Consider the following 57,671-nt stretch of genomic DNA (forward strand, 5'->3'; position numbering starts at 1 on the left):
ACTTGTACTAATTACCCGTGAGGCTTAACCATACAACGCCAAACGCGTTTTATGTGATAGTTTAAGCGAAGAAGTTAATATAACTAAAGTAGATACTTGAAGACTTTATTATCAGAATTCCAAATTTTAGTTAGTGCGTAGTGATACGGACTGACAACCAAATTTGCTTGGTGACAATAGCGTTTTGGACCCACCTGACCCCATGCCGAACTCAGTAGTGAAACGAAACAGCGCCGATGATAGTGTAGCATTTGCTATGTGAAAGTAGGACATTACCAGGATCCAAATAAGAGAAACCCGTTACAGCGATGTAACGGGTTTTTTTACGTCTGTAGGAAAGTGAAAATGCAGGTTCGAGGTGAAAGGCACCAGTTATACCAATTCGCTATTTAGTTGTTCTAAATGAGAATTTTTTAACACAGATAGCGACACGTTTAGCCCCGCAAAATGATTGAGTATTATTGCGGATTGGTATAATAGCCAAAAGCCACCTTCATTATGACTCTCCACGCTGTTCTGCCACTACATGCTACTGCGCTGTCGCTAAGAAGTAGGACAGTTACTCTAAATACAAGTCAGTGTTAAGCCCTCAGTTATAAGTTTTGAAGTATTACCATCAGCACTCTCTCTTTACTGATCTTAGTTATTTTCCTTGCATCTTTAAACTAGTCCCTAAATTATCATCTTGTTGCAATTTCATTGTTGGTTTAATAACTGTCCTGTGTAAAACTATCTAGGATAATTTAGTAAATCAGGTGACATGAATGTCGAATATAAAAGCTTGGAAACTTCTCAGCCTGTTTTGTTTGTTTACAGCACTGATTGGTTGTCAATCTAAAGAAGAACAGCTACAACAAACAATTCAAGAGTCCATTAAAAAGGCCGATGTCGAGCTTACTCAGCTTGGTAAAGCACTTGATAATGGTAGTATACGTAATGCGATTATTCTTAAAGAATACAGTCGTATCCTTAAACAACAGCAACCTGAACTCAGTAAGGTTGTTGATGTAGTTAGCCTTGATGCCACACGCCAGGGAGCCCTTTATAGTGGCTTAACCCAACGCCTTGATGATATTAAGGGTAATTACTTAATTCCTCCTTACGAAGACACTTTATACAATATTGATTTATTGCGTGAAGCCGCCAAGCCAACGTTATTTTCTGATGCCTTAACCGATCCTATTAATATGCTTGCGGATATGTCGAATGGTTCTTTGGCACGAGTTGGTGCTATAAGCCAAAAAGCTGAAGGCGAAGGGGTCGGTAACCAAATGGTAGGTAATCCTAACTATGGTAATTGGCAAACGAATAGTAGCGGTATTAGCTTTTGGCAATGGTACGGCATGTACCGTATTTTGGGTGATGTATTTGACCGAGTTGAATACGGAAGTTGGAGTAAACGCCGTAAGTATAGTTACTACAATGACTATGGTCGTACTCGTTACTCAAGCCCTAAACAAATAAAAACCCAAAGTGCATTAGAAACACGTACACGACAATCTTACCAACGCCAAGGCAAGCAGTTCACTAGTCCTTATGCGAGTAAAAAAACAGGTGCATCAGGTTTGAGTCGCAGCAGTTATACGCCGCCTAAAAGTCGCAGCAGTTACTCAAGAGCGAGTAGTTATAGCAATAATTCAGGATCGGTTCGTAATAGCAGTAGCAGAACCTCGCGCGGCGTAAGTCGTGGTAAGTAAAGAATAACGTTGGAGTTAGAATAATATGTATGAATTTAATGGAATAACTATGTGGTCTTTGCAAGCACTGTCTGTGGACTTTGCAATTATCATCTTACTGTTTGTGAGCTTAAAGTATATTAAAGGTTGGGTATCTAATTTACACGCCAATGATGAAATTACCGAGCGCGATAACTTTGCATTTGGAATAAGCTTTGCCGCTGGTTTGGTAGCACTTGCGATTGTGTTAACGGGCGTGAGTAGTGGTGCTTTTGCTGCTACGTTACAAAAAGAAGCTCTGTTAATGCTTGGCTATGGCGCATTAGCAATTTTGCTTATAAAGCTGGGTCACTTTTTTCAAGATAAAGTGGCGCTGCGTAAAGTGAGCTTACATAACGAAATAGTCAAAGGTAACGTTACTGCGTCAATTATTGATTTTGGCCATGTAGTAAGTGTTGCAGTGGTTATCCGCTCAGCCCTATTGTGGGTTGCTACTGAAGGTTGGCATGGCATTCCTATTGTTATTGCTGCGTTTGTAATTGGTAGTGTGGTATTGCTGTTAGTAAGCCAATATCGCGTGCAGTTATTTAAGCGCACCAATAAAAGTGGCGACTGCCTACAACAGGCTATTATTGATGGTAATTTAGCAGTAGGTGTTCGTTATGCAGGCTTTTTAATTGGTAGTGCATTAGCCATTACTGCTGCAACAGGCATTGCTCCTTATGCTGCTGACAATATTAATGCGAGTTTACTTTACTGGGCGCTAAGCGCCGTTGTTTGTTTGGTTGCTTTCATTTTACTGCACTTACTGACGATTAAAATCATTCTTGCTGGCTGTAATATTTCAGATGAAGTGAATCGTCAAAAGAATGTGGGTGTTGCCGCTATTTCTGCAGCTGTGTCATTTGCTGTCGGGATCACTATGGCCACACTACTGGGTGCATAATCACGTGTCATCAACTCAAGCTTCCCCAAGTAAATTTAATTTACTTGGGCATGATATTTTACTGATCACTGTTATGGCCGTACTCGCAGGATGCGGCCTTATTTATGAATACTTACTTTCTCATTATGCTGGCCGAGTACTCGGCTCAGTTGAGAGTGCAATTTACGCCATGATAGGCACTATGATTGTAGCTATGGGGATGGGTGCATTTTTAGCGCGTTGGTTTAAAGATGCCTTCACCGCATTTGCTTGGCTAGAGAGTATTATTGCGCTCATAGGTATGGGCTGTATATTAGCCATTGCCAGCATTATTGCCGTGAGTTATTCACTCCCTCATTTATTCTCAAGTATTTTTAATATTCCACCTGACGTTATTCTTAATGGTTACGTGTTTCAAAAGCTGCAAGAGTGGTCTCGCTTTTTACCTTATGTATTTGGCTTAATATTAGGGCTATTTATTGGTATGGAAATACCGCTTATTGCGCGCATTCGCCAGCATGTTTATGGACGTTTTTTAGAAAATAACGCCGGCACTATATATGGGGCTGACTATATTGGCGCTGGTATTGGCGCGGCAATTTGGGTGAGTATTATGCTCGCGATGCCAATAATGCAAGCCGCCGCTTGGACAGCGCTATTTAACATTATTGCCGGACTTGCCTTTTTATGGCGTTACCATAGCTATGTACGCTTTGCTAAGTTGCTATTGGTTTGCCATATATTACTGCTGGTGTTATTCGCTTTTATTTTGCAGTTTGGTAGTAGCTGGATGGATAACCTAAGTAACGTACTATACAAAGATAAAGTTATTTACTCTCAGGCGACTAAGTATCAACATGTGGTGCTAACAGAGCGTTTAAGTAAAAATCAGCCTCAGCCAATTACTGATCTATATTTAAATGGTCGTTTGCAGTTCTCTAGTGTAGATGAGCAAATATATCACTCAATGCTTGTTTATCCTGCAATGCTCGCATCTAATCGTCATGACCGTGTTTTGATTATTGGTGGCGGTGACGGATTAGCCATGCGTGATGTATTAAAGTGGCCAGTCAAAGAAGTCACACTAATTGATTTAGATGGCCAGCTACTGAATTTATTTGGCCATGAAGACGATAAATTCACACCGCCAGAAGAGATTAAACAGCGGTTGGTAGCACTCAATAATGAATCGATGTATGACCCGCGAGCAAATATTATTGTGGGCGATGCATTTTTAGAAGTCGAAAAGTTACTGGATCAGTCAAAGCAGTTCGATACTATTTTAATTGATTTGCCAGACCCTAATCACCCTGATCTTAATAAGATGTACAGCGATTACTTTTATAATCATGTACGCCAATTATTAGCGCCTGATGGTGCTATGGCGGTACAGTCAACATCGCCTTATCATGCGAAAAAGGCATTTTTAAGTATTGCTAAAACGGTGAAAGCCGCAGGTTTTGATTATGTAGAGCAATATCAGCAAAACATTCCTTCGTTTGGTCAATGGGGATGGACTATTGCGACTAAAATGGGGCAATCACCTAGTGCCCGTATTAGCAATATAACTGATATGCCAGTGCCATCTCGGTGGATTAGTAAAAAATATTTATTAGCCAGTTTTGCATTTCCTAATAACTATTTTGAACAAGTGAACGATATTGAAGTCAATAGGTTAGGTTCTGGTCGTTTATATGATTATTACAGGGCTGCTTGGCAAATAGAAAGTGAATTGTATAAAAATTAATAAAACATGGTTGACATAATATGTCGACCATGCGAATCTTAACTCAGACATAATATGTCAAACGACAAAAAGGCAGAGACATGGAATTAAATGAACTTTCAATAAAATTAGCGTCTTTTGAAACTGAGGGTGCTAACTTTGAGTCTTTCTTGATTGCCAATCCAGGTGAGCAAGATGTTTTACAAGTCATTGTTGATGGAAACGATGAGCTTCCAATTTTTGTTACTCAAACACAAGAGCAATTACTATGTATTAGCTACTTGTTTGACGAAGATGAAGTAAAAAGTGAATTACGCAACGAGTTAAACGAAACACTACTGCGTTTAAACGTGCCAATTCCACTGAGTGCATTTGCTAAGATCGATAATAAATACGCGATTTTTGGTGCACTGTCGGTAAATTCATCTCTAGATGATGTTACCCACGAACTAGTGACATTAGCTGATAACGCTATAGATGCACTAGAAGCCGTGACCTTATATTTAAACGATTAGTAGCTAGTTAGTGGAGTTAAGATTATGAGTATTTTAAAAAAATTATTTACAGCAGTACGTGGCGGCGCACGTGAAGCAGGCGAAGCAATTGTTGATGCCAATGGTATTCGTATTTTTGAGCAAGAAATTGCTGATGCACAAAATGCGTTACACCGTGCTAAAAAAAGCCTAACAGAAGTGATGGCTAAAGAAATGCAAACTAAGCGTAAAATTAGCGCAGTAGATGCATCAATTGCCGAGCATGAAGCTTATGCAGGTCAAGCCCTTGAAAAAGGGAATGAAGCATTAGCATTAGAAATTGCAGAAAAAATTGGTGACTTTGAAGCTGAGAAAGCTGAGCACGAGCAAGTGTTAGCGGGCTTTAGTAATCACATAGTGACTTTGAAGCAGCAAGTAAAAGATGCTGAAAAATCAATTAAGGAAAATCAGCGTCAGCTTACTATGGTTAAAACCACAGAAAGCGTTCAGCAAGCGACAATGGCTGTAAACAGCACGCTTAATACTAATAATTCATCAATGACATCGGCGCGTCAGTCGCTTGAGCGTATTAAGCAACGCCAACAAGACCGTACTGATCAATTAGGTGCTGCAAAGTCTCTAGAAGCAGATGTTAATGGCGACGATTTAAAAGCTAAAATGGCTGAAGCAGGTATTGGTGATACGAATCCAAAAAGTGCTGATATTTTAGCGCGCATTAAAGCGAAGCAAAATAGCTAACATTTAGAACCATATCAAAAAGGTAACCGAGTTTCGCTCCGTTACCTTTTTTGCTTACAGAGGCACCTTATATGTTTAATTTTTTCAAATCTAAAAAAAAGCCAGAACGTCAGCTTAATCATGCGAGTGACCTTAAAAAAGGCGACATGTTTACTGTCATTGATTCGTTTGCTTATCCTTCATGGCTTAAAGGTCAAACGTTGCGCGTTATTGATGTGCAAACGTATCAGTACCAACACAGCAGTGATACTGAATTTGTACTTGAAACTAACACTGGCCAAGTGGTGTTTTTACAAATAGAGCAAAATGATGGTGAACAGTGGGCAAACTTCTCTATAAAAATTCAGCGTGATGAAGTTGAAGAGATCTTTGGTCTTGATGAATTTGCGCGTATTTTTGATGAAGAGTCATTAACACATATCACGGTACAAAATACCCCTGAGCGTTTTATGCAATTTTTAGCGAAAAGCTATCAACAAAGTGAATCGCCTTATGTATGTTATTTTCATAGTAAAGACTTTCGTGGCCAAACGCTGCCTCGCTATGAGCAAGAAGGTGGTGAACCATGCGAAATGATTTGCTTAGCCTCTCCTGGTGAAGGACATAGCGTTAATATAGAGATTTGGGAGGGAGGTGAAACAGAAGTCTCACTGACGTTAACTCGCCCAATTAGCGATATTGTTGATTTGTTTCCTGGAGATGCCCAGTGAGTGATGCTAAAGACAAGTGGTTGCGCCAAGAGCAAGCTGTGCGCGCCACGCAAATGGCATTTGATTTGAGTAGTGAGGTACAAAAGTCGATAAAAAAACAAGCTATCGATCAAGAGCTCACTCCCTCAGATATGATCCGTAAAATTTTAGGTCTTGATGTAAAGTCTAAAAAAACACGGCAACGACTATCGTTTAATTTAAATGATGACGAAATAGCGCAATTGGCTAGCCGGTTTGAAGTGGCAGTAGATGATAAAAGAGCGGTAAAGCAACAGGTAGCAGAGTTACTCATTGAGCATACAAAAAAGACTAAGTAACCCTTTTGCCTTCTTTATGTAAAATACTTACACTGGGGCTATTATTTTCTAAAAAAGTGCCGCTGTGAATATCTTATTGATTGCCTACTTACTTATGTTTGCTTTATTTGGCACGGCGGCAAGCTACTTCGTGCGTTTTATATATGCTTACTGGGTACAGAAAAAAATGCCACTGGAATACATTTTTAAGGCAGGTGTGTGTATTTTCATGGTGGTGGTTATTTCGGTGTTAATACCACTATTAGATTAACACCGAAACGAACTGCTACTGGTAGTTAACTGTTTTACATTGATTATCAATACATAAAGAGTGGACTTCTAGCACTGGTGAACAGTCTTTGAACTCAAGCATTGCATTATCTAGTTGTTCTTGCTCAGTGATTTTTTGCGCTAATTGCTCTGCTTGTTCTTGAGAGTGATTTAATGTTGAGTACACAACATACTTACTCGGCCCCCCACAGACACGCGAGCCAACACCTAACACCTTACATTGATAGCTGGCTGTGCAGCTTTTATTACTTGTAAGCTCATTAAGTTGAGTATTTAAAACAGATTCACTCGCGTTTTGAGCTTTGCTTGATGTTAGTGCACTACTGCAACCGCTAAGTAGCATAGTCATAACAACACAGGTAGCTGATAGCTTAATTACGGATGACAAACAACTCATAATCTAATCCTTAAAATACACTTACCGCAGAGCCTTCAAGTTTAACACATTTATTTTCAACACACTGAGTGCTTGGCGCAGTTAAATGTTGGCAAATACTCATCATGCCTTTTTGCGCATTATAGGTACTTTCCAATTGAGTGATAGTATCGCTTAGGGCTGAAACCTGCTCTTGGGGTGCGCTTTGTGTAGAGTACACAATGTAATCACTTGGTCCACCACAGGCACGGCTACCAACAGCACTGACTTTACACTGTGAACTAGTTGAACATTGTTTATCTGCTATGAGGTTATTTAATTTATTTTTTGCTGTTTTAATATCATCAAGCGACACTTCTTTTGCAGCATCAACCGGTAGTTGCTGTGCTATTTTATTTTGGTTATTCGCTTGTGGTAGTTTTTGTTGTGGTATCGGCGTAGACGTGTTTTCTACCGCATTGGTTTTAGTTTGCTCAGTTTCATTTGAGGTGGTTTCTAAGCAAGCTGTTAAGCAAAGCGGTAGCAGTAGAGCGAGTAATGGAGTACGCATAATCGTTCCTGATAGTGATGAATTATTCATCACTATCATACACGGTGCATCCATTACGGCAATAAAAACTCTACTATCAATATATTAAAGCGCCATTAATGGCGCTTTTACATTAACCCACCTTGGGTTAATTTAGCTGGATTGAGTAATGCCTCTAATTCTGAGCGAGATAGGTCAGTCTCTTGCTCGGCGATATCAATAATTGGCTTTGCTTGCTGGTAAGCTTGTTTGGCAATTTTTGCTGCTTTTTCATAGCCAATAACGGGGTTGAGTGCAGTAACTAAAATAGGATTTTTAGTCAGCGCTTTATCAATCTGTGCTTGATTAACTTTAAAGCTAGCAATGGCTTTATCCGCTAGTGCTTGCGCACTGTTAGCAAGTATCTCTGTACTTTGCAGGATATTATAAGCAATCACGGGTAGCATTACGTTAAGCTCAAAGTTGCCAGCTTGGCCTGCTACGGTAATTGTGGCGTCGTTACCGATTACTTGCGCACTAGCCATTGCAGCGGCTTCTGGGATCACCGGGTTCACTTTGCCGGGCATAATGGATGAACCAGGCTGCAATGCTTCAAGCTCTATTTCACCAAGTCCCGCAAGCGGCCCTGAATTCATCCAACGTAGATCGTTGGCTATTTTCATTTGCGCAACGGCATAGACTTTCAGCTGCCCTGATAAAGCCACAATGGCATCTTGCGAGCCAATATTATAAAAAAAGTTATCACTGGGGATAAAGTTAATCCCTACTTTTTCACTTAGCTGTTTGGCAAATAGCGTAGCAAATTGTGGATCGGCATTAATACCGGTGCCGACCGCTGTTCCCCCCTGAGCCAGCTCACAAACACGTATTAGTGCATGTTCAATACCGCTGGCTGCGTGCTTTACCTGCGATTGCCATGCGTTGAGTGTTTGCTCAAAGGTCACTGGCATTGCATCCATTAAATGAGTGCGCCCAGTTTTAACTATATGACCGATGTCTGCTTTTTTCTGCTCTAAGGCGTCGGCTAAGTTTGCTAGTGCTGGCAGTAATTTTTTATCAATACTGATAGCACTGCTTAAGGCGATTGCAGTGGGAATAACATCATTCGAGCTTTGCCCCATATTCACATCGTCGTTAGGGTGAATAGGTTGATTGGCATGTTTTGAAGCCAAACTTGCAATAACTTCGTTGGCATTCATATTTGAGCTGGTGCCTGATCCCGTTTGAAAAATATCAACAGGGAAATGCTCATAATGCTGACCATCAATAATTTCTTGGCAGGCATGCTCGATTGCATTTGCTTTTGTTTTATCTAAATGGCCCAGCTTTAAATTGGTTAATGCTGCGGCTTGTTTTATATACGCTAAAGCAATAATAAATTGCTGTGGCATGGTGAGGTTGCTAATCGTGAAGTTATTAATGGCGCGTTGGGTTTGTGCTTTATAAAGTGCGTTAGCGGGCACGTCGAGTGTGCCCATGCTATCTGATTCTGTTCTAAAGTTACTCATTAGTGCTCCTAAAAAAGAGAATATATGACATTAAACTACGCTATATAAAAAGATATGGTGCTGTTATTGCTATTTACAACGGTATAGCTAAAAAGTAGGGGGCGTCAAGGCAAGTTAACAAGTGGGATTAAAACTAAAAAGTCGACTTAAACGGATTTTAAGTCGACTTAAATAATGTATTTATATAAACAGCCAGTTATAAGGCTAAACAGAATTTTAATTGTAGCCAAGAATAAATATTTGGTCTGTTTCATGTTTTTTTTGTGCCTTTTGAGTGTGTTTTACATGAGAAAGTAAGTCGATAACCGTTGCTCTACAATCTGTTTCATGACTCGTTTTATCTAGGCTTTTATCGGTAATTGCCATTACAGCGTCTACGGCGGTATAGGGTGAAATATACATAATGTTATCCTTTTGTCGTTTAGTACTCATTAAGTGAGTAATTTAATAAAAGCATATAGCGTACCAGCTCGGTAAATATAATTTAACGTATTGAAATTAAAGTTATTTTATTATTTTGGTTAATTTACTCACGACAGAATAGCTGAAATTTGTTTTACTATTGTGCATTCATTTGCAATTTAGGTGCATCAGTATGACCAAACCGTTTTCACAAGCCTGCGAAAATAATAAAAATCATATACTTAAGGCTTTGCAGCCTGCATTGCAAAATGCAGGGTCGGTACTTGAGATAGGCTCGGGGACGGGTCAGCATAGCGTTTTCTTTGCCAAAAAATTGCCACATTTACAATGGTATACCAGTGATCGAGAGGTTAATCATCAAGGAATAAAGTTATGGCATGATGAGGTGCAACTGGCAAACTTGCATCCGCCTTTATTACTTGACCTAAACGATCCTTGGCCAGTAAATAAAGTGGATGCGATATATACTGCTAACACTTTTCATATAGTGAGCTGGGAGTTAATTACGCGTTTTTTTGCTGGAGTAAATCAGCACTTAAACCAGCAAGGGGTGGTGTGTGTATATGGCCCTTTCAAATATAAAGGGGAGTTTACCAGCCCCAGTAATAATGAATTTAACAGTTTATTGCAAAGTCGCGATCTACTTAGTGGTATCCGTGATTTCGAAGCGATTGAGCAACTTGCAGTGCAATCAGGGCTTAAGTTACTCAGCGATACGGCGATGCCTGCAAATAATCAGTTACTCATTTTTAAACGGCAATAAAGAGCTGCATTGTTGTTTGTAAATGTCGATATGTTGGCATTCGCGTCCTAAGTAATCTGCAATAGCATGATTAAAATCGGGGTGAATAATATGATGAGCAGAATAAGTAGTGATGGGTTGAAAGCCGCGTGCTATTTTATGCTCACCCTGAGCACCGGCATTAAAACAGTGAATATTATGCTTAATCGCATATTCAATGCCTTGGTAGTAACACAGCTCAAAGTGAAGAGAATCAATCTCTTCGCTTGCTCCCCAATAACGCCCATAAAGGGTATTGTCACCAATTAAACTTAATGTGGCGGCAATCACTTTATGGTCTTTTTTGGCTAGCATAATGAGCAATTTTTCAGCCATTAAGGCGTGTAGCAAGCTAAAAAAATCGCTGTTTAAGTAGCCTAAATGGCCTGAACGTTTTAAATAAGTACGTTGATAAAACTCACAAAAAAGCTGCATCACTGTTGTGGTGATTTGCTCACCTTGCAGCCATTCAATGGTGATATTTTGCTGTGTTATTTTAGCGCGTTCTTTTTTTACTGCTTTGCGCTTACGGGCATTAAAGGTTTTTAAAAAATCATCAAAGTCTTTAAATTCATTATTAAACCACTGAAACTGTACCCCGGTTCTCAGCATGGCACCTGCATCATTTAGCTGTGAGGCTTGTGCTTTATCGCAAAAGTTTACATGCCAGCCTGACCAGGCTTGTTTTGCGCAGTGGGTATTAAGTTGCTCTGTTATATACTCATAAACTAACTTTGGGTTACTATGCATAATACGTATTCTTTGCCCCTCAATCGGGCTAAAGGGAATACAGCACAGCCATTTAGGGTAATAATCTAAGCCATTTTTTTCATAAGCTTCAGCCCATGCCCAGTCAAATACATATTCACCGTAGGAGTGCGCTTTTAAGTAGCCAGGGGCAAGGGCAACTAGTTTATCGCCTTCATAAACGGCTAAGTGGTGAGGCTGCCAACCTGTTTTTGCGCTTACACATTGGCTTTGCTCAAGTGCATATAAAAAAGCGTGTTGAGTAAAAGGGTCACTACCAAAAAAATAATGCCATTGTGTTGCGTCAATTTGGTTGATGCTATTAAACCATTGATGTGAAAAGTGGCTCATAATGCTTTGCCTACTATTTTTTAAGTGGGTTGCTGATTAATTTTGGTAATAGTGCGACAGCCATATTTGGTTTTTTGTTTTCGATAAATCTTTATGGTTTATCTGGCGCAATATATTGAGATAGGCACTGTATAAGCTTATCGAGTTCGAGAGGTTTTGCAAGATGTTCGTTAAAACCAATTGCTAAGGCATTGGCTTTATCTTCAGGCATTACATCAGCAGTTAAGGCAATAATTGGTAATTGCTCAGTACTTTTAATTTGACGTATCAAGGCGGTGGCTTGGTAACCGTCCATAATCGGCATTTGGCAATCCATTAATACTAAATCGAAGTCATTTATTTTAACTTGTTCTACTGCTAATTCGCCATTTTCAACCAGTGTTGGTGTAATCCCTAAAGAGCTAAGCATTGCTTTTATGACTAATTGATTGACGCTGTTATCTTCTGCAACCAGTATTTTTAGTTTACTTAAGTCAACATGCTGGTGTATGTGCTTTGCCGTTACTTGTTGCGCTGCACATGTATTTAACTCGACAGACAGAGTAAAAGTAGAGCCCTTACCTGGCTCGCTTTGTACGCTGATATCTCCAGACATTAATAAGCTAAGTTCTTTTGCGATTGCTAAACCAAGCCCTGTGCCACCAAATTTACGTGATGTTGAGCTATCGGCTTGGGTGAACGCATCAAATAACTTACTTTGCTCTGATGGCGCAATACCGATGCCCGAGTCCTTAATAGTCAAGGTAATTTGACGACGTCTATCGGTGATCTCTTTGCTGTATGCGCTAACACTTACTTCACCTTCATAGGTAAACTTAATGGCGTTACTACATAGGTTTAATAAAATTTGCTCAATTCGCATAACATCACCTTCAAACCAAATATCGGTTGGTAATTGGTTATCAACTTTCCAGTGAATGCCTTTTTGTTCTGCGCTTTGCTCGAACATACTACTGATCCGAGCAAGAAGCGCATTCAAATCAAAAGGAGCGACTTCTAAGGTGAGCTTTTGTGATTCAATTTTAGAGATATCGAGTACATCATTGATTAAACTTAACAATGATTTAGACGCTAAATTAATTTTATTTAGATAACCGGTGAGGGTTTCAGCGCTATCTTCACTTTTAGCTAGAGTTGAAAAGCCAATCACAGCGTTAAGTGGGGTGCGAATTTCATGGCTCATATTTGCTAAAAATCGGCTTTTAGCCTGATTTGCTAAATCAGATTGCTGTTTAGCTTTAACCAGCGAGCGTGTGCGCTCTGCTACCAAGCGTGAAAGTGCGAGGTGTTGGTTATTAAACAGCAGTAATATCAGTAAAATGAGTGAGCTGACAATGACCTGTAAAATAAGCAAAAAGAGTGTCATGTTATTAGTTTGATGCGGTAGAAATTCATCTTTAATGGTTAAATCAACCAGCCATGTTTGCCCTGCAAAATTAATCGTGATGGTTGTCAGTTTATTGCTTTTGGTCGGTATATTTTCGGCGTTTGAATAAAATGGATTGGTAGTATTAGCTTCATAAATAGCGATATTAAACATCTTATTTTGTGCTTGGGTAATCGACTGAGCAAGTATGTTTTTTACTAAAAACACACCTGTTGCGTAGCCTTTAATTGAGGCAACTTCGTTATTTTGTTGATACACAGGAGCAAATAATAAATACGCAGGTTCAGGTTGTTTTGCTTGAACTAACTGAATTATTTTAGTGCCCACAGGGCGATTTTTAATGCGTGGGTCGAGTAAAGTCTCACGGCGATCTTTACGAGAATTGAGATTAAAACCTATGGCAGATTGGTTTTCTGCAAAAGGAGCAATATAGGTAATAACCACCAATGGATCGTTGTTTGATAATGGCGCCCCTTTAATGCTCGGATCAAAGCTGTATGCAGTATAAACTTCATTGAGCTGTTTGTTAAAGTCACTGACCTGAGCCTGGTTAATTTTGCGGTTCCATGAAAATGCTTTAATAAATGAATGCTCAGCCAATAGTTGAGCACTGTAGCTATCAAACTCTTGCTTGCTTAAAGTCGGTGTTGATTGTATCTGGCTTGCAAGGCTTTGTACGGTTATTTGGCTGAGGTTTAAATTGCTCAGCAAACTGTTTTCAATAATAGATGTTTCGCGCTTAGCTATTTGTATCGCATTTGAATACGTCTCTTGGTTGTATAGCTTAGTGGTTAAAGCTACAGAGATAAATAACACCGAGCACACTGCAATAGTAGGTAACGGGGTAACATCATGGCGTTTAAATTTTGGTTGTAATAACGCCAATAAAAAGGGAGTTGCGATCAGTACGCCAAGAGAGTCACCAAGCCACCAAAAAGTAACATTGTTCCAATGATTATCAATGCTGTAAGCAGGGTTAAACTGACTTAAAGCATAGACGCCAATATTGGCCGATATTAGGCTGACGAGAATACCGACGACAAAAATAAAATAAATAATAGATTGGCGTTGTTGTAAATACAACGGATGGCCTAGCCAGTACTTTAAAAGAGCAGCGCCAATCATGCCTTGTAGCACGGCGCCTAAACCGATTAGCAGTACTTGTTGTAGTGTATTACCAATTAAAACCTGATCAGTGATTGGGTTATCACCGGTACTTAAATTAAAGGCGACAGAGGCAATAAATAATGCAGGGATAAAACGCCACCACCAGATAAAACAGCCAACTAGGGCAATACCTGCAGGGAGCCAGATAGGGATGACTTGTGATTGAAAGGCAAAATTAGTCAATAACTTACCAGTTGCAAAATACGCAACCGCAAACAATATGTAAAAAGTGAAAGATCTGGATGTTGAACGAAAAATATTCACATGCATCCTTGTTAAATATTATTTTTATAATGATATTTTAGTATAGCGAATCGGCACTAAATAGTATTATTTTTTAAAGTGGTAGCTGCTTTTTACTAAATGACTGTTTGAGTACTACCGTTGACTCTATATTGGCGATGCAGCTTAAGCTCCCCAGCTGGTGTTTTACAAACTGCTCATAGCTTTCTAAATCCTGAGAAATAATTTTCAGTAAATAATCGTGGCTACCTGAGATCACAGAGCACTCAAGTACATGGGCTAGCTTTTCTACATGCTGCTCAAATTGCTGTGCCGCACTCACCGAGTTTTGACTTAGTCGCACAAAAGCATAAACCAGCACATTAAGGTTGAGCGACTTAGGGTTTATGGCAGCATGATAGCCCGTAATCACATGTTCCTGCTCAAGTTTTTTGATACGTCTAAGAGTTGGAGTGTCTGATAGGTTAATGGTATTGGCTAATTCAGAAACCGACATGCGGGCATGCGATTGTAAGGCAACCAGTAACTGCTGATCTTTTTTATCTAACATGACTATGGGATCTTATTAATTATTTTAATGTTGTTAGTGATTATTGCTAACTAAAGGTGTTTTTACTATTTTTTTTGGCGTTTTACCCTCAGGGGTTTTTGTTAGCATTAAAACATAATAATAACAGGGTGTAGTTATGAGTTCTTTTACTGCTAAGTTTGACCGTTGGATAAGATCAGAGTTTGTAAGCTTAAACTCGCAATTAGAACAGCTTTATTGGCAGCAAACCGATAAGGCTAATGTTGAGGGGATTGGTGATAGCTTAAAGCTGGCACTAAAGGAGCAAGGCAATGCGCTGATCAGCGATTTATTGGCCGAAGGCAATACCGACGAAGGATTTGATAGCGCATTCGATTTGCTTGGTAATGTTGGTTTGTTTATGGCTGCTTGTCGCAGGCATGAGATTACAGAGCCGAGCAGAGAAACAACCTCACCATTAGTTGAAGCATCGGCGCTTGCTATGCATATTGGTGCCTCTATAGGTGTAACGCCTCGTTTTGCTACCGCGCATCTAACCACGCATAATAAAGCCATTAATGGCACCTATAAGCGTTTTACAAATCTTGATGATGAAGCCCTTTTTTTAGATTACAACACCCAAGGTATTTTAGCGTATAAGCGCGCAAGCGATGCTTTACTAAAAACATTACCTTTGGGTATTTCTCACCCCGTTACAGCCGAACTACTTGAGGTGGTTAAAACGGCATTAATGGATGTAATAGCATCGAATAACGCCTTATACACTCAGCTAGACACCGAACGTTTTTTTAATTGTGTACGTCCATATTACAAGCCTTACAGGGTAGGTAAAGAGGTTTACCGTGGTGCAAATGCGGGAGACTTTGCCGGTATTAATGTTATTGATATGCTGCTAGGGCTTTGCAGTGCCAATGAGCCGAGTTACTCGCAAATGCTGGTGGATAAATTTTTATATATGATGCCAGAGGATCAACAAATACTTCGTGAAGCCATGCGTATGCAAAGCCTAATGGATGATTTTTTAGAGGCCGAACAATATAAAAATACAGACTGGTTTCAAAAGCACGGCAAACTATTTATTCAAGTGTGTAAATTACATGGCGACACCGCTATCGGTCATCATAATCAGCTGGTGGAAAAGTTTATTGCTCAGCCATCACAGCACATGCAACAACAGCATATGAGTAAAGTAACCGCCAGTGGACCTCCTCTACCGGTACTGCTCGATTCATTAGCTAAGTTAAGAGATAGGCGTGCAGCGGCAAAGCGTGACGACATAAATACGCGTTTTGATGATTTAAACACGCTAAAACAGTGGATTAATTAATATGGCTAAAAATGATTTTTGTATGCCACAGGGTTGTTATTTATTAAGCCACTCTGTTGGCCGCCCATTAAAAACGAGCTTAGAGAATGCCACTGAACATTTTTTTACTCCTTGGCAAGAAAGTGTAAAAGAGCCATGGCAACAGTGGTTACCCGCCATTGAAAGATTTACTGAGGCTTTAGGGCAGTTGTTTAATGCGCCTAGTGAGCAATTTTGTCCTCAGGTTAATTTATCCAGTGGTTTAACCAAATTGGTTATGTCACACCCCGTATTTAATAAACCACAGTGTACGGTATTAATGGCGCAGGCTGACTTTCCCAGTATGGGGTTTGTAATGCAAAAAGCACTGCCTGAATGTGCAAAAATACGCTACATCCCTGAGCATGAAGACTTGAGTGATAGACAGGTATGGCAGCGATATTTAACTTCAGAGATTGATGGGGTCTTTGTTAGCCATGTTTATTCTAATACGGGTGTACAAGCTCCCATAAACGATATTGTGGCGCTGAGTAAAGTCACGAATACACTCTCAATAATTGATGTGGCGCAATCGGCAGGGGTTATCCCTGTCGATCTAACGGCGTTAAATGCTGACTTTATGATTGGTTCAAGTGTGAAGTGGCTATGCGGAGGGCCAGGAGCTGCTTATTTATGGGTAAATCCAAAGCAAATAACACAATGTGAACCAAAAGATGTTGGCTGGTTTTCACATCAAAACCCATTCGAGTTTGATATTGCGCATTTTCAATATAACGCTAAAACACTAAGGTTTTGGGGCGGTACGCCCTCGGTACTTCCTTATATTATTGCCGCTCATAGTATTGAATATATTGTTGAATTTGGCGTTGAACAAGTGAGATCGCACAACTTGATGTTACTTGAGTTAATTCAGCAGCAATTGGGCGCTTTTTTAATGTCACCTAGCGCTAAAGAGCAATGTAGTGGCACCGCTATTTTGCAGTTTTCTGAGCATCAGCAAAGTGTATTAACAGCATTAGAGACTGCAAAAAGAAGTGTTGATGTGCGTAAACTCGGCATCCGTGTTTCACCTCACATATATAATACAAAGTCAGAGATACAAACATTTATTGATGTTGTGAAGCACATACTTAAGGTTGCTGACTAAGCTGCTGTTTTTTTTGAGTGAGTGCTTCTATTTGTTGTTGTGCTTGCTTGATTTGTGGGTCAAATCGCTGCTTAAGTGCCGCCGTTTCAGTGGTAATGGCATTCGCAATTGAGCTAGCCCCTAAGCGATTTGCTTTATCTTGGGTCATGTAATCGATTTGCTGTTTTTTTTGTGCGTATTCTTGTTGGTATTGTTTAATCTTAAGCTCAAGCTGCACAATATCACGCTCTATTTGTTGCACCGCTAGATAATCGTCAACAGAAGTATCGGCAACTGGTGTGTTCTCAGATTGTGGCGTATTTGTTTGCATTATGTTGACGTTTCTAAGCGTGATCACTTGAGCGTCTTCAGCGCAAGGAGTTTGACTAAAAGTAGGCACTCCTTTAATGGTGCATTTATAAACCGTCACTTCATTTGCCATGCTAACAGCACAGGCACCCAAACAATACAGTAGTAATATTAGCTTCGCCATGGTTAAACCTAAGCTGGTTTAAAGTACCATTTATAATGCACTAAGTTGGGACACCATACAATTTGTTTAATTTATTAGCATACGCTCGCGACTGCCTTATACCAGTTCGCTTAATTAAGTGATCTATTTTGAGGCTGGAAAAACGTGTTGATAGCTAGGCAAAAAATTTGCTATTTAGTTGTTCTAAATGAGAATTTTTTAACGCAGATAGCGACACGTTTAGCCCCGCAAAATGATTAAGTATTATTGCGGATTGGTATTATACAAAGTGCAAATTAATAGAGGCTATTAAAATTTAGGCACAAAAAAACCACAATTAAGTGGCTTGTAACCAGTAATGGTGGAGAGGGAGGGATAGACTTACTTACATCCCTGTAATTAATCGCTGCGCGACGCTTGCAGCGGCCTAAAATGTTCCAGACATTTTATCGAACCCTGTCGAGAGTGCTCACCCTCCCTATTTCTTAACGGAGTTAAAATTTAGGCATAAAAAAACCACAATTAAGTGGCTTGTAATCAGTAATGGTGGAGAGGGAGGGATTCGAACCCTCGATAGAGCTACAAACTCTATACTCCCTTAGCAGGGGAGCTCCTTCGGCCACTCGGACACCTCTCCGACGCATTATTCAGCGTGTTATCAATCGGAAAAAACCAATTAATATAAATAAGTGGTGGAGAGATAGGGATTTGAACCCTAGAGGGGCTATAAACCCCTGCCGGTTTTCAAGACCGGTGCATTCGACCACTCTGCCATCTCTCCACGTCGTGATGCAGGATAATACTTAGGTGAGTTGCCTGTGTAAATAGCAAAAAGATCGTTTGCTTAAAAAGTGAGCGTAAATGAGGTTTTTTTTGTAAATTATGAAAATTAAAGATGATTTTTAGCTATGAGGAGGGAGCTGGCAGCAAACAGATGGAGCTAAAGAAGAAACTTCATTTAGTGGTTGGGTGTTTGCTGCAACAATACAAAAATCATGGTTGGGTGATTATTTGTATTGAATTGCACCGCCAAGTGCTAATTTTTTTCCGTAACGGTTAAGTTTAGCTAACATTCTCGCTTTGCGATTAGTTGGTTTAACTGCAACGTGAGTTGTGGCTGTTTGGTTTAATGTATTGATTGGGTTCATTGTATTCGCTCCAAGGTTGTGTCTGTTGAAAACATGTGCATTTTGCCCGTAGATTGGTTAAAAATAAAGCGATAAAAATTGCTGGTGAAGTATTAGTTTTTTTAATCTGAAAGTGTTTTTTTGATTTGCTATTTAATGGCGTTTTTTTTGATTTTGTATATTTATTCATTACAGTCGTGTGCTATATCACTTTTATATGGGGTTTTTTCAGTTTTTTTAATTTTAATATGTTTATAAATAGATTATTTTGAATAGTTATTCAGATTAAATTATTTTGTATTAATGGGGTGGGTTTTACTTCGTTCAAAGATTTAACATGCTATTTATAGGTGGTTAATTATTTATCAGAGAAGAGCATTAAATAAACGATAAAAAAAAGTGTTGCTAGGCTTTTAAATTATAAAAAAAGTGCCTAGGTTACTAGGCACTTTGGAGTTAGTTGCGTTTTAAAACGCGTCTAACTGGGGATCGCACCGCCTCAAGAATTTAAAACTTAAAAAGAGGTGGTTTTAATATGTTGCAATTTGGGCTTACAATCATCAGCTCGGACGGCATTCTAAGTGATCTAGAGCGAAGTGAAGATTATACTTTGGTTTGTATTTTACTATGAAGCCACAAAATGCCTCTGCACGGCAAGAGCAGATCCGCTCAACAGTCTATTATTTGAGTTAAATGGGACTGGTGGGGTAAAAAACGCAAAATGCGGCATAGCTTAAAAGCAAATGCCGCAAAGGGAGATTAATTAAAATGCTGAGCAGTTAGTGCTGTTTTATAGTAAATAACTCATAGCCTTTTAATGCAGGCACTTGCGCAGCAAGTTGAGTTTCTTGTTGTGCGATTTCAACAAAGTCACCACACAGTGTATTTGCACGCTGTTCAAGTTTTTTTGCATGGAGCTCTACTTTTTCTTCTATTTGTGCGCCCATATTTTCCATGCGCTCTTCAAAGGCTTGCATGTCGCCACCTGAACCCATTAGCTCAGAGCCTAATGCTACTAAAATACTGCCCATTGATTGCATTACGGCCGACTCAACGGCAGTTTCTATTTGTTGTTCAAACTGCTGTTCAAAGTTTTCACCAAACTGAGAGAAGCTTTGCTGGCCCATGACAAATGTACCTTGTTGGTAAAAGGTACCCTCTACTTCTTGTTGAATATCGTCCATTAAGGTAGCAATGTTATCGAGGCCATCAATATTAAATGCATTGGCGACTTCTTCTAATGCAACGCCCGCAATTTTAACGCCATCAAGTGCAATGTTGGCTACTTCAGGTAATTGCGCGCGTAAATTATCTGTGTAGTTGGTCAGTGCTTGGCGCTGAGCGCTATTTAATGCTACTTGCTCGCCATTGATCGACAACTCACCTTGAGTGGTAAAAGTCATACGTTGATTGTTGGCTTTAAAAATTTCTAATTCACTTGGCTTTATACGTACATCGTTTTTAAACTCAACTTTACATTCGTCGTTACTAAATGAAATTGAAGAGCTGTTATCGTTATGAGCCATGGCGACGGGGGCGCACATAATTGCGCTAACTAATAATAATTCTTTCATGTTTATTCTCTGTTTTTTGCTGATGATAATTAACTTATAACAAGTTTGGTGCCAATAGTTTTTAGTGTTTAAAAACAGTGATTTGTGATTTTTAAGGTGCTTTGAAGCTGAAAGTAAAGTCATTGAAAAAGCTAAAATTTGGTCAAAATAACCAACCATCAAATGCAAATAAATAAAATTTATCGATACGATAAAAAACTCTCACTTTCCACAATTCAAATTTAGCGCTATTTATTCACAATACTGACACAGAGACTATTTAGGATAGCGATGTGGCTTTATTTTGACGTAAATTTGTACAATGAATTTGCGTTGAACATTTTAATTTCACCAATTATCGCGATACAAGAATCCGTAATTGGTCTCAAACACTTTATGGAGTGGGTTGTGGGTAAGACATTTAGTTACGATGCGCTAGATGATGATTTTGTTGAAGACGAATACGAAATGGTCGGGCGTAATCAACACGACAAGAAAAAGCAAAAGGTGAAAAGAAAGTTAGAGGATTACCTTGAGCAAAAACGCTTGCGTAAAAACCTAGGTGAAGATGACTTAAACGATTATATTGATTAGGTTGTCGCTAGTACAAATCAGTGCCGACATATTAGCTTTTAACTGCTACTTAGGTAGTATTTAAAGCTCTGTGGGTTGGTAATAAAGAGGCTTTATGCCTCTTTATAATTTTTAAGCCTCAAACTTTAGCTGCGAGCAATGCTTTTTCAATTACTTTTTCTAGTTTTTCAGGTTTAGTAAAGGGCGCGTAGCGCTTAATCGGTGAGCCATCTGCATTAATCAAAAACTTTGTGAAGTTCCACTTAATTTTTCGTGTCAAAAACCCCGGCAATACAGATTTTAAATAGCGAAAAACCGAATGTGTATGCTGACCATTAACGTTCACTTTTTCTGCGATTAAAAAACTAACTCCGTAATTGATTAAACAACCTTGCGCTATTTGATTCGCGTCTCCGGGTTCTTGCTGGCCAAATTGGTTACACGGGAAACCTATAATGACTAAACCTTGGCTGGCATACTTTTCGTGTAATGCTTGCAATGACTCGTATTGATAGGTGAATCCACACTCACTTGCGGTATTTACTATTAACACAACTTTACCTACAAACTCTTTAAAATCGATAGGTTGGCCTTGCAGGCTAGTAGCACTTAGTTGATGAAATGGGTGCATATTATTAAGCTATTATTTGTTTATTTGGCATAGTCTAACCTTTGCTTGGTGATTAACAAAGTCGAAATAGTGAACACTGCTATGGCGTTACTGTTAATTTAAAATCAAAAATAACCCCATACCAGCAAGTGTGGTTAGGTAAATATTATGTGTTTTGTAAGCAACTATAATGGCTACAATCGCTGCGCTTAAATAAGGGTTTTGCCAATTTAGATTAATGCCACCATCATTTATAAATACAATCGGCACCCAAATCGCTGTTAGAACCGCAGGTGCACTGAAGCTCAAAAACTGCTGCATTTTAGGCCCTACTTTAAATGGTAGCGCGCGGTGTAAGAATAAATAACGGGTAAAAAAGGTAATACATGCCATAAGTAAAATAGTCGTCATCATGATTTAGCGTCCTTATTTTTTACTATTCTAGTTACAGCGTAACCTGCACTCATTGCTAATAGTGCTGAGCATACTAACCACAGCTCAAAGCCTGTGCTTTTTAATAAAGTAGCACAGATCCCTGCAACAATGACCGTGACAAGAGTGGCTAAATTTTTAACTCCTGGGATAACCAAAGCAATAAAGGTTGCAGCAATCGCAAAGTCGAGTCCTAAATTGGTTAGATCAGGGAGCATAGTGCCGGCTACAATACCGATAAGTGTCCAAATATTCCAAGCAATGTAAAAGCTAAAGCCTGCGCTGAGCGCGTAAATTAGGCGCGTTTGAGTCTGGTAGGCGCGAGGGTGATGCGAAAAAGCAAATAGTTCATCAGTTAAGACAAAGCTGACTGGAAGGCGCCAACGCATGGGTTGCTCAATCACTTTGTGACGAACCGCCAAGCCATATAAAAAATGGCGAGAGCTAATAATAAACGTGGTAAATAAAATGGTTAATAGAGGGGTATTACCAGCAATGAGCTCAATTGCAACCAGCTGCGCCGAGCCTGCAAATACCAGTAGCGACATGGCTTGAGTTTCAAAAGGGGTAAAGCCATTTTGTATTGCCAACGAGCCACATAAAATCCCCCAAGGAATAACGGCTAAACATAATGGCAGCATATCTAAAAAGCCTTTTAGTATCGGTTTTTTAATGGACTGCATGTGTTTTACTCTGCGCACTGGTAGAAAGACTCATTAGGATACCTTAATATTAAGATGCTAAAATAGTTAGCGTTTTAGATGATACTGTTTTTTAGGGAAGGTGCAATGTTCAAGGTAAAAGTGTGGGATGGCTTTTTAAGAAGCTTTCATTGGTTATTAGTATTGAGTATTGCTGCGCTTTATTTTAGTGCTGAAGAGGGCATGATAGAGCTACATTTTGTGATTGGCTTTTTTACTTTAGCGCTTATCTCAACGCGGATTATATGGGGTCTTATAGGCAGTAAAACGGCAAGAATATCGGCATTACTGCATTCTCCTAAGTCGGTGCTTGCTTCTTTTAGTGGCAAAAAAATAAATGATGTGGGCCATTCTGCACCAGGTAGTTATATGGTGTTATTATTTTTTATACTGATTATTACGCAACTGGTTAGTGGTTTAATGAGCAGTGATGGCATTTTAACTGATGGCCCGTTAGCGCAGTATGTATCGAGTGATACGATTGATTTTGCCAACTGGCTGCACCATATCAATTTTGATATTTTATTTTATGCGATTATTTTGCATGTTGTGGCTATTATTGCTTACAAAATTAAAGGCAAGCCTTTAGTAAAAGCAATGATCACAGGCAATAAAGCACTGGCAACACAAAGCTCAGAGCCTGAGACAAAGTCACCATGGATTGCATGGTTTTTATTGTTACTATTACTGGTTTTAATTATGAGTACTTGGGGAAGTGAACCTTTAAGTTATCTGCTTAGTTAAAAAAAATGGCGCTAATACAGCGCCATTTTTATTGTTTAATACACAGTGTTTATTAGTCTTTGAATTGCTTATGGCAATCTTTACAGCCTTTCGCCCATGCACCAAACGCTTTACCAATGACCGCTTTGTCACCTGTTTGAGCTGCTACAGCAAGTTCATCAGCATATTGCTGAAACGCTGTCGCTTTTTTCATAAAAGTATCGTTTTCAGACCATACCGCAGGAAGTGCTGATGTATCGCCTTTTTCAGTGCCTGCGTAAAATGCCTCCCAAGGCATTTTAGATAATGCCGCCGCGTTATTTGCACGCTGTTTGAATTGCTCTGCATCAAAAGGAATTTTACCCTTCAGCATGGCACCCATATCGCCTATTTGAACTGAAATCATAGAAAATGCAGCTTGGCGATACTCAATTGCATCACTCGGCTCTTTAAATGCAGAATTTGCAGATACACTAAGTGCGCATGTAGATAGTAATGCCCCGATAAATACTTGCTTCAATTTCACTTTACTCTACTCCTTTGAGGGTTCTTTAATTATCTTTGTATATTAGCTAACGTTTTAATTCAAGTTAAAGCGATGCCTTTAGTCGTTTATATCAATATCAGCAAATATCATTCCTCGACGCATACTGCGGGTTGCTAAAAATACCTCGCCAAGTAATGACATAAAAGCACATATTAGCAATGCCATTGCACCAACAAAACAACTACCAATAGTGACGCCTAAATTAATCGATTGTATATGCGATAAAAATAACAGCATAACCACGGCACAGACTAATAATGCACTTAATACACTTAAACTAAAGGCAATATGTATGCAGCGGGAGCGCTTAAGAAGCGCCCTTAGTTCTGTAGTCAGAGACAAGTTAAACTCTTCATCGGTACTAACTTTTAATTTTCGCTCTAACTGCCTGGCTCTGTCAGTAATACGTGCCAAACGGTTGGATAGCACTCCAAGTGTTGCCGCAATACCTGTTATTAAAAAAACGGGTGCAACGGCTGTTTGAATCACTTTAGCCATAGTTAAAATATTAATTACATCGTTGTTCATTTATCTCTCAATTAAAACCGTATCATTTACAATTGTTCACAATTTGGTTTATTTTTTTATTTTATTTAAATCAATACATTACGAGTGGGTTTTTGTTAAGGTGTGTTTTTTTGTAGCTTAAATGTAGCAATGTTGTTGCTCCTGCAAAGGTTAACGTTTTATATTCGTAGTAATCAATCAATGGAATTGAAATTAGTAAATACAATAATACATAACCTATCCTAGGGGAAACAATGTCTAATAATATAATCAAAAGAACAGCAATCGCGACAGCTGTATCAAGTGCATTTGTGGCAACATTGGCCAATGCTGCGACTTTGCCAAATACTACAATGACTAACAAGCAAGTAGAGCAAATAAAAGAATTGGCAGCTGATAAAAAAGCGCCTTCAGCCCACATGATTGTTTTAAAAGCAAAAACCTCAGTTGATGCAGTTGCTGCTGGAACTTACCAAGTATCATCTAACCGTGAAGTAACTGCTCAGGTTGAGCAGCTTCAGGACATAATGGCGCTTGAGCTTAGCAGCCTAGATTTTAATGCTAAGGTAATTGGCAAAACTAAAATTTTAGCGCCAACGTTAATTGTTCAAGCAACCCCTGAAGCGTTAGCAAAAATTGCAAAAGATGATCGTGTTGCTAAAGTTTTACCAATGTTCGATCGTGAGTTACATGTTGCAGCCAGTTCAGAATATATTAATGCCAAGCCGTTAATTACTGATGGTATTGCAAGTGGTAAAGGTCAGCGTGTTGCTGTACTTGATACGGGTATCGATTACACTCATGCTGCTTTCGGTGGCGCGGGTACAGAAGAAGCTTATTTAGCAGCTCAAGCTGATCCAACATCAGTTGCATGGCCACAAGGCATTGTACAAGGTGGTTACGACTTTATACGTGATGATGCCGACCCTATTGAAAATGATGCCGCTAATTCACCTTCTACAGGTGATCCAACTAATCACGGTACATCATCTGCAAACTCTGTAAATGGTATTGCGCCTGACGTTGAACTTTACGCTTACTCAGTATGTGGCGGCGGTTGTCCTGGCGATGCACAAGCGGCTGCTTTAGAAGCAGCGATGGACCCTAACGGTGATGGCGATATTTCAGACCGTGTTGATGTAATGAATATGTCTCTTGGTGGTGAATTTGGTGACACTTACACGGGTGGTGGTACACAGTACTTAGTTCAACGAGCAGTTGAGTTAGGTGTAAACATGGTTATTTCTGCCGGTAATGACGGTGACAATCCATTCCGTGTTGGTGGCCCAAGCACTACACCTAATGCACTATCTGTTGGCGCTATGACTCACCCAGCAACTGAAATCGGTGTGGCATCAGGTACTGTTGCAGGTGTTGAAGGTGATATCCAGCCATCAGGTTTTGGTCCTCAAGAAGATTTTGCTATTTCAGGTGCCGATATTGAATTAGTTTATCCTGAAACAAACGCAGATGGTTGTACTGAATTTGCTGCAGATGTTGACTTTACAGGCAAAGCAGTATTAATCGACCGTGGTGCATGTGCCTTTACGCAAAAAGTATTGAATGCACAAGCAAATGGTGCCGAGTTTGTAATGATCGCGAATAATACCGACGATGGTACCCCAGCACCTATGGGTGGCTTTGATGCTGCAGTTACAATTAAAAACGTAGGTATTAATTTTGCTGCAGGCGCTGCTTTAAAAGCACAATTAGCAGCGGGTGGCCCTGCAACATTTGATATTAGCATTGAATTTAAAACAACAGCGGGTGCGGTTGCTACATTCTCATCTCGTGGTCCTTCTATGGATGGTTTATTAAAACCAGAAATTACAGCGCCAGGTACTAGTATTGATGTAGCAGCAGCAGGAACTTATACAGATACAAATCCTGTATCGGGTACCTCTTTCTCGGGCCCAATTACAGCAGGTGCTGTGGCAATGATCCGTGAAGCACATCCTGAGCGTAATGCATTTGAGATTAAAGCAACAATCATGAATGCAGCAAATTTAAACGTAACAAATGAGCCTCTAGCTATTAATCCTGATTCAGAACTTGCGCCAATTAGTATGATAGGTGCCGGTTTAGTTGACGTAACTAAAGCCGTCAATTTACCTGTTGCAGCTTGGGTACATAACGGAGAGTTTGATACTAAACAAGCTGCACTCTCTTATGGCTTAGTAAGTTTAGCGAAAACAGGCTCTATTACTAAAACGGTAACCGTTAAGAACTTCTCTGCAGATGCAAAAACGTATAATCTTCGCACTGAAGCGCGTTATCAAAGTGACATTGATACTAACGCAGTTAGCTGGGATTTTCCTGCATCTATAACAGTACCCGCAGGTCAAGCGATTAACTTTGACATTACAATGACGGTTGATCCAAGTAAGTTACCTGCATGGGAGTTAGAAAACCCATTTAGTGCAGAGGATATTGCAGCAAGAAGTGCAGCCTTAACATCAATCGAATTTGATGGCGCGTTAGTATTTGATGATGCATCTACCGATGGCGATCACGATTTACATGTTGTTTATCATGCAATGCCAAAAGCAGGTACTGAGCTTAGTTACTCGCCTGAAATTATTAATAATGAAATGGCATTAATTGTTGAGAATACAGGTCAAACTGAAGTTTTCCCGCAAGCTGAAAGCATTGTGGCAATGGGTGAAGAAAAATCAGTTGAAGACGCTGAATTTAATATTCTAGCTACTACATTCTCTGCGTATAACGGTGATTTCTGTGATTCAGGTATCTACATTACTTCATCGATTCAGTTACGAGATCCGTTAACTCATACTTTCCAAGCGGGCTACCGAATTGAAATAGATACAGATAATGATAATGTCTCAGATCTATTCATGCAGAACTTAAATGACCGTGGCCGTACTACCGCATTTCCTGGCCGTAGCCGCACATTAATTGGTACAACTGATGGTGCTGGCAATGATGTATGGCAATGGGGGACACCGTTAATGCATGAAGCCGGTGGAAATACTATTACCTTTACTGGCTGTTCAGAGTTAATGAATATTGATGCTTCACATCTTGGTCAGCCAATGAACTTCAAAGTATCTGTAGGCTACCCTAGTTATCAATCAGGTGTTTACAGTGAAACTGATAGCGTAACTGGAACTGCGGCATTCGGTATGCAACCTCAAGTTACAATTACGTCTTATGGAACGGGTGAAGTAGATGAAACAAATAGCGTAACAGGTTCTGCAGTTTTTGATGCTCAGCCTGGTGCTGAAATGACGTCTGGTGAGGTGGTTACTTCAATTAAACCAGGAGAGAAAGCGGTAGTATCTGCAAATGGTCCTTTTGTACTATCATCAGGTACTAACATTATTAAAGTAACCTCAAGTGAAGACCTAGAATTACCAGACATTGAAGCACCAATGTTGGTTGGTGGTGAGTTTAGTGTTTCTGAAGATGCAGCTGATGGAACAGTGGTAGGTGCGCTTACTATTGAAGAATCAGATTTAGACTTAGCTGTTTCAGAATACTATGTTCAATCTAATACAAACCTTGGCTTTGCAGTTGATGCAGATGGTCAAATTGTAGTTGCAGATACCACTTTATTAGCGGGTGATACATCTGCAGAAATGGAAGTTGTTGCGATTGATGTTCGTGGTAATGTGTCAGAGCCTGCAATGGTAACAATATCCGTTACTAAAGTAGCGCCTCCGGTTGTTACTCCAGAGCCTACTAAGAAAAGTTCTTCAGGTTCATTAGCTTGGTTAACATTACTTGTAGCGCCGTTTGCCTTTATGCGTCGTCGTAAGCAAAAGTAATTAAATAAATTAAATAAATTAAATAAATTAAATATTAATTAAAGGGAGCTTCGGCTCCCTTTTTACATAGCTTCACAAACTAAATTTCTGTCGTGTTTGATATTAGGTATATTTAATATAATAAAAACAACAGAGATTTAAATTAATGAAACACACTTCGTTTACGCTTGCCGTAATATCGTTAGCTATTTTAGGTGGTTGTAATAAAGCACCTGAAGTTAAACAAAACACGCCTACTGAACAGTCTGTATCTCAAATCGCAGTAATGCCGCCGGTTGCTAAAAAAGTACCATATGAAATGTCTATTCATGGCGACACTCGTATCGATGATTATTACTGGATGCGTGATGATGAGCGAAAAGATCCTGAGGTACTTAGTTACCTTGAGGCTGAAAATGCTTATACAGATGCAATGCTTGCGCATACAAAAACGTTACAAACTAGGTTATTTGAAGAGCTAAAAGGGCGAATTCAAAAAGACGATGATTCAGTGCCAGTTAAAAACGGTGACTATTATTATTCATCACAAACTCGCGGTGATAACGAATACGCAACTTATGTACGTAGTAGTGATTTTGCAGGCACTGACCAGCAGGTTATTTTAGATGTAAACGAGCTAGCTAAGGAACATGATTATTATGCCGTAAGTGGTTTAGATGTAAGTCCAAACGGCAATTTAATGGCATATGGTGAAGATACCGTAAGTCGTCGTATTTATAATATAAAAATAAAAGACTTAAGCACTGGTAAATTACTCGAAGATACGCTTAAAGGTACGAATGGCAGTGTTGTTTGGGCAAACGACAACAAAACGCTTTATTACATAAAAAAAGATTTACAAACTTTACTAGGTTACCAAGTTTATCGTCATACGCTCGGTACCCCACAGGCTGAAGATGAACTCGTTTATGAAGAAACAGATACCAGTTATTACATGGGTATTAGCAAAAGCAAAGATGATTCAGAAATTTATATCTGGCACAGCAGTACAACTGCGTCAGGTGTATCGGTTTTAAGTGCTGATGATGTTAAAGCTATGCCAAAACGCTTGATTGAACGTGAAGCGGATCTGGAGTATGGAATTTCTAAGCTGGGTAATACTTACTACATTGTCACTAATTTAAACGCAGTCAACTTTCAGTTAATGAAAGTAGATATTGATAAAGCTGGCGATAAAGCTAATTGGCAAACGGTGATCCCCGCTCGCGATAATATAAAATTAGAAGGCATCGACTTATTTAACGATTACTTAGTGTATCAGCAGCGTGAAATGGGTCAGTCGACTATTATTGCTCGTAACTTAACCACGGGTAAAGAGATACCGCTTAGCTTTAACGACAGTGCTTATACAATTAGCACCTACGGTAACAATGATTTAAATAGCGATACATTACGTGTGTATTATACCAGTATGACAACACCCGCTTCATCGTATGATGTTAATTTAGCTACTGGCAATAAAACATTACTTAAACAACAAAAAGTACTCGGTGATTTTAGTGCAGATAACTACGCATCAGAGCGAATTTTTGTCACTGCACGAGATGGTATTAAAGTACCGGTAAGCCTAGTCTATCGCAAAGACATGTTTAAAAAAGAGGGAACTAATCCGCTGCTACAATATGGTTATGGCTCGTATGGCGCGACCATGGATCCTACCTTTTCTAGCGCTCGCTTAAGTTTGCTCGATCGGGGTTTTGTATTTGCCATTGCGCATATTCGCGGTTCACAAATGCTAGGTCGCCCTTGGTATGAGGACGGTAAACTACTGACTAAAAAGAACACCTTTAACGACTTTGTAGATGTTACCAAGGCATTGGTTGAGCAAAAGTATGGTGCAAAAGATAAAATATTTGCTCAAGGTGGCAGTGCGGGTGGCTTATTAATGGGTGCAGTGGCAAACCAAGCTCCTGAGTTGTATAAAGGAATGGTGGCTGCGGTTCCATTTGTTGATGTAGTGACCACGATGCTTGATGCAAGTATTCCACTTACAACCAACGAATACGGTGAGTGGGGTAACCCTAACGAGAAAGAATACTATGAGTATATGTTATCGTATTCACCTTATGATCAGGTCAGTAAGCAAGATTACCCAAATATGTTAGTTACTACTGGCTTACATGATTCACAGGTACAATATTTTGAGCCTGCAAAGTGGGTGGCTAAGCTGCGAGATTACAAAACAGATGATAACAAGCTACTGTTTAAAATCGATATGGAAGCAGGGCACGGAGGTGCATCAGGTCGCTTCAAACGCTTAGAAGATACTGCATTAAATTATGCTTTTATGCTTGATTTAGCTGGTGTGAATAAGTAACTGGTCTGGCAATATCAATAAGCGCAGCTATTTGCTGCGCTTTTTTATTTTTAAATATACACAAATGCTTTGCATTGGATAAATAAGCATTTACATTAAGGTGGCTAATGAGTGTGAATATTATTTTAGCGTAAAATAAAAACGAGAAGGGAGAGTGTAATGGAACAAAATCAAGAGATTAAAGTCGTCAATAAAGATGACCGCACCTGGGCAATGCTATGTCATTTAAGTGCACTAGCGGGGTTTATTGTGCCATTTGGGTCGGTACTCGGCCCTCTTATTATCTGGTTAATTAAAAAAGATGAAATGCCAATTGTTGATATACATGGCAAAAAAGCCCTTAATTTTCAAATTACTATGGCTATAGCTTATTTTGTTTGTTTTTTACTAATTTTTGCAGCGGTTGGTTTACTACTGTTACCTATGGTGGCTATTTTTTCATTTGTGATGGTGGTTATCGCAAGCGTGAAAGCCAACGATGGCAAAGAGTTTAATTATCCCCTTAGCTTAAATTTGATAAAATAACTGTTTTTATTATTCGGTGAATTGGTTTTAAGTTAAAAAGTCGTTCAAACCCAGCTTAATTGCTGGGTTTAGTTTTTAGCCATAAGGGAAAAATGCTCTATATAACATTATTTTTTACAGCATTTATATCTGCCACGTTATTACCTAGCTCGTCTGAAGTATTGATGGGTGGCATGATCATGCAAGGCAATACTAACTTATGGCTGATTTGGTTTGCAGCAACCTTGGGTAATGTACTGGGCAGTTGTGTTAACTATTGGTTAGGGACGCAGGCATTGCGTTTTAAAGATAAAAAATGGTTTCCAGTATCTGAAAAAGGGCTTAAAAAAGCACAAAAGCAGTTTAATAAATATGGTGTTTATAGCCTGTTGTTTGCCTGGCTGCCCATCGTTGGCGACCCACTAACCGTTATTGGCGGCGTGTTTAAAGTTCGCTTTACTACGTTTTTAGTGCTGGTAACGCTCGGCAAGGGGTTACGTTATTTAGCGGTAATAGCCCTTGCCGTTGGATTATTTGTGCCAGTCGAGGGTTAAAGAAACCGAATCGGCAAAGCGCAACGCATGAGGTTTATCTACTCGAGCCTTAGCATAATTAACGCTTGGGTGTGAGTGGCAAACAGCAAGGATTTCAGCAACTAGTTTTTCTAACAATAAAAAGTGTCCTTGCTCCACTAAGCTAATTACCTCTTTAGTAATCACTTTGTAGTTAAGTGCTTGGTCTACTTCATCTGTTTCACAAGCTTGATCAGCAGGGTAGTGAATTTCAAGGTTAATGACCACATCTTGTTTTTTTTCACGCTCATCAGGATTAAAACCAATAAATGTGCGTAGTCGTAAGTTAGTTACATTAATAATTGCGTTTGCCATACATTATCCTTTGATCAGCTGTAAAAACTCATTACGTGTTTTCGGATCGGCTCTAAAGTTTCCTAGCATTACCGAGGTACGCATGCTTGAGTTCTGCTTTTCTACACCACGCATCATCATACACATGTGTTTTGCTTCAACAATTACACCCACACCTTTTGCACCGGTTACTTCCTCAACCGCTTTTGCAATTTGATGGGTAAGCTGTTCTTGAATTTGAAAACGACGCGAAAACATATCAACAATACGCGCAAACTTAGATAAGCCTAATACTTTACCATCAGGAATATAAGCAATATGACAGCGGCCAATAAAAGGGAGTAAATGATGTTCACACATAGAGTAAAGCTCGATGTCTTGTATCAATACCATGTCGTCAGCGTCAGAGGTGAATACCGCATTGTTAGTGATTTCGTTAAGCGTTTGACGATATCCTTGAGTAAGGTACTCCATCGCTTTTGCAGCGCGTTTTGGGGTATCAAGTAACCCTTCACGTTCAGCGTCTTCACCTACAGCAGTTATAATTTTTTGATAGCTTTCTTTTAATTCGTTATGCATAAGTTTCTCAGTTTTATTAGGACTTACTTAAGATGGCGACCACCATCAACAGGTAAAGCACGCCCTGTGATGTAATGGCTGTTCAGTAGTAGGTCTATACTATTGATAATTTCTTGGCATCCAGGTTCGATACCCATTAATGATTTTTTTAAAGTTTTAGCGCGATACTGCTCATCATCATGTTGGTTAAAAATAATTAATGATGGTGCGACTGAATTCACTTTTATGTTAGGTGCATATTTAGCACTAAATGATTTAGTTAAGTTATCCAGTGCGGCTTTACTGGCCGCATAAGCAAGATGTTTTGGGCTGCCTGTTTCCACTACATAATCAGTCAAATGAATAATGTCAGCGGGTTTAGCATGCGACGCCTGATAATTTAATAGTAAATCTGCGCAATGTAAGTTTACCAAGTACGGTGTTTTTGCATGAATGCGCATCATATTGTCAAACAGCTGCTCAAAGTGAGGGTTGTTAGCTTCACAGTCCCAGCTTGATGCATTATGAATAACGGCCCTTAGTGAGTCAGTGTGTGATTTAAGCAAAGTAATAAAAGTATTAATGCCCTCATCAGTACTAAAGTCAGCATAAAGACAGGTAACCCCTTGTTGTTCCAACGAATCAACAGCCTCATGACGGGTCCGATAAGTAATAATGACCGCTTGCCCTTGGGCTATAAAGTGCTTTGCCAGCGCAAGCCCTATACGTTGTGCTGCACCAGTAATCAAAATAGGGGGTGTCATAAAATATAAAACTCTCTGTTGGCAAGCGTTAAGGTTAACTTTTAAAAATTTAAGCCACTTATTTTCACGTCATGTTTACGTAAAATACAAGCGGCTCGATCAGTTAAATCACGCTTATAATATTGATTTAAAAAGCATCGTATATTGTTGGAATAGGCTGGCGCTTATGTTGCGTGCGCTGGTAAATTGCAATTAGCGTTTCTTCTACATGACTTGAAACTGCTTTACCTTCTAAAAAGTCATCAATTTCTTCATAACTTAAGCCAAGTGCTTCTTCGTCTGTTAGTCCTGGTCTATCACTTTCTAAATCCGCTGTTGGTGCTTTCTCAACTAAAAGCGCAGGCGCACCCAATGTGGTTGCTAATGCACGAACTTGACGTTTTGATAGGCCAAATAAAGGAGCCAAATCGCATGCACCATCACCAAATTTAGTGTAAAAACCAGTAATATTTTCAGCACTATGATCGGTACCGACCACTAAGCCTTGGCAAAAGCCGGCTATTTCATATTGCGCAATCATGCGTTGACGTGCTTTGACATTACCTTTAATAAAATCGATTTTATCTTGCGAAGGGAGTGTTTGTTCGGTACCCGCGAGAGTTGCCATTGTCTGCTCATGCAGTGCATCGGTTGCGGGTTTAATGTTTACTGTCATGCGGGTGCTCGGCTTAATGAAATCAACCGCCATTTGCGCTTCACTTTCATCAGCTTGAACGCCATAAGGTAGGCGTACAGCAATAAATTGATAATGAGTGTCAGGGTGTTCTTGGTTTAGCTCATCAATAGCAAGTTGACACAAACGGCCACAGGTCGATGAATCTACACCACCACTGATCCCTAGTACAAGAGAGGTTGAATATGCCGCTTTTAAACGTGCTTTAATAAAATCCACTCGGCGTTTAATTTCAGCGTTTACATCAATCGAAGGCTGAACTTTCATTTCAGCCATAATCTCGGCGCGCATGGCCCGCTCCTTTAGTTAAATAATTTTACGCTCTACATAGAGCAACTATTATGTGATTTCATATTTATGAATTAAAGCCCTAAGTGAGCTTTTATTTGTTTAAGCTGGACTTTTAGCTCATCAATTTCTGCAAGTAAGTCATTTAGCTCAGTGTTTTTTATATCATCAGTGTGTGTTTGTGCCTCAAGTGAAGCCTCGTTCACAGATGATTGATCTGCAAATAAATGAATATATCGACAATCCCGTTTACCTGATTCGCGCGGCAGCTTTTTAACATGATTGCTTTGAATTAGTTGTTCAAGTGACTTTTCAACATCATCAATACGAGCAAAGTCGGCAAGGCGGCTACTGCGTGTTTTTAATTCGCCAGGTGTTTGTGCGCCTCGCAATAATAATAAACAAATAATCGCCCTTTGCTGTTGATCAAATTGCAGGTGACTAAACTCAGTATTACAAAAACGATGATCGTATTTATTAACTCGCCCAGACAGCCCTTCATTTACAGTGACTAATCGCATACTGATTAATTCATCAACGGTTGTTTGAACTTGCTCTTCTGTATAATTAACAACTGGCGCGCGATTCGATTTTTGATTACAGGCATTTGTTAATGCATTTAACGATAAAGGGTAGTGCTCAGGTGTTGTGCTTTGTTTTTCTAATAAACAACCAATAACGCGTTGTTGCTCCATTGATAATTGCAATTGCATACCTTATCCCACCTAATAAATTCTATTTTTAGCTTACACTGTTATTTGCTTGTAAGCCATTGCTGGAGCTTAGAATGAAGAGTTGTGGCATTGAGGGGTTTAGTTAAATAGTCATCCATACCAGTGGCCAAACATTTGTCTTTATCACCCTGCATTGCATTTGCGGTAAGCGCTATTATTGTTATGTTTTTATTTACCTTGCCTGCTTTGCCTTCTCTGATGGCAATAGTTGCTTGGTAGCCATCCATCGTAGGCATTTGGCAATCCATTAATATTAATTGATAAGTGTTAGCTGGGTTTTGATTCAACGTTTCAACTGCCTCAGCACCATTTTCAGCAATCTCAAATGTCACGTTCAACTGTTTTAAAAAAGCAGCGGTAACAACTTGGTTAATTTTATTATCTTCTACTAATAAAACATGCGCCGCGAGTGTATCTGTCATAACCTCAGTGGCAGCAAGCGACTTTAGTTGTGTATCAACGTGTGTTTGCTCGATTGTGCTTTTTGCAGTCAGCGCATTTTGTAAATCAAAAGGGGTGAGTGGTTTAAATACGAGGGTTTCTTCGGTTAATGGTAAGGTCGCGTTTTTATTTGTATAACTCATGGGAGCCATAATAATTAAATGGCCGCTACTTCTTGTTAAAAACTGCTTAAGTGCGAGTGCTTGAGCTTCGTATAATGGTTCAAATAAAGCACTGTCAACGAGCACAATGTTTGGTGGGGTATCTTCATGGCTATTAATGTAGGCACTTATAGACAGGTAATCGCAGATCGTGCTGACCTTAGCCCCCCAGCGAGTTAATTGTTTTTTGGCAATAGTGGTATTGAGTAAGCAATCATCAATAACCCAAATACGCTTATTTTTAATTGCTTGATATGCTTCGTGCTGTTGAACTAATTGAGGGGTTATCTTTATAAAAAAGGAAAATGTACTGCCTTCATTTGGTGTACTACTCACACTCACTTTGCCACCCATGAGCTCACACAGCTGCTTTACAATAGCAAGACCCAGGCCTGTGCCACCATATTGGCGTGTGGTTGATGTGTCTGCTTGAGTAAATGAGTCAAATAAATGGGGCTGTTTCTCTGCGCTGATTCCTATACCTGAGTCAGCGATTGCACATTCTAAAACTGTGGCGTCAAGTGTGTGGGCTATTTTAGCGGTTACCAATATTTCACCGTTTTGGGTGAATTTAACGGCATTACCAATTAAGTTACTTAAAATTTGACGTAATCTATTCGGATCGCTAATAAATTCGCTGCTGGTGATGTGTGTTGCATCCAAAATTAACGTGGTGTTATTTTGCTCGGCTTTTAATGCAAATGACTCAACCACTTCACCCAGTAAGCGAGGTAAATTAAATTGAATATTTTCAATGTCTAACTTACCAGCCTCTATTTTAGAAAAGTCTAAAATATCATTAATAATTCCTAACAATGACTCTGCAGATGATTGTGCAAGTTTAATATGATGCTTTTGTTGTTGATCTAATTGGGTTGCTTTAACAATATTAAGCATTCCCAACACCCCATTCATGGGTGTGCGAATTTCATGGCTCATGCTGGCTAAAAACTCACTTTTTGCAATCACAGCTTGTTCTGCGGCTTCTTTTGCCTTGACTAGTTGTGCCTCTGTTTCTATACGTTGTTGGCTAGAGTAAAGGCTGCCAATTAAAGCCCCTACAGCAATTAAAAAGCTTTCTTCATTATGGCTCCATGTTCTAACTATATCTTGCTCAGCACATACTACTCCAATAGAGCCACTGCTTGCAGGAATAAGAACACACAGCATCGCCTTTACTGAAAACGGTTGAAGGTAGCTTTCTTTGATGGGGGCTAAGTAGGGATGTTGTTGAGCATTATCAACACAAAATATCGCTTTTCGTTCTATTGCGGTAAAAAAGTCAGGAATAGTTTCTTGCAGCCACGGAATATTATTTTCGCTACCTGAACGATTAAAACTCGCAAATTGAATTAGCTGGGTTCTTTGTTGGTTAAACAATTTTATACTGGCGCTGTTTACCTCAAGGGCTTGGCAAATAGACTGCGTGATTAATTCTTTAGATTGGCTCAGTTTGCCATTTAATATTTCATCACTCACCGTTAAGGAGGCCAAGGTTTCGTTAAAACGAGCAATTTTGCGATTTTCTAATTCTACTTTTTTACGGGCATCAATATTTTGTAATGAACCAAATATTCTTACACAACGGCCATTTTTAAGTTCAGCTTCACCGTGAACAAGTGCCCATACAGGCTGACCATTTGCATTGATCACTTCAAGCTCAGTTTCGTAACTTTCACCATGCTTAATTGCTCTTTCAACCAGTTTAGCGATTTTTTCTCTACTTTCACCTTCTTTAAAATAATTTAAATTTTCTGACCATTTTGGTTGCTCATCTAATGGGTATTCAAATATTTTTTTAGTCATATCTGACCAAAACACGTGTTTTTTTTCTAAGTTAAACGACCATGCACCGACTTGTGCTAAATTACTCATCACCTCAAGCATTCTTTCGCTTTCTTGTTCACGGTTGAGTATTTTTAGATAAAACAAAAAGGCAGAAATGAGCAAGCCTAACACGGTTAAAATAATGAACCGTAAAGGCCAGATCGAAGAACTCACTGGTTGCCAGCCTTGCTTGGGTATAACATAAAGCTGCCAAACACCTCCTTGAAAGTTTAAAGTAAATACTAGAGGGTCTTGATCAGTAATAGAGGGGTCACCGAAAAAAAACTCACCTTGCTTACCTAATCCATTACGTCCTTGTATTGCTATATTATAATTTTGCTGTAGTTCAATAATCCCCGAGTTTTCATAAACTTTTTCTATATCGAGTACCACTGAGAGCAATCCCCAAAAGGCGTTATTTTCTGGCAAGTATACTGGTACGCGCGCAATCAAGGCTTCGCTGCCTTGGACAAGCTGAAGTGGACCTGCCATCACGATCGTATTCGTGTCTCTTGCTTTAATGGCATCTTCGCGCTGTGCTTTATTTTCCAAAAAATTAAGACCTATCGCTTTTTCGTTACCTTTAAGCGGATGGGTCATTTTTATTACCATGTCTGGCGCCGCGCCAATGTTACGTAGCTCATTTGAGGTTTCAAAAAGTGGGGCTGCAATTTGTTCAAAGCGAGTTTGATCTAAGTTTGGCTCAGCGGCAACAGCAATAGCTAAGCCACGAATGAGTTGAATATTAGACACTAATACAGCTTCAAGTTGTGCTCTATAGGTACTTACCTGCGACAGAGTGCGTAATCGATAAGCATCTTTCTCACGGTGATAATTGACGTGATCAAGCACCAAGCTGATAGTGATTATCAACACCAGCGATAATAAAAAAGTCAGCTTAGCGTTATTAATTCGGGTGCGTTTGTTTTTGCGCTGCGGGGACATAGAGTGTAATTAAGTTGTTAATCAAGACAGGCTAACTATAGTCAATTTATCGAAGAAATAAAAATGGCGCAGTTAAAAATGCGCCATTTTATTTTTATAATTAGTAGTTTAGGTGTGGTTATGAGTCGCTAACTTCGCGCGCCCAATGCTGTTGCTTTGCAACGTGTAATTTGCGGTAACCATCAAGAAGTGCTGCATGCTTTTTAAAGCCCTCAAGCGATAAGCCTGGGAAAGTTAAGCCGTTAAATAATTTACGACCTTCAGCAATTTCAATAGCAAGCGTGACATTGTCGCTACCAAACATTAAACCTAATGCATCTTGATAACTTGCATATTCGCGCTCGTCATCATATTTAATTTCAAGGATTGCTTTTAAGCAACGAAAGTGACGCATCGCTTCGTCGTTTACTTGGCCGGTATGCAAAATCCAATCAACCCAGTCAATAGCTTCTTCATTACCCGCCGCTAAGCATAAATGTGCTTTAAGCTCACCAATGCGTAGTGTGTGCCAAGGTGTATCGGCGTCGGTTGCTAAGCCAATGAATTCAGCTGCGCGAATAATATCGCTGTGGCCTGCTTCTTCGAGGTTGTCGTAAATTTCCATCCATTGTTCGCTATCGTACTGATCAAGCGATAAGAAGTCTTCACGGAATTTAGCGCCTTCATTATTGTTGCGCCAAATTAACTCATCTACTGGATAAATGTCTGACATACCAGGAACTAAAATACGACATGCATACACGTTTAAGTGGGTGTAATCCATAATATAGATATCGTGACCCATGCTATGAATTAAATCAGTACAGAAGTTGTATTCTTGCTCAGTTGAACCACTAAAGTCCCAATGTACAAATTCAAAATCTGCTTCAGAGCGGAAAAAGTCATGTGAAATTAAACCGCTTGAATCAATAAAGTGCAGTTCAATGTTCTCAGGAGTAGCGACTTCGTCGTTATCAAATGTAGCAGGTTGGAATACGTCTAGTTGATCTAGGCGACGACCTTGCAGTAATTCAGTAACGGTACGCTCTAGCGCTACTTCAAATGAAGGGTGGGCACCAAAAGAAGCAAATACTGACCCATCAACAGGGTTTATAAGCGTGACACTCATTACTGGGTATTTACCGCCTAGTGATGCATCCGCAATGCGTAAATGGAAGCCATGGCTACGCAGCTCTTCACAAGCTTCATGAATTTTAGGGTATTGTTTTACCACCTCTTCAGGCACGATTGGCAAGCTGATACCTTCGGCAATAATGCGGTTTTTAATAGCGCGCTCAAATACTTCAGATAATCCCTGAACACGGGCTTCAAATTTAGTATTACCGGCACTCATACCATTAGAAACAAAAATATTACCAATCACATTCACCGGAATATAAATGTCTTGGTTGTCGCGCTGACGAGTGTACGGCACAGAACAAATACCACGTTCGAAATTGCCAGAGTTAAAGTCATAAAGATGTGATGCAGTTAATTCACGCTCTGGGTCAAAATAATCCCATAAGCTTTCATCCATAATACCCTGCGGTATTTCATCGTTTTCAACTTTAAACCATTTCTCGTTTGGATAATGAGTAAAGTCATCATTGGCGAACTCTTCGCCTAAGTAAAAATCAGCAAAAAAGTAGTTACAGCTTAAACGCTCAAAATATTCACCTAGCGCAGAGGCAATAGAGGCTTTATCAGTGGCACCTTTACCATTAGTAAACATCACACCGCAGTCGCTATCTTTTATATGAACTGAATAACAGTTTGCTACAGGGTTAAGCCACAGCGCTTCTTCAATATTAATATTCAGCGCTTTTAGCTTGTTTTGCATGGTAGAGATAGACGATTCTAAATCGCGGTCTTTACCTTTAATAAATGTTTTTTCAGTCATTTTGATCTCAACTAGGTCTGCACAATACATGAACTGTGTATTATCGTGGATTTTGATGTTTATTTCACCCTTTACCCGCTTTTCGTAGCGTTTTTAATAGAACGAATATGAATATATGCTAATAATAGTTTATTGAAATAGTTAGAGGGTATGTTTATGTTTAAAGTAATCAAACGGTTGCTATTGGTTGTTGTGATTTTAGCGCTCGCCAGTACTGCAATTGTTTACGGCGTTTTGACCTTAAGTTTGCCAGCCCTTGATGGTAAAGGCCGAAGTGATGCGTTAACACAGCCCGTTAAAGTCGCTCGTGATACGCTTGGTCAAGCCGTTATTACTGCAACTACTCGTCATGACGCTGCCTATGGCTTAGGGTATGCTCATGGGCAAGACCGCTTTTTTCAAATGGATTTATTACGTCGTAATGCGGCCGGTGAGCTAAGCGAACTATTTGGTGAAGCCGCGCTTGGGCTTGATAAAAAAATGCGTTTTCACCAATTACGTAAACGCAGCCAAGCTATTTTAAAAACCCTCCCGAAGACCGACAAACAGCTGCTACGCAGTTATGCCCAAGGTGTAAATGAAGGCCTTGCACAAGTAGGGTACCCAAGTTTTGAATATTTACTCACGGGGGCTGAGCAAAAGCCTTGGCAAAGTGAAGACAGTTTATTAGTTATTTTTAGCATGTACCTTGATTTACAGTCATCTACATTTGAGCGCGACCAAGCTTTAATTCAAATAGAGCAGCAGTACGGGGCTGAAATGGTAAGTTTTTTAACGCAGCCTAGCCAATATCAAGCCGCATTGGATGGCAGTCAGCTCGCTCTTTTGAATAACCCAATCCCCGAGCTTTTATCGCAGCCAATCACCGCGATTAAAACCATTAAAGCTAATTTAGAAGTGGGAAGTAATAATTGGGCAGTGACCTCAAATTTAACCCATACTCAGGCTGCGATGCTCTCTGATGATATGCATTTATCAATGGCTGTGCCGGTTATTTGGTATCGGGCCCAATTAAACTATTCATTAAATAATAAACCCATGCAGGTAACGGGTGTCTCGCTTCCAGGAGCGCCGGCGATTGTAGTAGGCACAAATAACAACATTGCATGGGGGTTTACCAACGGGTATTTAGATACCGCCGATTGGATTGCGCTAAATAACGATAGCACAATGTGGCAAGTAGATGAGCCTATTGCATTACCCAGTGGCAAAGTAGAAAGTTACTCTCTTACGCTCAGTGAATATGGACCGGTAAAATACATTAATGAAAAGCCTTACGCACTGAGCTGGACTGCACATCAACCATACGCCGTTAATATGCAGCTATTACAGCTTGAGCAAGCACAGACTGTTGATGATGCGCTTGATATTGCAAGTGACGTAGGTATTCCTGTGCAAAACCTGCTGGTGGTCGATGACCAAGGAAGTGCAGCATGGAAAAATATGGGCGGTATACCTGCGCGAAAAACACCTAGTGAATTAGCCGTAAAAGAAGAAGATTACTCCGCGCTTTGGCAGCAAAACGAAATCGATCGACCTTTTATTAAAAATCCTGAAAACGGGCGATTATGGACAGGTAATTCTCGAGTGGTATCTGCTGATGATAACGTCCGTTTTGGTAATGGCGGCTATGCGCTTGGAGCCCGTGCAACGCAAATTCGCGATAGGCTATTTGAAAAACAACGCTTTAATGAAAGTGATTTTTATCAGTTGCAGTTAGATAACCAAGCACGATTTTTAATGCCTTGGCATGCCTTATTGCTTGAGCAGTTAAAAAAGCAGCCCACGCGCTATAAAGATCACATAAATGCCCTCGAAAACTGGCAGCAATGCGCTTGCCCGCAATCAATAGGGTATACCTTAGTAAAGACGTATCGTGATGAACTGATTAATATTTTATTTAGCAGTATTGAGACAACACTCAACCAGCAAGATGGCACATTAAAATATGTGAAACGTGATTTAGAGCCTGCTGTTTGGCAGTTAATAAAGGCTCAGCCAACAAGTTGGGTTAATCCGCAGTTTACTAATTGGGAGCAGCAATTACAGGGCGCATTTGAGCAAACACTCACGCAGTTAACATCAAGGTTTGGTAGTAACATACAAAACTGGCAGTGGGGAAAAGTAAACGAATTAGCGATTGAGCACCCGTTTGCTAAACAAATGCCCATACTAAGTAAGTTACTTAACATGCCAACAGCGCCCGGGTTTGGTGACAGTTATATGCCAGCGGTGCAAAAACGTAGTTTTGGCGCATCACAGCGTTTTATTGTTCAGCCTGGGCACTTAAAGAATGCTATTTTAACGATTCCGGGTGGGCAATCAGGCCACCCACTTTCTGAGTTTTATCGAGCTGGCTTTGATGAATATGTAAAAGGTAAGCACACGCCATTATTACCGCAAGCATTAATGCATCAAATTGAAATTGCACCAATGAACGACTAGCCTTGGATGCAAAGTGAGCTAAATAAGTAGTAATAACGTTTTATAACCCAGATAAAGCAATTATAGGAAAACAAAAATGAAAAAATTACTACCGGCATTAATCACCAGTTTACTGTTAAGCAATTATGCATTTGCGGATGAAAACCCTGTTACGGCTACACAATTAAGTGAACATGTTTACGTGTTATTTGGTCAAGGCGGTAACATTGCCGCAAGCGTGGGGGATGATGGCATTTATATTATTGACGATCAGTTTGCCAAGCTTTCCGACGATATAAAAAAAACCATTAGCGACTTAAAGCCAGGCAGTGCCGAGTTTGTAATTAATACCCATCATCATGGCGACCATACTGGGGGTAACGAGAACTTTGCCAAAGCGGGCGCACATGTGATTGCTCACGACAATGTACACAAACGCTTAAAAGAAAAACATGGTGAGGGTTCTGATTACTTACCGCGTATTAGTTTTGGCCATGATTTAAAACTGCACTTTAACAATGAGCATGCGCATGTTGTGCACTACTCAAATGCACACACAGATGGCGACTCGGTTATCTTTTTTAGTAACGACAACATAGTGCACATGGGCGATATATATTTTAACTTTGGAAGCTTACCTTTTGTTGATGTAGATAGTGGCGGTAGTGTTGATGGTGTTTTAGCAGCGGTTGATGATGTGATCAAACAAATTGATGAAAAAACAACCGTTATTCCAGGGCATGGCCCGATAAGCGACCGTTCAGGGCTAATGACGTATCGTAAGCTGGTACAAAAAGCGAAAGATGTTATGCTTAATGCTATGCAAAACGATGCCAGTTTAGAGCAAGTCCTCAAAGCCGATCCATTATCAGAACTTGGCCTTGAATATGCAAACTGGTTACCAAAAGAGCGTGTAACCACCCTTTTTTATCGCAGTTTAAAGTAGCGCCTAGCGCGAACCATAACGCATAAACCTAATTAAGCTGAGCATTTGTTCAGCTTTTTTGATTTTTACGTGCCTAAAGGAGTTGTATATGTCGGCAGAAAAAACCCATCTTGAAATTTGTAATTTAAGCAGAGAACAATACCCACAAATTAAAATCTTGATGGACGAAGCGTACCCTGATTTAGGCGGCGCATGGCCAAGCCATACAATTTTTAGACTTATAGATCAGTTCCCTGAAGGGCAAATTGGTATTGTTGATGATGGCGTGCTGGTGGGTTTAGCGCTGAGTGTACAAGTGGATTATGCACGTTTTTCAAACCCGCACACCTATGAAGATATTGCTGATGGCCATGACCGTGTATTTAGTGATACCACAGGTGACGCGCTATATGGTTTAGATGTTGCTATTAGTGAGCAGTACCGAGGCATGCGTTTAGGGCGTCGTCTTTATGATGCCCGTAAAGAATTATGTCGCCAATATAACTTACGCGCTATTTTAGCGGGTGGCCGCATTCCGCGTTATTACAATCACAGCGACGATATGACGCCAATGGAATACATTGCCAAGGTGGATCAAAAAGAGATATACGATCCTATATTGAGCTTTCAATTAGCTAACGATTTTCAGGTAAAGCGTTTACTTAAAAAGTACCTTCCAGAGGATCAAGAATCAGTAGGTTATGCCACGTTACTTGAGTGGAATAACATTATGTTTGAGCCAACCGATACCGTTATTGAGTCGACTAAATCAATCGTACGTGTTGGGGCTGTGCAGTGGCAAATGCGCTGTGTTGAGTCGGTTGAAGAAATGCTTAAGCAAGTTGAATACTTTGTTGATACGGTGTCTGATTATAAAAGCGACTTTATTTTATTTCCGGAGTTCTTTAACGCGCCATTGATGGGGTTAACTGAGCAAAGTAATCAAACCGAAGCCATTCGTTATTTAGCTGAATACACTGAGACTTTTAAAAACGCGATGTCGCGGATGGCAATTGAGTACAACGCGAATATTATCACCGGCTCTATGCCGCTTGCCGAGGGTGATAAAATCTATAACGTGAGTTACCTGTGCCACCGCAGTGGCAAAATAGATGAGCAACGTAAAATTCATATCACCCCGCATGAACATAATGATTGGGTGATTCAAGGCGGTGATAAAATAGCGGTATTTGAAACCGATGCCGGTCGCGTAGGGATTCAAATTTGTTACGATGTTGAGTTTCCAGAGTTGTCGCGTATTTTAGCAACCCAAGGGCTTGATATTTTATTTGTGCCATTTTGGACCGACACCAAAAATAGTTATTTACGTGTTCGCCACTGTGCACAAGCGCGCGCTATTGAAAACGAATGTTATGTGGTTATCGCAGGTTCGGTGGGTAATTTACCCGAAGTAGAAAGTTTAGATGTACAGTACTCGCAATCTGCTGTTCTTACACCGTCTGACTTTTCATTTCCACACGATGCCACACTAAATGAGGCCACCACCAATACCGAAATGCTATTATTTAGCGACTTAGATATGGACAAGTTAAAAATACTTCACAGTGAAGGTACCGTGCGTAACTTAAAAGACCGCCGCAGTGATTTATATGAAGTGATATTGAAAAAGAGAGATGTTTAATGGCGTGGATGTACTTAATAATTGCAGGGTTACTTGAAATTGGTTGGCCCATAGGCTTAAAAATTTCACAAAACCCAGATACCCGTTGGCAAGGCATTGCAATTGCAATCGCGTTTATGGTCGCAAGTGGCTTTATGCTTTGGTTAGCGCAAAAGCAAATCTCTATGGGGACTTCTTATGCGGTATGGACGGGTATTGGCGCAGCAGGTACGTTTTTAGTTGGTATATTATTTTATGGTGATGCAGCCACTTTTGGCCGTATTGCTGGTGTATTAATGATTATTTGTGGTGTCATCACCTTAAAAATTAGTCATTAATTGTTAGATTAAAAAACAAGCGCAGATTTATACCTGCGCTTTTTTTAACTACTTGGCAGCATAACCAATATGGCAGCCACTGCAATCAGCACTAGCCCCGCACTGTCTTGGCGCTTTAGCGGCTGCTTTAGCCATAAAATAGAGATTAACATGGTAAAAAATACTTCTATTTGACCGAGCGTTTTTACATAGGCGACATGTTGTAAGCTCATGGCACTAAACCAGCCTACGGAACCTAAGCAGCTAAATACACTCACTGCACTTGTCATTTTCTTATATTGATACATCATTTTAAAGGTATGGCGCTCTTTTAAAGCAATGTATATACATAACATCAGTGTTTGCAAGCTAATAATCAGTAACAAAACCCACGCGGGTGCATAAGGAAAAGCTATACCCGAGCTTAAACTTGCTTCGCGGATCCATGACGATGACAACGCAAACGAAGTACCGCAAGCAAGCCCTGTTAAGGCGGTTTTTAAGCTAAAATGTTTCACATTCGCAATGCCGCTTAATAGCAATACAGCAAGTGCGCCAATAAATACACCAATCCAACCTAAAAATGAAAGCGCCGAACCAAAAAATAGTAACCCTAATATCGCCGCCATTAGCGCTTCGCTTTTAGCAAGGCCGGCGCCTACTGCAAAATTGTTCATTTTAAACAACTTCACCATGAGCCCTGTGGCAATAATTTGCACTATGCTGGCTCCAATAATATAGCTAATAAATAAAGGATTAAATGAAGGGAGCGGCGCATCTTGGTAATAATAAAGCGCATATAAATACAGCCCTGCAATAGGGCTTGCGATAATAAAGCGGGCTAGAGTAACGCCAGCAACGCTGACATGAGCGCTTAATTTGCTTTGCAGTGCATTACGCCATGACTGCATAAATGCGGCAAAAATAGTGAGTAAAATCCAAATCATCTTAAATAACATACAAAAAAGTGGAGAGCTAATTTAGCAGTACTCTGGCATTAAAGCGACCATCAAAAAGGCATAATGAATATTCATCACCTGCGACAATTTGCCACAGTGACGCACTGCTTAAATCGGCTATAGTGTGAGGGATGTTACTGCTAGCCGCCAGAGCTCAGGTTATTTATATTTGGCGGCTTTTTTCTATTTGCTGTGTTATTTTGGGTCATAAATAATAACTCGAGAATTATAATGACGATTTTATTGGTTTGCGCCTTAATTGCAGTGATCATGCCTTATGTTGCGAGAATCCCAGCTATTATAGAAATGAATAAGCTCGGTGGTTACGATAATAAACATCCGCGGCAACAACAAACACAACTTACAGGACTCGGAGCACGGGCGCTGGCTGCTCATCAAAACTGTTTTGAATCGTTAGCGGTTTTTGCCGTTGCTTTGGCTGCTGTATTAGGCACAAACAATGTTAATGCCGTAACCGAAACTTTAGCGATGACGCATATTGTAGCGCGTATTTTATTTTGTACTTTTTATTATTTAAACCTCGATATTATTCGCTCGATCACTTGGCTGGTGGGAATAGGCACCGCTATTGGCATGATCGCCGTCAGTTTATAACGAGAATAAGCAAAAACCACAAAGCAAGCAGCCTAAAAGGGTGCTTGCTTTATAGTCTTAAACACTTATTCCCATTAATGCGATATGTTAACTCGCTCTATTAAATCACTTTTTGTAACTGTACTGTTGAGTGCAAAATCAAGTTGTATTAGTACGTTCTGTTGTCCCATTGATGAAGGCGTATATTGCCATTGCATCAGTGCTCTTTTTGCTTCTTTGTTAAAGACTGCTTCTGGTTCAGCTTTTACAACAGTAATGTTAGCTGTTTTGCCTGCTGGGGTTATGTCGTATTTTAATACCACTGAACCGCTAATGCCTTGTTCCGCCGCTTGTTTTGGGTAAAGCGGTTCGATTCGCATTACGGGAGCGATAGATGTTTCTTTTTTAGCTGATGCTTCAGGTTGCTTTGCTACAGCTAAGCCACTGAGCAAGCTTGCTGCTATAAGTAACACGCTTCCTTTTGCTAGGCGCGAATGTGCGCCGTTATGTTTGATATTAGTAAGTCGTTGTAACATGGTTTTTTTATCTCCGTAGTGTGAATAAGCCATCAGACCCGCTGGCGCATTGGCAGCGCAGTTTATTAAGGCTTTGCTGTATAAAATTTGTTGCTGTGTGGTTTTATTGCTTAGTACCCGTTCATCACAAGTTAGCTCCTGCAAACGTCTACAGCTTGCATAAGCCATCCAAGCCAGAGGGTTAAACCACAATAAAATTGTAGCCAGTAATAGCAGCACATTTATAAGGTTGTCTTTGCGCTTTATATGCACGTTTTCGTGCTCTAGAATAAGCGCCAGAGTAGTATTATCAAACTGAGTATTATAATTGTGCGGCAATACCAGTTTGCTATTAAAAACACCAATGACCATGGGCGTAGCCACCTGAGCACTGGTATAAGTTTTTACTCCGGTTATTACCTGCTTAAAGTTCGCTAATTCAGTGAGCTGTAGGCCTTTGACAAATCGGGTATGGGTAACAACAGCGGCAATTAATAGGACCGTGGTAATAATGACATACAGTAGCGCCAAACTAACACTCAAGCTGTTTGTAAGTACCTGATTAGGTGTGATTAAATGGTAACTAATGCCGCTATTTTGCAGTGGCTTAATTGCACTAGGTAAATTAGCCAACAGAACTGATACAGGTATTAACCAAGCTAATTTATACACAAAGCGTGAACCAAGGGTTTTTAAGCCAAAGCGCTCCAGTAAAACAAACCCTGCAAACAACAGACTTAATAATAGCTGCTGCTCAATGAGCCAATTAAATCCTATTTGAATCGCCATGCTAACTCCTTACTTTTGATTCTTTTCCCAGTCATCAATGACTTTTTTAAGCTCGTTTATATCTTGCTGAGAGAGTTGCTCCGATTTAGCGAAGCCACTTACCAAAGGGGCAATACGACCACTAAAAAAGCGCTCTATGAAGTTCTTACTCTCTTTTAAAGTGTAATCAGCACGCTTTATACAGGGGGTGTAAATATATTGGCGGCCGTCTTTTTCGAAGCTAAGCGCGCCTTTTTTTACTAAACGACCCAATAAGGTTTTAATGGTTTTTTCGTGCCATTGTTTATCGTCACTTAAACGCTCAATAATTTGGCTGGCTGTGGCGGGGTAGTTAATCCAGAGTGCATCCAGCACTTCAAATTCTGCTTTTGATAATTCGATCATTTTATTGCCTACAAGTGTAATCTTTTATTTAAGACTACACCTGTAATCTATTTTTGCAAGTTTATTTTTTGTTTTTTAATCACGCTAAAGGGAGGGAATTAGTGTGAGCTTATTGGCTTAAAATATCGTTTTTGTTAATTTTTATAAAGTGGTTTTCTGGGAGGTTTAAATTATCTAATAGTAATTCACTGATCTGTACGCGGTATAAATCAATGACTGTGTAGCCACAGTAATGCGCCATTTTACGTATTTGCCTGTTGAGCCCTTGTTTTAAAACAATACTAAATTGATTACTCGCTATTTTAACTACTTCACAAGGTCGTGTTATTTGCTTATCAACGGGGACGCCTGCCGCCATTTTTTCACAAAAATGCGCGTCTAATGGTTTATTCACAGTGACTAAGTAGCGTTTAGGTTGATGAAAGTCTGGATGAATCAGTTGATTACAAAAGTCTCCGTCGTTGGTCAAGATAATTAAACCACGAGAATCTTTATCAAGGCGGCCAATAGGGTAAACACGGGTAAGTTGAGGCAGGTGATGAATAAGGCTGCTGGGGTCGTGATGATTGAGTTTACAGTCAATCCCTACCGGTTTGTGATAGGCAAAGTACACTAAATCGGCTGGGCCTTTAATGGCGTGACCATTAACGATAACACGGTCGTTTTCGTCCACATGATCAATATGATTAGCGGGGCGATTATTAACGATGACAACGCCTTCATCAATCAAGCGCGACGCTTGTTTTCGTGAGCAAATACCGGCATGAGCAATGTATTTAGCGAGTCGAATTTTTGTATCCATAATGCCGTGTAATTAAAAAATATTGATCGCGATTATAGCAAAGCTGCGTATTGATTACTTGGACAGTTAATTTAACAGTAGGTAGGTTACTATGGGTATTCAATTTTCAGAACTAAAAAAGCATCAGCCATTACAAAAAGTGGTTGTTCATTCACTGGAAATGGCCTTGTACCAAGTGTCTGTTGTCATTAATAATGTTGAATACTATGTACAAGAAAGTAATGGTGAATTTGTGAAGGCACTAAGCCCATTACATATTCAAAAACGCTTTGAAGATATCGCCTATGCACAAATGATGCTAAGGCACACCAGTGCTTATGATGAAATGTGTGGTCAACCGGAAAAAATTTCCAGTAATATGCTCGAAGTGCCCTTTGGGCAAAACAACCTGTTTTAATATCAGGTATTTGCTAATATAGGTTTATTTGGAATCATCCAATGTACCTATTACATCCCGATAATTCTGAGCAATTAAATCAAGCACTGCGCGCGCACATGCTTGAGTTTAATGCTCAGCACTTCGACGCACAGCGTCAACCTCTTGGCTTTAAATATCTCGATAAACAAGGTGAGTTAGTTGCAGGCATAAGCGGTCATGTGTTTGGTAACTGGTTGCTAATAAGCTGGTTATGGTGCGATGAATCTGCGCGGGGCAGTGGTTTGGCCGATTCGTTATTAATGTCATTAGAACACGCGGCGATTGAACAAGGCGCTGCTCAAGCACAACTTGATACCTTAGATTTTCAAGCCAAACCTTTTTACGAAAAACGGGGTTACCAAGTTAAATATCAACTTGATAATTACCCACTTAATGGCACTCGTTACTTTATGGAAAAACCGCTAATAGTGGCTGAATAACGCTGATTGGAGCGTTATTTTTTTGCCGTTAATGGCGTACCATCAAAGGTAACACCTAAAAATGGGGTGGCTTCAGGCGCTAACATAAAGGTGCGAATATTCATGTGGTCGTCGGCATCTGGGTTGTTTAGCACATCTTCGCGATAAAATGCCCCAAAACAATCTAATGTATTTTGCTTACTCAGGCCATTGAGCTTAGCAAACGCAAAAATCTTGCATGAACCGTTATTCTCACTCGCAGAGCTCAATAACCCATGGTTACTAAAACTGCACGCTGTAAAAGTATAATGCTCATCAATAACGGCCATAGTATCAGCAAAACCAATGCTTTTAGGCTCATTCGCGAGCGTTGTTAAGTAGTTTGTGAGCGTCATACGCTGTCCTTGTTATTATAAGATATTGTTAAGTAATTACCCCTAACCTATCTTATGATTGATTTATATTCAATTGAGCCAACAAAACAAGCATAGTTTATTTACCAATTAAGTGGGTTAACGCATGAATGTTGGTTATTTCAATATCAGCAAGTCCTTTGTAGGCATAGGCTTGTGCTTGATTATTTAACCACACAGACTGGCAGCCAGCGTTATTAGCACCTTGCACATCGCTATCAAGGCTGTCACCTATGTGTAAAATTTCACTGTTGTTAATACGCAAATGTGTTGCAGCTTGATCAAATAAGGTCGTATGTGGTTTAGCTTTACCGTGCAAGCCAGCTTGCAGCACCAGTTCAAACTTATCTTTTAAATTAAAACGCTCAACCTCTACATTACCGTTAGTAATGGCAATTAATTTGTAGTGCTGGCTTAGTTTATCGAGCAATGTTAGTACGTCTTCGCTCACTTCAATATTACTGCGCGCATCAGCAAATGCTTGATAAGCACTGTGTGCATGATGCTCTACTTCATCGTCTTTAAAACCAAGCTCAGACAAAACTAAGCGTAGGGTATGTTTACGCCACTGAGTGACGTTATCAATGAGTTCAGGTTGGTGTTGAACAACTCGCTCACGGCATTGTTGCCAAAACTGTGGCCCCTGTTTTTTATAGCCTGGCAGCGCATTTAAATAATCAATTTGCGCCTGAACGGCTGCGGTTATGATTGGGCGGTTGTCGTATAAGGTGTCGTCTAAGTCAAAGCTTAGTACAGAAAAAGGAGAAATTGCGCGATTAAATCGGATCATGGTTATTACCCTAATCGGTTCGTTTTTTAGCACGTGGATGGGTGTTGTCGTACACCTTAGCCAAGTGCTGAAAATCTAAATGAGTATAAACTTGGGTTGCAGATAAACTACTGTGGCCTAATAGCTCCTGTACTGCTCGTAAATCGCCAGACGATTCTAAAATATGCGACGCAAATGAGTGGCGTAATTTATGCGGATGCACTTGTGAGCTTATACCTTGTTTAATACCCCATTCTTGCATTCGCAAACGGACTTGGCGCACAGAGATACGGTTTTTTTTACTACTTAAAAATACCGCGTGTTCGTCTGCGCCCATAAATAGCCGCCGAACCGCGAGCCATTTCTTTAATGCCTCAAGGGCCTTAGAGCCAACCGGTATTAGCCGTTCTTTTGCACCTTTACCACGTACCAGTATTTCACCATTACGGGCGTTTATATCCTGCATGTTAGCACCAACTAACTCGCTAATGCGCAGACCTGATGAATACATGAGTTCCATCATGGCTTTATCTCGAATGGCAAGTGGATCGTCATCGGGGATTTCGAGTAAACGTGCCATTTGGTCAACATCAAGATTTTTAGGTAAAGGCTTGGCAAATTTAGGGCCTTTTATCCCTTGCGCGGGGTTATGGTAATGCGGTTGCTCAGTAATATTTTTTGCTTTTAAAAACTTATATAAACTTCGAATGCAGCTTAGCTTTAAGCTGATTGTTCTGCCGCTCAGTTGCTTAGCGCGCAGCGCCATGCTGTAACGGCGAATGTGCTCACTTTGTACGGCAAACCAATTGTCGCATAGCTTATTAAAATACAAGGCGGCAAAACCTAATTGGCTAACATATTGATTGACGGTGTGCGCTGAATACTGGCGTTCAAATTTTAAGTAATCACTAAATAATGTAATAGGTGTACGCCAGCTATCGCTTAAGTCGCTAATATTTGGCGTGTCGTCGCTCATGCCAGTTCCAGTAACCGTATTTGTAATGAGCGTACAAAATCTAACACAAATAAGTTATCTTGTGAGGGCTCAAAGTGGTTCTCATCGTGGCTGCCAAAAGCCAAAATTGCGTAGGGGTTACTCGGTTCACCAATTAAATAAAGTGCGGTCGATTGGGTATCATCGTTAAAGAGTAAGTCGCGCTCTTGCTGATTTACCCGCCCTAAATAATGATTACTATCTGACAATCTGTGCTTTACTAAGCCCTCAAACGCGCTGTCGTATCTTACGAGTTTGCACTCATTAATAGTCGGGCTCATGCAAATAATGTTGCGTAAGTTACTTGCCAAAGTATTAAAGTCGTAATTGCTCCAAAGCTGACGATGGCATTGACTGAACAAGCGGTACACGAGTTCATTTTGCGTGGCATGCTTGGTCATCGTCTCGATTTGATGTTTTAACTGAGTATTATGTTCACGTAGTTGACGTTGCTGAATATGTACTAACGAAGTCGCACCCTGAACTTGCTGTTGTAACTCAAGTTGCGCTAATAGCGCAGGTTGATTTATTAAAAAATCAGGGTGCTGTTGTAAGTAATCTATTACTTGCTGTTTAGTTAATTCACTCATAGTGCAACTTGCCCATCAAATACATGTTCAGCGGGGCCTGTCATACGCACTGGGTGGCCTTCGCCACTCCAGCGAACTTGTAAGCTACCGCCTGGTAAATCAACTTGCACTGTGCTGGTGAGCTTGTTTTGAATAAAGCCAATCACCATAGCGGCACACGCACCGGTACCACAAGCAAGTGTTTCGCTTACACCACGTTCCCACACTCTGAGTTTAATGTGTTCTTGAGAAATAACCTGCATAAAGCCAATATTTGCGCGCTGTGGAAAACGTTCATGATTTTCAAGCAACGGGCCAAAGGTACTCACTTGTGCCGTTTCAATGTCGTCTACTTCCATGACGCAATGCGGGTTACCCATAGAAACAGCACCACTAAAAACGGTATGTTCTTCTGCACGAATAATATAAGTCAGCTCACGTTTGGTTGCTTTAAGCGGGATTTTACTCGGCTCAAAATTAGGGTGTCCCATGTTAACCGTTACTTGGCCGTCTTTTTCAATATACAGGGTGAGGTTACCCGATTTAGTTGAAACGCTAATTTTATGTTTATTGGTTAAGCCTTTCATGCGCACAAAGCGGGCAAAGCAACGGGCGCCGTTACCACATTGTTCTACTTCGTGGCCGTCGGCATTAAAAATCCGATAGTGAAAATCGAGATCGGGTGAGTAAGGGGCTTCAACCATCAGTAATTGGTCAAACCCAATGCCGAAATGGCGATCGGCCAGCTTTTTGATTTGATCACGGGATAAAAAAACGTTTTGTGTAATATTATCAATCACAACAAAGTCGTTACCTAAGCCGTGCATTTTGGAAAAATTAACTAACATAGCGCTCTAATTCGGTTTTGCTCTGCGCTAATCATGCCACAGAGCAGCTAGGTAACAAAAACGTTTATGGTAAAATTTTCTCACCTTGGTACAGGCTCTCGATGGTTTCGCGTTCGCGAATAAGATGATGTTGCTCACCATCTACCATTATTTCGGCAACCCGTGGGCGTGAGTTATAATTTGAACTCATTGTAAAGCCGTATGCTCCAGCGCTACGCTGCACTAACAAGTCACCTTGTTTGAGTGCTAGAGGGCGGTCTTTACCTAAAAAGTCACCGGTTTCACACACCGGCCCAACCACATCATAGTTGTGGGTAGGTGTTTCGTCATCACGCACCGAGACAGGAATAATTTTTTGCCACGCTTGATAAAGTGATGGGCGCAACATGTCATTCATACCCGCATCAACAATCGCAAAGTACTTGTCTTGATTTTGCTTAATAAACTCAACCTGAGTCACTAAAATCCCAGCGTTAGCGGCAATAGCTCGCCCTGGTTCAAAAATCAGTTCAAGGTGGCGATAATTAGTAAGGCGCTGTGTTACTTGTGCTGCATACTCACTCGGGTGGGGAGGCTGTTCGTCGTCGTAGGTTACTCCAAGGCCTCCACCAATATCTAAATGGCTTAACTCAATACCTGCATTTTTTAACTCATCAATTAATGCCAGTAGTTTATCAAGCGCCTCTAAAAACGGTTTGGTTTGTGTCAGCTGTGAGCCAATGTGACAATCAACCCCAACAATATTTAAGCCAGGTAACGACGCTGCATGTTGATACACACTTAACGCGGTTTCGATACCAATACCAAATTTGTTTTCTTTTAGGCCAGTAGAAATATACGGGTGTGTTTTAGCATCAATATCAGGATTAACACGAATAGAAATTGGCGCGTCTAGATTAAGCTCACACGCTACTTCTGAAATGCGCTCAAGCTCTGAGATTGATTCAACGTTAAAACATTTAATACCTAATTCTAACGCATAAGCAATTTCGTCAGCGGTTTTAGCAACCCCAGAAAAAACCACTTTATTGGCTGCGCCTCCCGCTTTGATGACCCGCGCGAGCTCGCCTTTTGAAACAATGTCAAAACCCGCACCAAGTCGCGCCAGTATATTTAATACTGCAATATTTGAATTTGCTTTAACGGCGTAGCACACTAGGCTTTTATGATCTTGAGCTGCATTGGCAAACGCTAAATAATGGCGTTCAAACGTCGCTCTTGAATACACATAACACGGTGTACCATAGTGCTGTGCAATCGTTGCTACGCTGACATCTTCAGCAAATAGTTGGTTGTTTTTATAATTAAAAAAATCCATTTACTGCTCCTGTTTTTGCTCAATAGGTGTTTGCTTGTTGGAGGTGTCTGTTGGCTGATTTTGTTCAGTAGGCTGCTCTGGTAAGTACAGCGGGCCGCTTTGACCACAGCCAGCTAACGCACACAACAAAACGGTGCTGATTAATAGTTGTTTTAATTGTAAGGTATATGTCGCTTTCATTAGATTAATACGGTTGCTGGCTTTATAATCGCAGAGTAACAGAATATCTAAAAAATGCAGCTATTCGCGGATGATTTTATTCCTGTTACACTAGCTGTACAAACATGCACCCATTATTTAGGCGTCTTGCCTGCAAAGGAAATTAACGATGACTGATCACGAATATCACCAGTTAGCAGAAGCTCTTATGTTCACAATTGAAGAACAAGTTGATGATTGTGAAGCAGATTTAGATTATGAATCGGCTCAAGGTATTTTAGAAATTATTTTTCCAGATCGCAGTAAAATTGTGATTAATAAGCAAGCACCGTTGCATCAAGTGTGGGTGGCAACAAAATTTAACGGTCACCATTTTGAAATGCGTGATGGTCAATGGATTGATAACCGCTCAGGCGCAGAGTTTTGGAGTTTCATCAATGAAGCGTCAACACGTCAAGCGGGTCAAGAAATTAAGTGGCAATCATCGCTATGAGTTTAGAGTTTGTTCAATACCCAGCTCAGGGAACGCATAAAGCCACGGTTATTTGGCTACATGGTTTGGGTGATTCAGGTGATGGTTTTGCCCCAGTAGCGCCACAGCTCGATTTACCCAGTGAACTAGGTGTGCGTTTTGTATTTCCGCATGCGCCTATGCAGGCTGTTACTATTAACGGCGGTATGCAGATGCGCTCATGGTATGACATTAAATCGATGGATTTAGACAAACGTGCAGATGAACTAGGGGTTAGGGAGTCTGCAGCAAAAGTTGAGCAATTAATAACGCAAGAAATTGCTAACGGCATACCGGCGAACAAAATTATTTTAGCGGGATTTTCACAAGGTGGCGTCATATCGCTACATTTAGCCCCGCGTTTAGAGCAAAAGCTTGCTGGCGTTATGGCACTATCAACCTATATGTGTGTGCCACATAAATTGGCTGATGAAGCAAAGCAAACACAGCTAAATATATTTATGGCTCATGGGAGCCAAGATGACGTTGTACCGCATAGCGCGGGTAGAAGTGCGTTTGAAGTATTATCAACGCATGACATGGATGTGAGTTGGCAAGAATACCCTATGGGGCATCAGGTTTGTACACAAGAGTTACAAGCTGTGCGCCAATGGTTAATTTCTCGCTTAAGTTAGTTTAGGAGCCGCTGAGGGTCAAAATGAGTCAAAAAATAGTAATAACAGCAAATGTAAAACGTGAACCACAGGTTAGCGAACCCAGCGTGAGCTATGAGTGGCATTGGCGTCGGATTGTGAGTATTTCTATGTTGGTGATTATGACCTCTGCAGCGGTTATTTACGGCCTGTCTAGCGCTGTGAATGCTGATCAAGGGGCGCCGCATCCTAATGAGCAGCTCGATTCTACTGAGCAACAAACAGCAATTGTGTCGTTAAGCGATGATACTGCAGCATCAGCAGAGAGTGAAAACGCAACAGATGCTGATGAGGAGCTGCTGAGCAGTGTCGCAATTGCAGCACCTAAAATCCTTTCCCCAGATGAGCAAAAACCAGCTCCTATTACCGAACAAGTAACATCAGAGCCTGAAGTTCAACAAAGTATTATTGAGCAAGAAGTAGAGCCAACGATCACTGCTGAGCCTGAAGAAGCAGCCATGGCTGCAACAGATAACCAAACGCCTGAAACCGAAACGGCCAGTGAAAAACCGGCTGAGCAAAAAGTATTTGCTGAATCAGCACAAGTTGCGAGTGTGGCCATTGGTGCCAAAATAGATACAGCTACTATTAGCCGCGCCGTATTGACGCGCAGTGTGAGTAATCGTGAACCAACCAATGTATTTGCCGCCGATGTGCGTTTAAGCCAATTTGAAGAATCATTGTCATTTTTTAGTGAGCTTAAAAACTTACAAGGTCAGCAGGTAAAGCACATTTGGTTATTTGAAGGGGAAGTGATGGCGGAAGTGTCGCTCAAAGTTACTTCTCCGCGCTACCGAACTTACTCAACTAAAAATATTATGGATTCCCAGCTAGGGAATTGGCGCGTTGATGTGGTTGATGAACGAGGCTTACTCATTGCGCAAAAAGAATTTAGAATTTTAGCTGATTAAATCGCCCTCAGATAGAACAGGTTTTAATCCTGGAAGGTCA

Annotated in this window: 60 protein-coding genes, 2 tRNA genes and 1 rRNA gene; 28 read left to right on the forward strand and 35 right to left on the reverse strand. The window is 40.2% G+C overall.

The window, feature by feature from the left end; translation table 11 throughout:
- Positions 1-166: 166 nt before the first annotated feature.
- The 9 genes from rrf (at position 167) to N523_RS0108955 (ending at position 6,836) form a co-directional block, all read left to right on the forward strand.
- Positions 167-281, forward strand: a 5S ribosomal RNA gene (rrf, locus tag N523_RS0108915).
- A 483-nt stretch (positions 282-764) separates the two neighbouring features.
- Complete coding sequence (locus N523_RS0108920; protein ID WP_010392530.1) at positions 765-1,697, forward strand: hypothetical protein; 933 nt, start codon at positions 765-767, stop codon at positions 1,695-1,697.
- Between the two features lie 25 nt (positions 1,698-1,722).
- Complete coding sequence (locus tag N523_RS0108925) at positions 1,723-2,622, forward strand: DUF350 domain-containing protein (protein ID WP_013463678.1); 900 nt, start codon at positions 1,723-1,725, stop codon at positions 2,620-2,622.
- Positions 2,623-2,626: 4 nt separating this feature from the next.
- Positions 2,627-4,348 (forward strand): polyamine aminopropyltransferase, encoded by a 1,722-nt coding sequence (locus N523_RS0108930; protein ID WP_028834892.1) that lies wholly within the window; start codon positions 2,627-2,629, stop codon positions 4,346-4,348.
- Between the two features lie 80 nt (positions 4,349-4,428).
- Positions 4,429-4,842, forward strand: coding sequence for a YjfI family protein (locus N523_RS0108935; protein ID WP_004335098.1), 414 nt, complete (start codon positions 4,429-4,431; stop codon positions 4,840-4,842).
- Positions 4,843-4,866: 24 nt separating this feature from the next.
- Positions 4,867-5,559 (forward strand): PspA/IM30 family protein, encoded by a 693-nt coding sequence (locus tag N523_RS0108940; RefSeq protein WP_008113282.1) that lies wholly within the window; start codon positions 4,867-4,869, stop codon positions 5,557-5,559.
- 71 nt (positions 5,560-5,630) lie between these two features.
- Complete coding sequence (locus N523_RS0108945; RefSeq protein WP_028834891.1) at positions 5,631-6,269, forward strand: hypothetical protein; 639 nt, start codon at positions 5,631-5,633, stop codon at positions 6,267-6,269.
- On the forward strand, positions 6,266-6,586 hold the full coding sequence (locus tag N523_RS0108950; RefSeq protein ID WP_008113280.1) for a hypothetical protein: 321 nt from the start codon (positions 6,266-6,268) through the stop codon (positions 6,584-6,586). The genes N523_RS0108945 and N523_RS0108950 overlap by 4 nt, the downstream gene beginning before the upstream one ends.
- Positions 6,587-6,650: 64 nt before the next feature.
- On the forward strand, positions 6,651-6,836 hold the full coding sequence (locus tag N523_RS0108955) for a hypothetical protein (protein ID WP_008113278.1): 186 nt from the start codon (positions 6,651-6,653) through the stop codon (positions 6,834-6,836).
- Between the two features lie 15 nt (positions 6,837-6,851).
- On the opposite strand, the gene N523_RS0108960 is transcribed toward N523_RS0108955, so the two are convergent.
- The 4 genes from N523_RS0108960 to N523_RS0108975 form a co-directional block, all read right to left on the reverse strand.
- Complete coding sequence (locus tag N523_RS0108960; protein WP_008113277.1) at positions 6,852-7,253, reverse strand: hypothetical protein; 402 nt, start codon at positions 7,251-7,253, stop codon at positions 6,852-6,854.
- A 10-nt stretch (positions 7,254-7,263) separates the two neighbouring features.
- Positions 7,264-7,782, reverse strand: a complete 519-nt coding sequence (locus tag N523_RS0108965) for a hypothetical protein (protein WP_028834890.1) — start codon at positions 7,780-7,782, stop codon at positions 7,264-7,266.
- 107 nt (positions 7,783-7,889) lie between these two features.
- Positions 7,890-9,269, reverse strand: coding sequence for a class II fumarate hydratase (locus tag N523_RS0108970; RefSeq protein WP_028834889.1), 1,380 nt, complete (start codon positions 9,267-9,269; stop codon positions 7,890-7,892).
- A gap of 216 nt (positions 9,270-9,485) precedes the next feature.
- Positions 9,486-9,671: a hypothetical protein gene (locus N523_RS0108975; protein ID WP_028834888.1), complete on the reverse strand. Its 186-nt coding sequence runs from the start codon at positions 9,669-9,671 to the stop codon at positions 9,486-9,488.
- A gap of 193 nt (positions 9,672-9,864) precedes the next feature.
- On the opposite strand from N523_RS0108975, the gene N523_RS0108980 reads away from it, so the two are divergent.
- Positions 9,865-10,455, forward strand: coding sequence for a DUF938 domain-containing protein (locus N523_RS0108980; RefSeq protein ID WP_028834887.1), 591 nt, complete (start codon positions 9,865-9,867; stop codon positions 10,453-10,455).
- Here the strand turns inward: N523_RS0108980 and N523_RS0108985 are convergent.
- The 3 genes from N523_RS0108985 to N523_RS0108995 all read right to left on the reverse strand — a co-directional run bounded on the left by N523_RS0108985 (position 10,432) and on the right by N523_RS0108995 (position 14,918).
- Positions 10,432-11,571, reverse strand: coding sequence for a GNAT family N-acetyltransferase (locus N523_RS0108985; protein ID WP_028834886.1), 1,140 nt, complete (start codon positions 11,569-11,571; stop codon positions 10,432-10,434). The genes N523_RS0108980 and N523_RS0108985 overlap by 24 nt on opposite strands.
- 91 nt (positions 11,572-11,662) lie before the next feature.
- Positions 11,663-14,389: a CHASE domain-containing protein gene (locus tag N523_RS0108990; protein WP_028834885.1), complete on the reverse strand. Its 2,727-nt coding sequence runs from the start codon at positions 14,387-14,389 to the stop codon at positions 11,663-11,665.
- Between the two features lie 73 nt (positions 14,390-14,462).
- Positions 14,463-14,918: an Lrp/AsnC family transcriptional regulator gene (locus N523_RS0108995; protein WP_013463689.1), complete on the reverse strand. Its 456-nt coding sequence runs from the start codon at positions 14,916-14,918 to the stop codon at positions 14,463-14,465.
- 136 nt (positions 14,919-15,054) lie between these two features.
- On the opposite strand from N523_RS0108995, the gene N523_RS0109000 reads away from it, so the two are divergent.
- Positions 15,055-16,224, forward strand: a complete 1,170-nt coding sequence (locus N523_RS0109000) for a PrnB family protein (RefSeq protein WP_028834884.1) — start codon at positions 15,055-15,057, stop codon at positions 16,222-16,224.
- Position 16,225: 1 nt separating this feature from the next.
- Complete coding sequence (locus N523_RS0109005) at positions 16,226-17,350, forward strand: aminotransferase class V-fold PLP-dependent enzyme (RefSeq protein ID WP_028834883.1); 1,125 nt, start codon at positions 16,226-16,228, stop codon at positions 17,348-17,350.
- Here the strand turns inward: N523_RS0109005 and N523_RS0109010 are convergent.
- From N523_RS0109010 to N523_RS0109030, 5 genes are all read right to left on the reverse strand, one after another.
- Positions 17,334-17,822, reverse strand: a complete 489-nt coding sequence (locus N523_RS0109010) for an RNA-binding protein (protein WP_028834882.1) — start codon at positions 17,820-17,822, stop codon at positions 17,334-17,336. The genes N523_RS0109005 and N523_RS0109010 overlap by 17 nt on opposite strands.
- Before the next feature lie 523 nt (positions 17,823-18,345).
- Positions 18,346-18,438 (reverse strand) — tRNA-Ser (locus tag N523_RS0109015).
- Positions 18,439-18,491: 53 nt separating this feature from the next.
- Positions 18,492-18,582, reverse strand: a tRNA-Ser gene (locus N523_RS0109020).
- Positions 18,583-18,808: 226 nt separating this feature from the next.
- Positions 18,809-18,949 carry a hypothetical protein gene (locus tag N523_RS19535; RefSeq protein WP_008113257.1) on the reverse strand — a complete coding sequence of 47 codons (141 nt, stop codon included), beginning with the start codon at positions 18,947-18,949 and terminating at the stop codon, positions 18,809-18,811.
- Between the two features lie 758 nt (positions 18,950-19,707).
- Positions 19,708-20,502: a YggN family protein gene (locus tag N523_RS0109030; RefSeq protein ID WP_028834881.1), complete on the reverse strand. Its 795-nt coding sequence runs from the start codon at positions 20,500-20,502 to the stop codon at positions 19,708-19,710.
- A gap of 387 nt (positions 20,503-20,889) precedes the next feature.
- On the opposite strand from N523_RS0109030, the gene N523_RS0109035 reads away from it, so the two are divergent.
- The gene (locus tag N523_RS0109035; RefSeq protein ID WP_008108975.1) at positions 20,890-21,075 is read left to right on the forward strand and encodes a PA3496 family putative envelope integrity protein; all 186 of its coding nucleotides are present in this window, start codon (positions 20,890-20,892) and stop codon (positions 21,073-21,075) included.
- A gap of 118 nt (positions 21,076-21,193) precedes the next feature.
- On the opposite strand, the gene N523_RS0109040 is transcribed toward N523_RS0109035, so the two are convergent.
- The 3 genes from N523_RS0109040 to N523_RS0109050 form a co-directional block, all read right to left on the reverse strand.
- Positions 21,194-21,685, reverse strand: coding sequence for a glutathione peroxidase (locus tag N523_RS0109040; protein ID WP_013463695.1), 492 nt, complete (start codon positions 21,683-21,685; stop codon positions 21,194-21,196).
- 93 nt (positions 21,686-21,778) lie between these two features.
- Positions 21,779-22,078 (reverse strand): AzlD domain-containing protein, encoded by a 300-nt coding sequence (locus tag N523_RS0109045; RefSeq protein WP_016900234.1) that lies wholly within the window; start codon positions 22,076-22,078, stop codon positions 21,779-21,781.
- Positions 22,075-22,779 carry an AzlC family ABC transporter permease gene (locus tag N523_RS0109050; protein ID WP_028834880.1) on the reverse strand — a complete coding sequence of 235 codons (705 nt, stop codon included), beginning with the start codon at positions 22,777-22,779 and terminating at the stop codon, positions 22,075-22,077. Before N523_RS0109050 ends, N523_RS0109045 begins: the two co-directional genes overlap by 4 nt.
- Positions 22,780-22,884: 105 nt before the next feature.
- On the opposite strand from N523_RS0109050, the gene N523_RS0109055 reads away from it, so the two are divergent.
- The gene (locus tag N523_RS0109055; RefSeq protein ID WP_028834879.1) at positions 22,885-23,541 is read left to right on the forward strand and encodes a cytochrome b/b6 domain-containing protein; all 657 of its coding nucleotides are present in this window, start codon (positions 22,885-22,887) and stop codon (positions 23,539-23,541) included.
- Positions 23,542-23,593: 52 nt separating this feature from the next.
- On the opposite strand, the gene N523_RS0109060 is transcribed toward N523_RS0109055, so the two are convergent.
- Both N523_RS0109060 and N523_RS0109065 read right to left on the reverse strand, forming a co-directional pair.
- Complete coding sequence (locus N523_RS0109060; RefSeq protein ID WP_013463699.1) at positions 23,594-24,046, reverse strand: c-type cytochrome; 453 nt, start codon at positions 24,044-24,046, stop codon at positions 23,594-23,596.
- Between the two features lie 78 nt (positions 24,047-24,124).
- Positions 24,125-24,595: a DUF2721 domain-containing protein gene (locus tag N523_RS0109065; RefSeq protein ID WP_008108981.1), complete on the reverse strand. Its 471-nt coding sequence runs from the start codon at positions 24,593-24,595 to the stop codon at positions 24,125-24,127.
- A gap of 233 nt (positions 24,596-24,828) precedes the next feature.
- On the opposite strand from N523_RS0109065, the gene N523_RS0109070 reads away from it, so the two are divergent.
- The 4 genes from N523_RS0109070 to N523_RS0109085 all read left to right on the forward strand — a co-directional run bounded on the left by N523_RS0109070 (position 24,829) and on the right by N523_RS0109085 (position 31,737).
- Complete coding sequence (locus N523_RS0109070) at positions 24,829-28,362, forward strand: S8 family serine peptidase (RefSeq protein WP_028834878.1); 3,534 nt, start codon at positions 24,829-24,831, stop codon at positions 28,360-28,362.
- Between the two features lie 145 nt (positions 28,363-28,507).
- Entirely contained in the window at positions 28,508-30,679 is a 2,172-nt protein-coding gene (locus N523_RS0109075; RefSeq protein ID WP_016900230.1) for a S9 family peptidase, read from the forward strand.
- A gap of 159 nt (positions 30,680-30,838) precedes the next feature.
- A complete protein-coding gene (locus N523_RS0109080; RefSeq protein ID WP_010392586.1) occupies positions 30,839-31,204 on the forward strand; it encodes a DUF4870 domain-containing protein in 366 nt (121 codons plus the stop codon).
- A gap of 92 nt (positions 31,205-31,296) precedes the next feature.
- Complete coding sequence (locus tag N523_RS0109085) at positions 31,297-31,737, forward strand: YqaA family protein (RefSeq protein WP_028834877.1); 441 nt, start codon at positions 31,297-31,299, stop codon at positions 31,735-31,737.
- On the opposite strand, the gene folX is transcribed toward N523_RS0109085, so the two are convergent.
- From folX to ycaO, 7 genes are all read right to left on the reverse strand, one after another.
- Positions 31,714-32,070, reverse strand: a complete 357-nt coding sequence (gene folX, locus N523_RS0109090; protein ID WP_013463705.1) for a dihydroneopterin triphosphate 2'-epimerase — start codon at positions 32,068-32,070, stop codon at positions 31,714-31,716. The two genes, N523_RS0109085 and folX, sit on opposite strands and share 24 nt — an antisense overlap.
- A 3-nt stretch (positions 32,071-32,073) precedes the next feature.
- Positions 32,074-32,628, reverse strand: a complete 555-nt coding sequence (gene folE, locus N523_RS0109095; protein WP_008108996.1) for a GTP cyclohydrolase I FolE — start codon at positions 32,626-32,628, stop codon at positions 32,074-32,076.
- A gap of 23 nt (positions 32,629-32,651) precedes the next feature.
- Complete coding sequence (folM, locus tag N523_RS0109100; protein ID WP_013463706.1) at positions 32,652-33,371, reverse strand: dihydromonapterin reductase; 720 nt, start codon at positions 33,369-33,371, stop codon at positions 32,652-32,654.
- Between the two features lie 127 nt (positions 33,372-33,498).
- Positions 33,499-34,335 (reverse strand): ammonia-dependent NAD(+) synthetase, encoded by an 837-nt coding sequence (gene nadE, locus N523_RS0109105; protein ID WP_013463707.1) that lies wholly within the window; start codon positions 34,333-34,335, stop codon positions 33,499-33,501.
- Between the two features lie 71 nt (positions 34,336-34,406).
- Positions 34,407-35,039 (reverse strand): YceH family protein, encoded by a 633-nt coding sequence (locus N523_RS0109110; RefSeq protein WP_028834876.1) that lies wholly within the window; start codon positions 35,037-35,039, stop codon positions 34,407-34,409.
- A gap of 47 nt (positions 35,040-35,086) precedes the next feature.
- A complete protein-coding gene (locus tag N523_RS0109115; protein ID WP_028834875.1) occupies positions 35,087-38,440 on the reverse strand; it encodes an ATP-binding protein in 3,354 nt (1,117 codons plus the stop codon).
- Positions 38,441-38,558: 118 nt separating this feature from the next.
- Entirely contained in the window at positions 38,559-40,319 is a 1,761-nt protein-coding gene (gene ycaO / locus N523_RS0109120) for a 30S ribosomal protein S12 methylthiotransferase accessory factor YcaO (RefSeq protein WP_013463710.1), read from the reverse strand.
- A gap of 156 nt (positions 40,320-40,475) precedes the next feature.
- On the opposite strand from ycaO, the gene N523_RS0109125 reads away from it, so the two are divergent.
- From N523_RS0109125 to N523_RS0109140, 4 genes are all read left to right on the forward strand, one after another.
- Positions 40,476-42,764, forward strand: a complete 2,289-nt coding sequence (locus tag N523_RS0109125; RefSeq protein WP_028834874.1) for a penicillin acylase family protein — start codon at positions 40,476-40,478, stop codon at positions 42,762-42,764.
- Between the two features lie 76 nt (positions 42,765-42,840).
- Positions 42,841-43,689, forward strand: a complete 849-nt coding sequence (locus N523_RS0109130) for an MBL fold metallo-hydrolase (protein WP_013463711.1) — start codon at positions 42,841-42,843, stop codon at positions 43,687-43,689.
- 88 nt (positions 43,690-43,777) lie between these two features.
- Entirely contained in the window at positions 43,778-45,310 is a 1,533-nt protein-coding gene (locus N523_RS0109135; RefSeq protein WP_028834873.1) for a carbon-nitrogen hydrolase family protein, read from the forward strand.
- Complete coding sequence (locus N523_RS0109140; RefSeq protein WP_016900225.1) at positions 45,310-45,627, forward strand: DMT family transporter; 318 nt, start codon at positions 45,310-45,312, stop codon at positions 45,625-45,627. The genes N523_RS0109135 and N523_RS0109140 overlap by 1 nt, the downstream gene beginning before the upstream one ends.
- Before the next feature lie 44 nt (positions 45,628-45,671).
- Here the strand turns inward: N523_RS0109140 and N523_RS0109145 are convergent, their stop codons facing one another.
- Complete coding sequence (locus N523_RS0109145) at positions 45,672-46,553, reverse strand: DMT family transporter (protein ID WP_028834872.1); 882 nt, start codon at positions 46,551-46,553, stop codon at positions 45,672-45,674.
- A gap of 243 nt (positions 46,554-46,796) precedes the next feature.
- Between N523_RS0109145 and N523_RS0109155 the strand changes: the two genes are divergently transcribed.
- Positions 46,797-47,180: an MAPEG family protein gene (locus N523_RS0109155; protein WP_013463715.1), complete on the forward strand. Its 384-nt coding sequence runs from the start codon at positions 46,797-46,799 to the stop codon at positions 47,178-47,180.
- Positions 47,181-47,254: 74 nt separating this feature from the next.
- Here the strand turns inward: N523_RS0109155 and N523_RS0109160 are convergent, their stop codons facing one another.
- From N523_RS0109160 to N523_RS0109170, 3 genes are all read right to left on the reverse strand, one after another.
- The gene (locus tag N523_RS0109160; RefSeq protein ID WP_028834871.1) at positions 47,255-48,463 is read right to left on the reverse strand and encodes a M56 family metallopeptidase; all 1,209 of its coding nucleotides are present in this window, start codon (positions 48,461-48,463) and stop codon (positions 47,255-47,257) included.
- A 9-nt stretch (positions 48,464-48,472) separates the two neighbouring features.
- A complete protein-coding gene (locus N523_RS0109165) occupies positions 48,473-48,847 on the reverse strand; it encodes a BlaI/MecI/CopY family transcriptional regulator (RefSeq protein ID WP_013463718.1) in 375 nt (124 codons plus the stop codon).
- Between the two features lie 109 nt (positions 48,848-48,956).
- Positions 48,957-49,649 (reverse strand): pseudouridine synthase, encoded by a 693-nt coding sequence (locus tag N523_RS0109170; RefSeq protein ID WP_013463719.1) that lies wholly within the window; start codon positions 49,647-49,649, stop codon positions 48,957-48,959.
- A gap of 91 nt (positions 49,650-49,740) precedes the next feature.
- On the opposite strand from N523_RS0109170, the gene N523_RS0109175 reads away from it, so the two are divergent.
- Entirely contained in the window at positions 49,741-50,046 is a 306-nt protein-coding gene (locus N523_RS0109175) for a DUF6482 family protein (protein ID WP_013463720.1), read from the forward strand.
- A gap of 41 nt (positions 50,047-50,087) precedes the next feature.
- Positions 50,088-50,507: a GNAT family N-acetyltransferase gene (locus tag N523_RS0109180; protein WP_028834870.1), complete on the forward strand. Its 420-nt coding sequence runs from the start codon at positions 50,088-50,090 to the stop codon at positions 50,505-50,507.
- A gap of 14 nt (positions 50,508-50,521) precedes the next feature.
- Here the strand turns inward: N523_RS0109180 and N523_RS0109185 are convergent, their stop codons facing one another.
- The 7 genes from N523_RS0109185 to lptM form a co-directional block, all read right to left on the reverse strand.
- A complete protein-coding gene (locus tag N523_RS0109185; RefSeq protein ID WP_016900219.1) occupies positions 50,522-50,881 on the reverse strand; it encodes a HopJ type III effector protein in 360 nt (119 codons plus the stop codon).
- A 97-nt stretch (positions 50,882-50,978) separates the two neighbouring features.
- Positions 50,979-51,689 (reverse strand): HAD-IA family hydrolase, encoded by a 711-nt coding sequence (locus N523_RS0109190; protein WP_013463723.1) that lies wholly within the window; start codon positions 51,687-51,689, stop codon positions 50,979-50,981.
- A gap of 10 nt (positions 51,690-51,699) precedes the next feature.
- Positions 51,700-52,644, reverse strand: coding sequence for a tyrosine recombinase XerC (locus tag N523_RS0109195; protein WP_028834869.1), 945 nt, complete (start codon positions 52,642-52,644; stop codon positions 51,700-51,702).
- Positions 52,641-53,252: a DUF484 family protein gene (locus N523_RS0109200; protein WP_028834868.1), complete on the reverse strand. Its 612-nt coding sequence runs from the start codon at positions 53,250-53,252 to the stop codon at positions 52,641-52,643. Before N523_RS0109200 ends, N523_RS0109195 begins: the two co-directional genes overlap by 4 nt.
- On the reverse strand, positions 53,249-54,079 hold the full coding sequence (gene dapF, locus N523_RS0109205; RefSeq protein WP_028834867.1) for a diaminopimelate epimerase: 831 nt from the start codon (positions 54,077-54,079) through the stop codon (positions 53,249-53,251). Before dapF ends, N523_RS0109200 begins: the two co-directional genes overlap by 4 nt.
- A 64-nt stretch (positions 54,080-54,143) precedes the next feature.
- A complete protein-coding gene (gene lysA / locus N523_RS0109210) occupies positions 54,144-55,397 on the reverse strand; it encodes a diaminopimelate decarboxylase (RefSeq protein ID WP_024601982.1) in 1,254 nt (417 codons plus the stop codon).
- A complete protein-coding gene (lptM, locus tag N523_RS0109215) occupies positions 55,398-55,577 on the reverse strand; it encodes an LPS translocon maturation chaperone LptM (RefSeq protein WP_028834866.1) in 180 nt (59 codons plus the stop codon). It lies immediately after the preceding gene.
- Between the two features lie 148 nt (positions 55,578-55,725).
- Between lptM and cyaY the strand changes: the two genes are divergently transcribed.
- Genes cyaY through N523_RS0109230 form a run of 3 tightly spaced genes read left to right on the forward strand, consistent with a single transcriptional unit; the run spans position 55,726 to position 57,631 of the window.
- The gene (cyaY, locus tag N523_RS0109220; RefSeq protein ID WP_013463729.1) at positions 55,726-56,049 is read left to right on the forward strand and encodes an iron donor protein CyaY; all 324 of its coding nucleotides are present in this window, start codon (positions 55,726-55,728) and stop codon (positions 56,047-56,049) included.
- Positions 56,046-56,702, forward strand: coding sequence for an alpha/beta hydrolase (locus N523_RS0109225; RefSeq protein WP_028834865.1), 657 nt, complete (start codon positions 56,046-56,048; stop codon positions 56,700-56,702). The genes cyaY and N523_RS0109225 overlap by 4 nt, the downstream gene beginning before the upstream one ends.
- A 23-nt stretch (positions 56,703-56,725) precedes the next feature.
- On the forward strand, positions 56,726-57,631 hold the full coding sequence (locus tag N523_RS0109230) for a DUF2914 domain-containing protein (protein WP_028834864.1): 906 nt from the start codon (positions 56,726-56,728) through the stop codon (positions 57,629-57,631).
- Positions 57,632-57,671 lie beyond the last annotated feature (40 nt).

The sequence above is a fragment of the Pseudoalteromonas sp. 23_GOM-1509m genome, assembly GCF_000518425.1.
Classification (GTDB): Bacteria; Pseudomonadota; Gammaproteobacteria; order Enterobacterales; family Alteromonadaceae; genus Pseudoalteromonas; species Pseudoalteromonas tetraodonis.

Coding starts and splice junctions, on each gene's coding strand:
- nadE (WP_013463707.1), bottom strand. CDS start 34,335: ATGCGCGCCGAGATTATGGCTGAAATGAAAGTTCAGCCTTCGATTGAT.
- N523_RS0109195 (WP_028834869.1), bottom strand. CDS start 52,644: ATGAGCGACGACACGCCAAATATTAGCGACTTAAGCGATAGCTGGCGT.
- N523_RS0109135 (WP_028834873.1), top strand. CDS start 43,778: ATGTCGGCAGAAAAAACCCATCTTGAAATTTGTAATTTAAGCAGAGAA.
- N523_RS0109085 (WP_028834877.1), top strand. CDS start 31,297: ATGCTCTATATAACATTATTTTTTACAGCATTTATATCTGCCACGTTA.
- N523_RS0109185 (WP_016900219.1), bottom strand. CDS start 50,881: ATGACGCTCACAAACTACTTAACAACGCTCGCGAATGAGCCTAAAAGC.
- N523_RS0109005 (WP_028834883.1), top strand. CDS start 16,226: ATGGCTAAAAATGATTTTTGTATGCCACAGGGTTGTTATTTATTAAGC.
- folM (WP_013463706.1), bottom strand. CDS start 33,371: ATGACACCCCCTATTTTGATTACTGGTGCAGCACAACGTATAGGGCTT.
- N523_RS0108920 (WP_010392530.1), top strand. CDS start 765: ATGTCGAATATAAAAGCTTGGAAACTTCTCAGCCTGTTTTGTTTGTTT.
- N523_RS0108980 (WP_028834887.1), top strand. CDS start 9,865: ATGACCAAACCGTTTTCACAAGCCTGCGAAAATAATAAAAATCATATA.
- lptM (WP_028834866.1), bottom strand. CDS start 55,577: ATGAAAGCGACATATACCTTACAATTAAAACAACTATTAATCAGCACC.
- N523_RS0109045 (WP_016900234.1), bottom strand. CDS start 22,078: ATGATGACGACTATTTTACTTATGGCATGTATTACCTTTTTTACCCGT.
- N523_RS0108960 (WP_008113277.1), bottom strand. CDS start 7,253: ATGAGTTGTTTGTCATCCGTAATTAAGCTATCAGCTACCTGTGTTGTT.
- N523_RS19535 (WP_008113257.1), bottom strand. CDS start 18,949: ATGAACCCAATCAATACATTAAACCAAACAGCCACAACTCACGTTGCA.
- N523_RS0109165 (WP_013463718.1), bottom strand. CDS start 48,847: ATGATCGAATTATCAAAAGCAGAATTTGAAGTGCTGGATGCACTCTGG.
- cyaY (WP_013463729.1), top strand. CDS start 55,726: ATGACTGATCACGAATATCACCAGTTAGCAGAAGCTCTTATGTTCACA.
- N523_RS0109160 (WP_028834871.1), bottom strand. CDS start 48,463: ATGGCGATTCAAATAGGATTTAATTGGCTCATTGAGCAGCAGCTATTA.
- N523_RS0109175 (WP_013463720.1), top strand. CDS start 49,741: ATGGGTATTCAATTTTCAGAACTAAAAAAGCATCAGCCATTACAAAAA.
- N523_RS0109000 (WP_028834884.1), top strand. CDS start 15,055: ATGAGTTCTTTTACTGCTAAGTTTGACCGTTGGATAAGATCAGAGTTT.
- N523_RS0108995 (WP_013463689.1), bottom strand. CDS start 14,918: ATGTTAGATAAAAAAGATCAGCAGTTACTGGTTGCCTTACAATCGCAT.
- ycaO (WP_013463710.1), bottom strand. CDS start 40,319: ATGACTGAAAAAACATTTATTAAAGGTAAAGACCGCGATTTAGAATCG.
- N523_RS0109050 (WP_028834880.1), bottom strand. CDS start 22,779: ATGCAGTCCATTAAAAAACCGATACTAAAAGGCTTTTTAGATATGCTG.
- N523_RS0109115 (WP_028834875.1), bottom strand. CDS start 38,440: ATGTCCCCGCAGCGCAAAAACAAACGCACCCGAATTAATAACGCTAAG.
- N523_RS0109010 (WP_028834882.1), bottom strand. CDS start 17,822: ATGGCGAAGCTAATATTACTACTGTATTGTTTGGGTGCCTGTGCTGTT.
- N523_RS0109040 (WP_013463695.1), bottom strand. CDS start 21,685: ATGCACCCATTTCATCAACTAAGTGCTACTAGCCTGCAAGGCCAACCT.
- N523_RS0109070 (WP_028834878.1), top strand. CDS start 24,829: ATGTCTAATAATATAATCAAAAGAACAGCAATCGCGACAGCTGTATCA.
- N523_RS0108945 (WP_028834891.1), top strand. CDS start 5,631: ATGTTTAATTTTTTCAAATCTAAAAAAAAGCCAGAACGTCAGCTTAAT.
- folE (WP_008108996.1), bottom strand. CDS start 32,628: ATGCATAACGAATTAAAAGAAAGCTATCAAAAAATTATAACTGCTGTA.
- N523_RS0109190 (WP_013463723.1), bottom strand. CDS start 51,689: ATGATCCGATTTAATCGCGCAATTTCTCCTTTTTCTGTACTAAGCTTT.
- N523_RS0109065 (WP_008108981.1), bottom strand. CDS start 24,595: ATGAACAACGATGTAATTAATATTTTAACTATGGCTAAAGTGATTCAA.
- N523_RS0109170 (WP_013463719.1), bottom strand. CDS start 49,649: ATGGATACAAAAATTCGACTCGCTAAATACATTGCTCATGCCGGTATT.
- N523_RS0109080 (WP_010392586.1), top strand. CDS start 30,839: ATGGAACAAAATCAAGAGATTAAAGTCGTCAATAAAGATGACCGCACC.
- N523_RS0109145 (WP_028834872.1), bottom strand. CDS start 46,553: ATGATTTGGATTTTACTCACTATTTTTGCCGCATTTATGCAGTCATGG.
- lysA (WP_024601982.1), bottom strand. CDS start 55,397: ATGGATTTTTTTAATTATAAAAACAACCAACTATTTGCTGAAGATGTC.
- N523_RS0109200 (WP_028834868.1), bottom strand. CDS start 53,252: ATGAGTGAATTAACTAAACAGCAAGTAATAGATTACTTACAACAGCAC.
- dapF (WP_028834867.1), bottom strand. CDS start 54,079: ATGTTAGTTAATTTTTCCAAAATGCACGGCTTAGGTAACGACTTTGTT.
- N523_RS0109030 (WP_028834881.1), bottom strand. CDS start 20,502: ATGAAAGAATTATTATTAGTTAGCGCAATTATGTGCGCCCCCGTCGCC.
- N523_RS0109055 (WP_028834879.1), top strand. CDS start 22,885: ATGTTCAAGGTAAAAGTGTGGGATGGCTTTTTAAGAAGCTTTCATTGG.
- N523_RS0109125 (WP_028834874.1), top strand. CDS start 40,476: ATGTTTAAAGTAATCAAACGGTTGCTATTGGTTGTTGTGATTTTAGCG.
- folX (WP_013463705.1), bottom strand. CDS start 32,070: ATGGCAAACGCAATTATTAATGTAACTAACTTACGACTACGCACATTT.
- N523_RS0109230 (WP_028834864.1), top strand. CDS start 56,726: ATGAGTCAAAAAATAGTAATAACAGCAAATGTAAAACGTGAACCACAG.
- N523_RS0109130 (WP_013463711.1), top strand. CDS start 42,841: ATGAAAAAATTACTACCGGCATTAATCACCAGTTTACTGTTAAGCAAT.
- N523_RS0108965 (WP_028834890.1), bottom strand. CDS start 7,782: ATGCGTACTCCATTACTCGCTCTACTGCTACCGCTTTGCTTAACAGCT.
- N523_RS0109075 (WP_016900230.1), top strand. CDS start 28,508: ATGAAACACACTTCGTTTACGCTTGCCGTAATATCGTTAGCTATTTTA.
- N523_RS0108925 (WP_013463678.1), top strand. CDS start 1,723: ATGTATGAATTTAATGGAATAACTATGTGGTCTTTGCAAGCACTGTCT.
- N523_RS0108935 (WP_004335098.1), top strand. CDS start 4,429: ATGGAATTAAATGAACTTTCAATAAAATTAGCGTCTTTTGAAACTGAG.
- N523_RS0108985 (WP_028834886.1), bottom strand. CDS start 11,571: ATGAGCCACTTTTCACATCAATGGTTTAATAGCATCAACCAAATTGAC.
- N523_RS0108940 (WP_008113282.1), top strand. CDS start 4,867: ATGAGTATTTTAAAAAAATTATTTACAGCAGTACGTGGCGGCGCACGT.
- N523_RS0108975 (WP_028834888.1), bottom strand. CDS start 9,671: ATGTATATTTCACCCTATACCGCCGTAGACGCTGTAATGGCAATTACC.
- N523_RS0108970 (WP_028834889.1), bottom strand. CDS start 9,269: ATGAGTAACTTTAGAACAGAATCAGATAGCATGGGCACACTCGACGTG.
- N523_RS0109155 (WP_013463715.1), top strand. CDS start 46,797: ATGACGATTTTATTGGTTTGCGCCTTAATTGCAGTGATCATGCCTTAT.
- N523_RS0109140 (WP_016900225.1), top strand. CDS start 45,310: ATGGCGTGGATGTACTTAATAATTGCAGGGTTACTTGAAATTGGTTGG.
- N523_RS0109180 (WP_028834870.1), top strand. CDS start 50,088: ATGTACCTATTACATCCCGATAATTCTGAGCAATTAAATCAAGCACTG.
- N523_RS0109225 (WP_028834865.1), top strand. CDS start 56,046: ATGAGTTTAGAGTTTGTTCAATACCCAGCTCAGGGAACGCATAAAGCC.